This window comes from Dolichospermum sp. UHCC 0352 (assembly GCF_009711925.1).
In the GTDB taxonomy this organism is placed as follows: Bacteria; Cyanobacteriota; Cyanobacteriia; order Cyanobacteriales; family Nostocaceae; genus Dolichospermum; species Dolichospermum lemmermannii.
The window spans coordinates 1-56,171 of the sequence record NZ_VIKY01000234.1 but is presented as its reverse complement, the minus strand read 5'-3'; the positions used below and the strand labels follow the sequence as shown (position 1 = coordinate 56,171).

At 38.0% G+C, this 56,171-nt stretch carries 56 protein-coding genes and 2 pseudogenes; 33 read left to right on the top strand and 25 right to left on the bottom strand.

Going from position 1 to position 56,171, the window contains the following annotated elements; all coding sequences use genetic code 11:
• Window positions 1-153: 153 nt before the first annotated feature.
• Both FJR06_RS17295 and FJR06_RS17290 read right to left on the bottom strand, forming a co-directional pair.
• A complete protein-coding gene (locus FJR06_RS17295; protein ID WP_015079416.1) occupies window positions 154-2,013 on the bottom strand; it encodes an NAD(P)H-quinone oxidoreductase subunit F in 1,860 nt (619 codons plus the stop codon).
• A 303-nt stretch (window positions 2,014-2,316) separates the two neighbouring features.
• Entirely contained in the window at window positions 2,317-2,511 is a 195-nt protein-coding gene (locus FJR06_RS17290) for a hypothetical protein (RefSeq protein ID WP_015079417.1), read from the bottom strand.
• 125 nt (window positions 2,512-2,636) lie between these two features.
• Here FJR06_RS17290 and FJR06_RS17285 point away from each other — a divergent pair, with 125 nt between their 5' ends.
• Together FJR06_RS17285 and FJR06_RS17280 are read left to right on the top strand one after the other, a co-directional pair.
• Window positions 2,637-4,178, top strand: a complete 1,542-nt coding sequence (locus FJR06_RS17285; RefSeq protein WP_168651894.1) for an NAD(P)/FAD-dependent oxidoreductase — start codon at window positions 2,637-2,639, stop codon at window positions 4,176-4,178.
• A 261-nt stretch (window positions 4,179-4,439) separates the two neighbouring features.
• Complete coding sequence (locus FJR06_RS17280) at window positions 4,440-4,658, top strand: hypothetical protein (protein ID WP_174782890.1); 219 nt, start codon at window positions 4,440-4,442, stop codon at window positions 4,656-4,658.
• 144 nt (window positions 4,659-4,802) lie between these two features.
• On the opposite strand, the gene FJR06_RS17275 is transcribed toward FJR06_RS17280, so the two are convergent.
• Together FJR06_RS17275 and FJR06_RS17270 are read right to left on the bottom strand one after the other, a co-directional pair.
• Entirely contained in the window at window positions 4,803-5,987 is a 1,185-nt protein-coding gene (locus FJR06_RS17275) for a CBS domain-containing protein (protein ID WP_168651893.1), read from the bottom strand.
• Window positions 5,988-6,230: 243 nt separating this feature from the next.
• A complete protein-coding gene (locus FJR06_RS17270) occupies window positions 6,231-6,572 on the bottom strand; it encodes a recombinase family protein (RefSeq protein ID WP_015079420.1) in 342 nt (113 codons plus the stop codon).
• A 133-nt stretch (window positions 6,573-6,705) separates the two neighbouring features.
• On the opposite strand from FJR06_RS17270, the gene FJR06_RS17265 reads away from it, so the two are divergent.
• The 5 genes from FJR06_RS17265 to FJR06_RS17245 all read left to right on the top strand — a co-directional run bounded on the left by FJR06_RS17265 (window position 6,706) and on the right by FJR06_RS17245 (window position 9,472).
• Window positions 6,706-7,362, top strand: coding sequence for a nucleoside monophosphate kinase (locus tag FJR06_RS17265; RefSeq protein WP_168632485.1), 657 nt, complete (start codon window positions 6,706-6,708; stop codon window positions 7,360-7,362).
• A gap of 210 nt (window positions 7,363-7,572) precedes the next feature.
• Window positions 7,573-7,932: a co-chaperone YbbN gene (locus FJR06_RS17260; protein ID WP_015079422.1), complete on the top strand. Its 360-nt coding sequence runs from the start codon at window positions 7,573-7,575 to the stop codon at window positions 7,930-7,932.
• Between the two features lie 12 nt (window positions 7,933-7,944).
• Window positions 7,945-8,298: a hypothetical protein gene (locus tag FJR06_RS24965; protein ID WP_015079423.1), complete on the top strand. Its 354-nt coding sequence runs from the start codon at window positions 7,945-7,947 to the stop codon at window positions 8,296-8,298.
• 2 nt (window positions 8,299-8,300) lie between these two features.
• Complete coding sequence (locus FJR06_RS17250) at window positions 8,301-8,756, top strand: CBS domain-containing protein (protein WP_015079424.1); 456 nt, start codon at window positions 8,301-8,303, stop codon at window positions 8,754-8,756.
• Window positions 8,757-8,914: 158 nt separating this feature from the next.
• Entirely contained in the window at window positions 8,915-9,472 is a 558-nt protein-coding gene (locus tag FJR06_RS17245; RefSeq protein WP_148761982.1) for a CBS domain-containing protein, read from the top strand.
• A 136-nt stretch (window positions 9,473-9,608) separates the two neighbouring features.
• Here FJR06_RS17245 and FJR06_RS17240 read toward each other — a convergent pair whose 3' ends face one another.
• A complete protein-coding gene (locus FJR06_RS17240; protein WP_015079426.1) occupies window positions 9,609-10,547 on the bottom strand; it encodes a putative 2-dehydropantoate 2-reductase in 939 nt (312 codons plus the stop codon).
• Window positions 10,548-10,667: 120 nt separating this feature from the next.
• Between FJR06_RS17240 and FJR06_RS17235 the strand changes: the two genes are divergently transcribed.
• Together FJR06_RS17235 and FJR06_RS17230 are read left to right on the top strand one after the other, a co-directional pair.
• A complete protein-coding gene (locus FJR06_RS17235) occupies window positions 10,668-11,069 on the top strand; it encodes a fasciclin domain-containing protein (protein ID WP_015079427.1) in 402 nt (133 codons plus the stop codon).
• 207 nt (window positions 11,070-11,276) lie between these two features.
• A complete protein-coding gene (locus FJR06_RS17230) occupies window positions 11,277-11,606 on the top strand; it encodes a hypothetical protein (RefSeq protein ID WP_015079428.1) in 330 nt (109 codons plus the stop codon).
• Window positions 11,607-11,787: 181 nt separating this feature from the next.
• Here the strand turns inward: FJR06_RS17230 and FJR06_RS17225 are convergent, their stop codons facing one another.
• The 5 genes from FJR06_RS17225 to FJR06_RS17205 form a co-directional block, all read right to left on the bottom strand.
• Window positions 11,788-11,970 (bottom strand): hypothetical protein, encoded by a 183-nt coding sequence (locus FJR06_RS17225; RefSeq protein WP_168651868.1) that lies wholly within the window; start codon window positions 11,968-11,970, stop codon window positions 11,788-11,790.
• A 367-nt stretch (window positions 11,971-12,337) separates the two neighbouring features.
• Window positions 12,338-13,693: a UDP-N-acetylmuramoyl-tripeptide--D-alanyl-D-alanine ligase gene (gene murF, locus FJR06_RS17220; protein WP_168651892.1), complete on the bottom strand. Its 1,356-nt coding sequence runs from the start codon at window positions 13,691-13,693 to the stop codon at window positions 12,338-12,340.
• A 96-nt stretch (window positions 13,694-13,789) separates the two neighbouring features.
• Window positions 13,790-14,734 (bottom strand): serine protease, encoded by a 945-nt coding sequence (locus FJR06_RS17215; protein ID WP_168651891.1) that lies wholly within the window; start codon window positions 14,732-14,734, stop codon window positions 13,790-13,792.
• Between the two features lie 82 nt (window positions 14,735-14,816).
• A complete protein-coding gene (locus tag FJR06_RS17210; RefSeq protein ID WP_254433074.1) occupies window positions 14,817-15,614 on the bottom strand; it encodes a serine protease in 798 nt (265 codons plus the stop codon).
• Window positions 15,615-15,770: 156 nt separating this feature from the next.
• The gene (locus FJR06_RS17205; RefSeq protein ID WP_168651889.1) at window positions 15,771-16,415 is read right to left on the bottom strand and encodes a COP23 domain-containing protein; all 645 of its coding nucleotides are present in this window, start codon (window positions 16,413-16,415) and stop codon (window positions 15,771-15,773) included.
• A 336-nt stretch (window positions 16,416-16,751) separates the two neighbouring features.
• On the opposite strand from FJR06_RS17205, the pseudogene FJR06_RS17200 reads away from it, so the two are divergent.
• The 8 genes and pseudogenes from FJR06_RS17200 to ebsA form a co-directional block, all read left to right on the top strand.
• Window positions 16,752-17,102, top strand: a pseudogene (locus tag FJR06_RS17200) (ferredoxin:protochlorophyllide reductase (ATP-dependent) subunit B); the annotation flags it as partial.
• Window positions 17,103-17,164: 62 nt separating this feature from the next.
• A pseudogene (locus FJR06_RS17195) lies at window positions 17,165-17,422 on the top strand (type II toxin-antitoxin system RelE/ParE family toxin); the annotation flags it as partial.
• 2 nt (window positions 17,423-17,424) lie between these two features.
• Window positions 17,425-17,718: a helix-turn-helix transcriptional regulator gene (locus FJR06_RS17190; RefSeq protein WP_168651887.1), complete on the top strand. Its 294-nt coding sequence runs from the start codon at window positions 17,425-17,427 to the stop codon at window positions 17,716-17,718.
• On the top strand, window positions 17,708-17,899 hold the full coding sequence (locus tag FJR06_RS24475; RefSeq protein ID WP_254434447.1) for a hypothetical protein: 192 nt from the start codon (window positions 17,708-17,710) through the stop codon (window positions 17,897-17,899). Before FJR06_RS17190 ends, FJR06_RS24475 begins: the two co-directional genes overlap by 11 nt.
• A gap of 357 nt (window positions 17,900-18,256) precedes the next feature.
• The gene (locus tag FJR06_RS17180; protein ID WP_168651886.1) at window positions 18,257-19,678 is read left to right on the top strand and encodes an ammonium transporter; all 1,422 of its coding nucleotides are present in this window, start codon (window positions 18,257-18,259) and stop codon (window positions 19,676-19,678) included.
• Between the two features lie 274 nt (window positions 19,679-19,952).
• Window positions 19,953-20,765, top strand: a complete 813-nt coding sequence (locus FJR06_RS17175) for an SGNH/GDSL hydrolase family protein (RefSeq protein ID WP_015079439.1) — start codon at window positions 19,953-19,955, stop codon at window positions 20,763-20,765.
• A gap of 74 nt (window positions 20,766-20,839) precedes the next feature.
• The gene (locus tag FJR06_RS17170) at window positions 20,840-22,048 is read left to right on the top strand and encodes a 4-hydroxy-3-methylbut-2-enyl diphosphate reductase (RefSeq protein ID WP_168651885.1); all 1,209 of its coding nucleotides are present in this window, start codon (window positions 20,840-20,842) and stop codon (window positions 22,046-22,048) included.
• Between the two features lie 105 nt (window positions 22,049-22,153).
• Window positions 22,154-22,540, top strand: a complete 387-nt coding sequence (gene ebsA, locus FJR06_RS17165) for a type IV pilus biogenesis protein EbsA (protein ID WP_015079441.1) — start codon at window positions 22,154-22,156, stop codon at window positions 22,538-22,540.
• 64 nt (window positions 22,541-22,604) lie between these two features.
• On the opposite strand, the gene FJR06_RS17160 is transcribed toward ebsA, so the two are convergent.
• Entirely contained in the window at window positions 22,605-23,816 is a 1,212-nt protein-coding gene (locus FJR06_RS17160; protein ID WP_168651884.1) for an HhoA/HhoB/HtrA family serine endopeptidase, read from the bottom strand.
• 238 nt (window positions 23,817-24,054) lie between these two features.
• Here FJR06_RS17160 and FJR06_RS17155 point away from each other — a divergent pair, with 238 nt between their 5' ends.
• Together FJR06_RS17155 and menH are read left to right on the top strand one after the other, a co-directional pair.
• Window positions 24,055-24,423: a metal-sensitive transcriptional regulator gene (locus tag FJR06_RS17155; RefSeq protein ID WP_168651895.1), complete on the top strand. Its 369-nt coding sequence runs from the start codon at window positions 24,055-24,057 to the stop codon at window positions 24,421-24,423.
• Window positions 24,420-25,238: a 2-succinyl-6-hydroxy-2,4-cyclohexadiene-1-carboxylate synthase gene (menH, locus tag FJR06_RS17150; RefSeq protein ID WP_168651883.1), complete on the top strand. Its 819-nt coding sequence runs from the start codon at window positions 24,420-24,422 to the stop codon at window positions 25,236-25,238. The genes FJR06_RS17155 and menH overlap by 4 nt, the downstream gene beginning before the upstream one ends.
• 133 nt (window positions 25,239-25,371) lie before the next feature.
• Here menH and FJR06_RS17145 read toward each other — a convergent pair whose 3' ends face one another.
• From FJR06_RS17145 to FJR06_RS17130, 4 genes are all read right to left on the bottom strand, one after another.
• Window positions 25,372-26,136, bottom strand: coding sequence for a WecB/TagA/CpsF family glycosyltransferase (locus tag FJR06_RS17145; protein WP_015079445.1), 765 nt, complete (start codon window positions 26,134-26,136; stop codon window positions 25,372-25,374).
• A 99-nt stretch (window positions 26,137-26,235) separates the two neighbouring features.
• Window positions 26,236-26,847 carry a TIGR04282 family arsenosugar biosynthesis glycosyltransferase gene (locus FJR06_RS17140; protein ID WP_015079446.1) on the bottom strand — a complete coding sequence of 204 codons (612 nt, stop codon included), beginning with the start codon at window positions 26,845-26,847 and terminating at the stop codon, window positions 26,236-26,238.
• Entirely contained in the window at window positions 26,844-27,548 is a 705-nt protein-coding gene (locus tag FJR06_RS17135; protein WP_168651882.1) for a 16S rRNA (uracil(1498)-N(3))-methyltransferase, read from the bottom strand. Before FJR06_RS17135 ends, FJR06_RS17140 begins: the two co-directional genes overlap by 4 nt.
• 125 nt (window positions 27,549-27,673) lie before the next feature.
• Entirely contained in the window at window positions 27,674-28,417 is a 744-nt protein-coding gene (locus FJR06_RS17130; RefSeq protein WP_168651881.1) for a tetratricopeptide repeat protein, read from the bottom strand.
• A 496-nt stretch (window positions 28,418-28,913) separates the two neighbouring features.
• Between FJR06_RS17130 and FJR06_RS17125 the strand changes: the two genes are divergently transcribed.
• The 3 genes from FJR06_RS17125 (at window position 28,914) to FJR06_RS17115 (ending at window position 32,157) form a co-directional block, all read left to right on the top strand.
• The gene (locus tag FJR06_RS17125) at window positions 28,914-30,227 is read left to right on the top strand and encodes a pentapeptide repeat-containing protein (protein ID WP_168651880.1); all 1,314 of its coding nucleotides are present in this window, start codon (window positions 28,914-28,916) and stop codon (window positions 30,225-30,227) included.
• Window positions 30,228-30,459: 232 nt separating this feature from the next.
• Complete coding sequence (locus tag FJR06_RS17120; RefSeq protein WP_168651879.1) at window positions 30,460-31,647, top strand: C1 family peptidase; 1,188 nt, start codon at window positions 30,460-30,462, stop codon at window positions 31,645-31,647.
• Window positions 31,648-31,734: 87 nt separating this feature from the next.
• Window positions 31,735-32,157, top strand: a complete 423-nt coding sequence (locus FJR06_RS17115) for a protease inhibitor I42 family protein (protein ID WP_168651878.1) — start codon at window positions 31,735-31,737, stop codon at window positions 32,155-32,157.
• On the opposite strand, the gene FJR06_RS17110 is transcribed toward FJR06_RS17115, so the two are convergent.
• The 4 genes from FJR06_RS17110 to FJR06_RS24470 all read right to left on the bottom strand — a co-directional run bounded on the left by FJR06_RS17110 (window position 32,138) and on the right by FJR06_RS24470 (window position 34,919).
• Window positions 32,138-32,500, bottom strand: coding sequence for a hypothetical protein (locus FJR06_RS17110; RefSeq protein ID WP_168651877.1), 363 nt, complete (start codon window positions 32,498-32,500; stop codon window positions 32,138-32,140). The two genes, FJR06_RS17115 and FJR06_RS17110, sit on opposite strands and share 20 nt — an antisense overlap.
• Window positions 32,395-33,165 (bottom strand): type I methionyl aminopeptidase, encoded by a 771-nt coding sequence (map, locus tag FJR06_RS17105; protein WP_015079452.1) that lies wholly within the window; start codon window positions 33,163-33,165, stop codon window positions 32,395-32,397. Before map ends, FJR06_RS17110 begins: the two co-directional genes overlap by 106 nt.
• An 11-nt stretch (window positions 33,166-33,176) precedes the next feature.
• Entirely contained in the window at window positions 33,177-34,175 is a 999-nt protein-coding gene (locus FJR06_RS17100) for a Gfo/Idh/MocA family protein (protein WP_168651876.1), read from the bottom strand.
• Between the two features lie 558 nt (window positions 34,176-34,733).
• Window positions 34,734-34,919 carry a hypothetical protein gene (locus FJR06_RS24470; RefSeq protein WP_254434446.1) on the bottom strand — a complete coding sequence of 62 codons (186 nt, stop codon included), beginning with the start codon at window positions 34,917-34,919 and terminating at the stop codon, window positions 34,734-34,736.
• A gap of 91 nt (window positions 34,920-35,010) precedes the next feature.
• On the opposite strand from FJR06_RS24470, the gene FJR06_RS24465 reads away from it, so the two are divergent.
• From FJR06_RS24465 to FJR06_RS17075, 5 genes are all read left to right on the top strand, one after another.
• On the top strand, window positions 35,011-35,595 hold the full coding sequence (locus tag FJR06_RS24465; RefSeq protein ID WP_371724224.1) for a sterol desaturase family protein: 585 nt from the start codon (window positions 35,011-35,013) through the stop codon (window positions 35,593-35,595).
• 337 nt (window positions 35,596-35,932) lie between these two features.
• Window positions 35,933-42,025: a non-ribosomal peptide synthetase gene (locus FJR06_RS17090; protein WP_168651875.1), complete on the top strand. Its 6,093-nt coding sequence runs from the start codon at window positions 35,933-35,935 to the stop codon at window positions 42,023-42,025.
• 129 nt (window positions 42,026-42,154) lie between these two features.
• Entirely contained in the window at window positions 42,155-43,564 is a 1,410-nt protein-coding gene (locus tag FJR06_RS17085; RefSeq protein WP_148279033.1) for an MFS transporter, read from the top strand.
• Window positions 43,565-43,820: 256 nt separating this feature from the next.
• Window positions 43,821-44,114, top strand: a complete 294-nt coding sequence (locus FJR06_RS17080; protein WP_168651874.1) for a 2Fe-2S iron-sulfur cluster-binding protein — start codon at window positions 43,821-43,823, stop codon at window positions 44,112-44,114.
• A 173-nt stretch (window positions 44,115-44,287) separates the two neighbouring features.
• Window positions 44,288-45,547 (top strand): RNA-guided endonuclease TnpB family protein, encoded by a 1,260-nt coding sequence (locus tag FJR06_RS17075; RefSeq protein WP_168651873.1) that lies wholly within the window; start codon window positions 44,288-44,290, stop codon window positions 45,545-45,547.
• Between the two features lie 74 nt (window positions 45,548-45,621).
• Here the strand turns inward: FJR06_RS17075 and FJR06_RS17070 are convergent, their stop codons facing one another.
• Window positions 45,622-47,199: a SpoIID/LytB domain-containing protein gene (locus FJR06_RS17070; protein ID WP_168651872.1), complete on the bottom strand. Its 1,578-nt coding sequence runs from the start codon at window positions 47,197-47,199 to the stop codon at window positions 45,622-45,624.
• A gap of 391 nt (window positions 47,200-47,590) precedes the next feature.
• Between FJR06_RS17070 and grpE the strand changes: the two genes are divergently transcribed.
• Both grpE and FJR06_RS17060 read left to right on the top strand, forming a co-directional pair.
• Window positions 47,591-48,259 (top strand): nucleotide exchange factor GrpE, encoded by a 669-nt coding sequence (gene grpE / locus FJR06_RS17065; protein WP_168651871.1) that lies wholly within the window; start codon window positions 47,591-47,593, stop codon window positions 48,257-48,259.
• A gap of 168 nt (window positions 48,260-48,427) precedes the next feature.
• Window positions 48,428-48,754 (top strand): STAS domain-containing protein, encoded by a 327-nt coding sequence (locus FJR06_RS17060; RefSeq protein WP_015079460.1) that lies wholly within the window; start codon window positions 48,428-48,430, stop codon window positions 48,752-48,754.
• Here FJR06_RS17060 and FJR06_RS17055 read toward each other — a convergent pair whose 3' ends face one another.
• The 5 genes from FJR06_RS17055 to hisF all read right to left on the bottom strand — a co-directional run bounded on the left by FJR06_RS17055 (window position 48,755) and on the right by hisF (window position 52,853).
• Complete coding sequence (locus tag FJR06_RS17055; RefSeq protein WP_015079461.1) at window positions 48,755-49,891, bottom strand: PP2C family protein-serine/threonine phosphatase; 1,137 nt, start codon at window positions 49,889-49,891, stop codon at window positions 48,755-48,757.
• A 7-nt stretch (window positions 49,892-49,898) separates the two neighbouring features.
• Entirely contained in the window at window positions 49,899-50,672 is a 774-nt protein-coding gene (locus FJR06_RS17050; RefSeq protein WP_015079462.1) for a DUF1350 family protein, read from the bottom strand.
• Window positions 50,673-50,788: 116 nt separating this feature from the next.
• Window positions 50,789-51,475 carry a hypothetical protein gene (locus tag FJR06_RS17045; protein WP_015079463.1) on the bottom strand — a complete coding sequence of 229 codons (687 nt, stop codon included), beginning with the start codon at window positions 51,473-51,475 and terminating at the stop codon, window positions 50,789-50,791.
• A gap of 308 nt (window positions 51,476-51,783) precedes the next feature.
• Window positions 51,784-51,975 carry a hypothetical protein gene (locus FJR06_RS17040; RefSeq protein ID WP_015079464.1) on the bottom strand — a complete coding sequence of 64 codons (192 nt, stop codon included), beginning with the start codon at window positions 51,973-51,975 and terminating at the stop codon, window positions 51,784-51,786.
• Window positions 51,976-52,079: 104 nt separating this feature from the next.
• The gene (gene hisF, locus FJR06_RS17035; RefSeq protein WP_015079465.1) at window positions 52,080-52,853 is read right to left on the bottom strand and encodes an imidazole glycerol phosphate synthase subunit HisF; all 774 of its coding nucleotides are present in this window, start codon (window positions 52,851-52,853) and stop codon (window positions 52,080-52,082) included.
• 332 nt (window positions 52,854-53,185) lie between these two features.
• On the opposite strand from hisF, the gene ruvB reads away from it, so the two are divergent.
• The 4 genes from ruvB to FJR06_RS24960 all read left to right on the top strand — a co-directional run bounded on the left by ruvB (window position 53,186) and on the right by FJR06_RS24960 (window position 55,986).
• Window positions 53,186-54,289, top strand: a complete 1,104-nt coding sequence (ruvB, locus tag FJR06_RS17030; protein ID WP_168651870.1) for a Holliday junction branch migration DNA helicase RuvB — start codon at window positions 53,186-53,188, stop codon at window positions 54,287-54,289.
• A 142-nt stretch (window positions 54,290-54,431) separates the two neighbouring features.
• The gene (locus tag FJR06_RS17025; protein WP_085929741.1) at window positions 54,432-54,866 is read left to right on the top strand and encodes a trypsin-like peptidase domain-containing protein; all 435 of its coding nucleotides are present in this window, start codon (window positions 54,432-54,434) and stop codon (window positions 54,864-54,866) included.
• A gap of 43 nt (window positions 54,867-54,909) precedes the next feature.
• A complete protein-coding gene (locus FJR06_RS17020; RefSeq protein WP_168651869.1) occupies window positions 54,910-55,149 on the top strand; it encodes a hypothetical protein in 240 nt (79 codons plus the stop codon).
• A 3-nt stretch (window positions 55,150-55,152) separates the two neighbouring features.
• Window positions 55,153-55,986: a tetratricopeptide repeat protein gene (locus FJR06_RS24960; RefSeq protein WP_371724242.1), complete on the top strand. Its 834-nt coding sequence runs from the start codon at window positions 55,153-55,155 to the stop codon at window positions 55,984-55,986.
• The last annotated feature ends 185 nt before the right edge of the window (window positions 55,987-56,171 follow it).

The following is a 56,171-nucleotide window of genomic DNA, read 5'->3' as shown; positions in this document are numbered from 1 at the left end:
TGGTAATTGGTAATTGGTAATTGGTAATATAGCGGTTCTCGATTGAGTGAGATACAAGAACCCCATCCCCAACCACCTCCAATATCAAAAGTTTATCCTTTTCTTCCCCCCGCTGTGGGGTAGATTATTATCAGCAATCTAAATCATAGATATTTAGAAAATTAAATTCATGAACTGAATTCCCCAGAAAGGCCATGTCACCCAAGCACCTAAAAAACCGACTCCTAACAGAACTGTTAAGGCATAAAATTGAGTTTGTCCATTGTTACTATATTTCAAGCCTTCACCACCCAATAGAGAGAATAAACCCACAGAGTTGACAATACCATCTATTACAAATCTGTCCAGCATATCGGCAAATTTAGAAAGTTGGGCAACGCCGAAAATAATGGTAACTTTGTAAATTTGAGGGGTGTAAAAATCGTAAGCAAATAAATTTTGTAAACCTTGCCAGGGTAAACGAATTGGTTTGGGAATGTTGCCTAAATAGATGATGCTACTAATACTACAGCCGAAGATACTTGACCAAATTAATAGCAGGGCTACGTCTTTATTTAATGTTGCCCAGTCTGGAAGTAATGACAAACTTTGCAACACTAAAGGCAGGTGTAAAACAAAGCCAGATAAAATCATCATTGGTAACACCATTAACCAAATAGCTTCAGGAGAACGTTCACTCATTTGTTTGGGTTTACCACCAAAGATTAAACCAAATTCTCTAGTTAAACTAAATGTAGTTAAGGCATTAACAAAAATTACTATTCCTACTAAAGTCGGATGTGTTTCCCATAACCCATCAGCTAATTTAAATAATGCCCAAAAACTACCTAAAGGGGGAAAACCAATTAAACCCAATGTACCGACAATAAATGCTATCCCGGACATGGGACGACGTGACCACAATCCACCTAATTGGGTAACATCTTGGGTAACACTATTCCAAACAATGCCCCCGGTACTCATAACTAATAATGCAGCGGATACGGCATGAGTGAGAACTAATAATAATGCGGCTTCGTTCTGCTGTGTGCCTACCGCAATAAATACTAACCCCATGTAAACACTGACAGAATAGGATAAACAGCGTTTGATGTCAATTTGAGAGATCGCAATTAACGCCCCACCAATCGCTGTCACCGCCCCAATCGCCACTATCGCCGAAGATGCCACAGGTGATAAACTAAACACAGGTTGTAATTTAATTAACACCCATGCCCCACTGGCCACTACCACCGAACTCCGCAAAATTGTACTGGGAACAGGTCCCTCCATCGCCTCATCTAACCACAAATGCAAAGGAAACTGGGCGCATTTACCCATAGGTCCAGCTATTAACCCCAAGCACACTAAAGTAATAATTGTCGGGTCAACATTCGCCGTGGCCGCCCATGCAGTTAACTCTGTATAATTCCAAGTTCCTGAGAGTGTCCACAGTCCCAACACACCCATTAATAAAAACAAGTCTCCCACCCGTTTAGTCAAAAAAGCATCACGCGCCCCAGTCACTACCAAAGGCTGACTAAACCACAAACCTACTAATAGGTAAGTTCCCAATGTGAGGACTTCCAGAATTACATAAGTGGAAAATAAATCGTTACACAAAACCAAAGCACAAAGACCAGCTTCAAATAATCCTAATAAGGAAAAGAAGCGTCCCCAACCCCAGTCCATTTCCATGTAACCAATAGCGTATATCTGCGCCAGCAAGTTCAAGCCGGTAATAATAATTACTGCCCCGATGCTGACAGCAGAAAGTTCTAAATTAATAGTCAGATTTAAACCTGCTGTTGATAGCCAAGGAATAAATACTTCTTTAGCTGGATGATTCCAAATAGCAAAGAAAGCAAAGACGGCATGGAAAAAGGAGATAAAGGTCATCACCACGTTGACATATCCCGCCGGTCGAGGACCAGTTTTGCGAATGATTCCCGGCGACCAAGGTATAGCTAAAAGCCCACCTATCAAAGCATAAACCGGAATTAGCCAAACAGTGTCTACTAAATACTGATCCATTAAATTACCTCTATAGTTTGCAGCAAAAATTAAAGAAAACACACCAAGTAGCGTTGATCCCTATCAACTTAGTGATGACAGACAATGAAAATTTATCTTTATTTAATATTGTTAGAAATAGCTTACCTTTATCTGTGCCAAAAAAGAATTACCTAATTAGACAAATTCACGATATTTTCTGTAAAGAATTCTTATATTTCAATAGATTGAATTATTAAATGGTAACTATTATTTTGAGTCTATGGATTGTATTTGTCTATAGTATCTATAGTATAGGGGCGGTATTTTCCACCCCGATCAAATTCACACTTTAGCAATTATGTCAAGTTGCAAATTGGGTAAATTACTTGACGCAATGATTACGACTGGGCTGAGTTGACTAACGGGCGCTGGCTTCATATCCCGATAATCAATAATTTGGACAACGATTAGGTATGCGATCGCTAGTAGAATAGAAATTGCCCCTGTAATAATCGCAACTATCTGAGAACGGTTCATAAGTATTTCCTACAAATTAAGTTATTGAGAGACTTATATATCTAGATTGCCATAAACTATAAACAGGTTTATGTATCCAGCAAAGATAGTATCAATATATAGAACTTTGCTTAAAATCAACAATTATGTCCCTAACCGAAGAAATTCTTTCCCAACTCCCAGGCGATGTTTTAGGCGGCTTGCGCCGGACTGACAGCATATTAGCATTGTTGCGAACAGGTAACGCACCCATACCCAACGTAGTTACAGAAAATCCCAAAAATTTAGAATCTGTAGAATTTGATGTCATTATCTGCGGTGGAACTTTAGGAATTTTGATTGGTTGCGCTTTAGCTGTACGTGGTGTGGGCGTAGCCTTACTAGAAAGGGGAATTTTGCGCGGAAGAGAACAGGAATGGAATATTTCTCGCAAAGAGTTAGAAGTATTTCGGGAATTGGAATTGTTGACAGCAGACGAATTAGCACAAGCTATCGTCACTGAATATAACCCCGCAAGAGTTAGCTTTCAAGGAGGTACAGAAGTTTGGGTAGAAGATGTTCTTAACATTGGTGTCAATCCTATTTATCTCCTCGAAACCTTAAAAACCCGCTTTCTTAAGCTTGGAGGAAAGTTATTTGAAAATACACCATTTAGCGATATTGTAGTTCACCCAAATGGAGTCATAGTCAATAATCAATTTACTGCAAAATTGTTACTAGATGCTATGGGAAATCTTTCTCCCATTAGCCAACAAGCGCGTCAAGGAAAAAAACCAGATGCACTTTGTTTAGTTGTGGGAACTTGTGCTAAAGGATATCCAGAAAATAACTCAGGAGACTTGTTGTTATCTTTCACAGCTTTGGAAAATCAATGTCAATATTTTTGGGAAGCATTTCCCGCAAAAGACGGAAGAACTACATATTTATTTACCTATATGGATGCAGATCCACAACGGTTGAGTTTAGAAACTTTATTTGACGAATATTTACGCTTGTTACCAGAATATCAAGGTGTGGAAATTAATCGCCTAAATTTTCAAAGGGCGTTGTTTGGTTTCTTTCCTAGTTATCGTCAAAGTCCTCTGCAAACCCCTTGGAATCGGATTCTCCCAGTGGGAGATAGTAGCGGTAATCAATCACCTTTAAGTTTTGGTGGTTTTGGGGCTATGGTACGTCATTTACAAAGGCTAACTTTAGGAATTGAAGAAGCATTAAAAACTGATCAATTATCTGCCCAATCTTTAGCAATATTGCAACCCTATCAACCGAGTTTAAGTGTAACTTGGTTATTTCAAAAAGCTATGAGTGTAGGTGTAAATCAAAAAATTGAACCCAATCAAATTAACCAATTACTCTCTGCTGTATTTGTGCAAATGCAGGAGTTAGGAACACCTGTTTTAAAACCTTTTTTACAAGATATTGTCCAGTTTGGGGCGTTAACAAAAACTTTGTTAAAAACTGGTTTATCTCATCCTTTATTAGTTGCGAAAATCATTCCCCAAGTTGGTTTATTGAGTTTGTTGGATTGGATGTTACATTATGTGAATTTAATTGTGTATACTAGTTTGTTCTCTCTAAGTCCAAGATTAGAAATATTAGTTAATAATCTATCACCAGAAAACCGATATTATTGGCATCGGTTAATAGATAAATGGAAGTTTGGTTCTGGTAGTGATTATTCTGAATAATACAGCACTTTCCGGTGTGATGAGGTACATATCCAGCGGGCAAGATGCCCGCACTACAAGAGTTTCATAATTCAAGTTTGTACCTCATTAGAGCGGAATCTGCTGTATCTGGTAAATGGTTATGAATAGAGGTTTTGTGATTTTATACCTCAAATTAGTTTAACGCTCCCATTGACATAGTATTAATATTGATACTATTATTTATTTAATGCTAATCATAAGCATCTTACCTATCCTATAAAAAAATTGAGGAAATGGAAGATGGTTAACTATACCCACTACACATATAAAGTTACTTGGTCGGAAGAAGATCAAGAATTCGTGGGATTGTGTGCTGAATTTCCCAGTCTGTCTTATCTTCATAAAGATCAGAATGCTACACTCAAAGGTATTACAGATTTAGTAAAAGATGTAGTAACTGATATGGAATCTAATGAAGAGCTAGTTCCAGAACCCAGGGCAAACGCATCTTATTTTTAGAATGCTTACTAAACAATAGTCGGCGTTGCTGAATTAGGGTATGAAATTGAAAAATCAATGATTTCAAACTCTTACTCTCTGCGCCTCTGCGTGAAACAAAATCATACTCTTAATCAGCAACGCCCAATAGTCCTATATATTTTTTCAGCTATGAAGACAATGGCGGATTTTTTCCATCTCCGTTGTCGCTAAACCTAAATACATTTGCTGTAATTCTGTGGATAAATCAGGGTTTTTGATCAAATGTTCTATCCGGCTTTGCACAGTAGCAATCAAGTTATCTAAGTTTTCGTCAGCAACTATATGTTGTTTCTGTATCTGCTTTAAGTCTGGCTGTAGAGGTAGTTCGGTGGAGTTACTTTGGTTATGGAAAGATTTAGCTTTTTCGGTTTCTAATTGAGCTACAGTTATTTGTAATGTTTCTATGACTCCATACATCTCCAGTGGATCAAATATTCGCAACAAGCTGGTTTGAGTGACGATAGCTAACTTTGCTCCCCAATCCCAGGATACAACTAATCGCTGCACTCGTCGCTGCTGCATTTCTTGATGGGCAGACCAGAGGGAATCTTCTGGACTTAGCAAAAATAAGGGTGTACTCATCACTGTTTTTGCCTCAATTTGAGCCAAATTTAATCCCAATGCTTGAAATTGTACGATGTCTCTTTCTGTCACAATTCCTACTGGTTTAAAGGCTGATAAGACATCGTTCCAGGAATCTGTTTTGACTATCACCACGCAACTAACTTGATTTTCCGCCATCATCTGCGCCAAGCTGAGTACGGAGGCTGTAGGTGGTGCATGAATTACCTGAGTTGTCATTACTTCTGACACCCGCCGCATTTTCAGCAAGTTGGTGGGGCGCAAAATTTGTCTAATACTTTCTGGGGAGACAATCCCCACGAGTTGTTCCTCTGCATTGACTATCACCAAGTGGCGAATGCGATATCGTCGAAACAAAAACAGTGCGGCAAAGATATCCCGAAATGCAGTTTCCGCTAAGGTTATGACTGGATGCACCATGACATCAGCTATTTTCACATCAGCAAAATCTCTACCCGCCGCTGTAAGTTTGACAATATCTCGCTCTGTGAAAATACCCAGTATTTCTGTTTCTTCCATGACTAAAATACAACTTGAACGCGTACCTCCCATGGAACTAAAGCCAATTGCTGAATCAAAATCAGGTAATAAACAACTATTACCTCGCGTCTGATTCATTAAATTCACAACATTAATTAGGGAAGTATGGGGCGCAACAACCAGTGGATGCCTATCTATCGCCTCTTCTAAGCAGGGAACGCCAATGAGTGGGTCATCAATTTGCATGGTTGACAATAGCTGATAAAGTTAATTTATAAAGTTTTGTAAAGTTTTTTGTCATATACATATTATTTCTACAAATTTCAGTTATGATATGAGGGATGTAAAGGATAAATCGAGGAAACAGTTTACATATAAAGGGTTTAACGATTAAAAGGTAAATGGGGGATAAAATTTAAAGTTGTCTATCCAAATAGGGCAAAGAAGACATTTTTACTTTGTGGTTCTAAATCAGAGCCAATGTGGGCATCAGTCTTCGTCCATGCCGGAAATTCTTTGTATTTTACCATACAGCCTGTCTAAAACCCTTTTAACTGATACAGGTTGCCACTGACTGCCTCGCTTGGTTGTATATCCTTGCTGGTTAAGCCACGCGGCAATTTGTGGAAGTGATTTTCCTGACTTGTGGTGACGGCGAATTAATTCAATGATCTGTTGTTCAGATGGATTCTCTACTAGTTCACCATTAACTGACTGTTGACCAAAAGCAGGTGAACCATAGCCGGCATAGCCGCCACTGGCAGCTTTCGCTTTCCTGGCTTGGTCTAGCTTTTCCCACAGGTAAGAGTCTTTTGATTTTTCAGTTGCCATAGTTTTGAGAATTCAATCACCTCTGTAGATATGATATCTCAAATATTGGCTATTCCTAGAGGAATCTTATATTTGGGGATTGTATTGGTTGTTGATTTCATCTCATTTTCAGTTGGAAATAGGGGGTGTTTGAATGCGATTGATTTTCTTAGGAGTACCGGGTGCTGGCAAGAGTACCCAGGGGGCAGCACTGTCAAGCCAATGGCAAATTCCCCATATTTCCATTGATGATATATGCCGTCAGGCGATCGCTAAAGAGACTTCTTTCGGCTTAAAAGTCAAGCCGTATATAGAAAGAGGTGATTTAGTTCCAGATGATTTCATTCTTGATATCATCCGCCAACACTTCAGTCATTCCTCTGCCCAACGGGGTTGGATTCTGGATGGATTTCCTAGTAATTTATCCCAGGTGAAACTTCTTGATCAATTACTATTAGAAATCCGGGCTAAAGGCAACACTGCATTATCAGAACGGCCTTACGACCAAGTTTTTAGCTTTTATGTCCCAATTGATGTTTTGGTACAAAGGTTACTGCAACGAGGTCGCTCAGACGATAATCATGAGGTTATTTATAGGCGAATAGAAGTCTATCAGGAGCATTCTGCTCCCTTAATTCAGCATTATCGCCAACAAGGTTGTTTAACTGTGATTAATGGCGATCGCCCAGTCGAAATAGTAACTCAGTTTTTACAAGATTCTTTTTCTAAGTCTCGTTTAATAGGAAACAAAAAAACTTTAAATGCTAGAAAAAGATTAATCAAAGCAGGAAAACAGATTTTATCTGCATGACACAAAAATAAAGTAAAAGTCCTGAGTATTTTATGCGAAATAAAAGAAAAATCAAAAGATTGAAATTTCTATGGCATCAGGGTTATAGCACTTCTGAGATTGGCTTTACCTCAACAAACAACTTAACTCATGGACATTCCATCTTATCCTTGACAATTTCCCATTTCCCAACCACATAATCACCAATTTTAATTTTTACTGGAGAAACCTATGGCTACTTCTGAAAGTCCGAATGAAACTCTTGTTCAATATATCCAAAAATCAGACTTTGAATCGCTCTTAGAGGCGAAAGAGTTGTTTGTCATGGACTGCACCGCAACTTGGTGCGGACCTTGTAGGATGGTTGCTCCTTTAATGGATCAACTAGCCCAAGAATACAAAGATCAGGCAAAAGTAGTCAAATTAGATGTTGGTGATGGCGAAAATCAAAGCATTGCTAAAAAGTACGGTATTCGCAGTATTCCCGCAGTTATGTTTTTCAATCATGGCGAATTATCAGAAATAGTTGTTGGGGTAGTTCCCTATGAGAAATTCACCACAGCTTTAAACAAAATACTTTCACCTTCTTGAGGGGGTTTCTCCATGCAGAGAGCGTATATATTTCCATGTCCTAATTGCGGTAGTGAAGCAAAACGTCAGTTTTTAACTGATGGAAAACTAGCTCACAAGCATTCTTTGATGAATCAAATTATCCGTACAGAGTGTCCAGTTTGTGACTACCTGATGGTAATGCGCTCTCTGGATGGAAGTGTCATTGAAGCTTACGCACCCGGAATACCAAGTAATTTTCAACCATTAACTACATCTAATCTTTCTCCAAAAGTGTCTGAGCAGCAAATCTTAGAAATGAGTGAATCTATTTCCATCTGCTCCATATTTAGACATTTACCCAATCAAAGTCCCACAGACTCATACCCATTACTTTCAGGATTTTAACCATGATCAAAGCTGAAGACATAATGACCACAGAAGTTGTCACAATCCGTGGTTCAGCAACCGTAGCCGAAGCCGTAGCACTGATGAAAGAACGCCATTTGCGATCTTTAATTGTCGAACCTCGCACAGAAAATGACCCCTATGGCATGATCACTGAAACTGATATTGTTTATAAAGTTGGTGCTTATGGTAAAGACTCCAAACAAGTGCGAGTTTATGAAATTATGACCAAGCCTTGTATTGTCGTCAATCCTGAACTTGGTGTGGAGTATGTAGCCCGCTTATTTGCCAATACAGGCATCCGTCGCGCCCCTGTAATTAAAGGTAAGCTATTAGGAATCATCTCAATTACCGATATCCTCAGAAAAAGTGACTTTGTGGAAAACCCAAAAAGCTATTTTGAGATGTATTGTCAAGAATTTCCCAATGCTTTAGAAGCCAGAATTTACGAAGATTAAATCCAAGAATTCATCGTTTTGGCTCAGTCAAGCATACTCATTTACATAAGAATAATCAGCAATCTAGAGAAAGCTGAAACTGGCTTTTTGCAAACTCAATACAATTCACAAGTTACCCACAAGTTTCAATCCAACTATTAACAGGAATTTATAAACCGATGATGAAAGCTGAAGACATAATGACCACAGAAGTGATTACAATTCGTGGTTCAGCAACCGTAGCGGAAGCTGTGGATTTGATGAAATATAAAGGTTTGCGATCTTTAATTGTGGAACCTCGTACAGAAAATGACCCCTATGGCATGGTCAGTGAAACTGATATTGTCTATAAAGTTGCTGCTCACGGTAAAGACTCCAAACAAGTGCGAGTTTATGAAATTATGACTAAGCCTTGTATTGTCGTCAATCCTGAGCTTGGTGTGGAGTATGTAGCTCGCTTGTTTGCCAATACCCGTATTCGTCGCGCTCCCGTAATTAAAGGTAAGCTGTTAGGAATCATCTCAATTACCGATATCCTCAGAAAAAGTGATTTGTTTGAAAATCCAAAACGTATCTTTATTGAGGACGAAATAGAAGTTGCACGGGAAGAAGCGAGAACAATTTGTGCAACTAAGGGCGATTCTTCTCGTGAATGTGCAGCAGCTTGGGATATTGTGGAAGAACTTCTGGCAGTAGCATCTGACCAAAGATTAGTGAAGGAGAATGTTGTCGAATAAATACTATTTGCCTTGCCTGATTTGCCCAAAATTCTCATAGGGGTAAAGGTTTTTTCTTGCCTTTGTCCCTTTAAATAACACCTATGGGGATAGTTTATTTGTCCATTTTTTGGATAGGATGAGTCAGGATTTAGATTTAACTTCTATTTCTCATATCCAAAAACTTCAATTGTTGATATAAACAACGAATTTGCTGCAAATTTACACCTGCTAATTCTGCTTTTCTTAATGGATTACCAAAAATTGCTTCTAATTCTAAAGGACGTTTTTCATCAAAATCAATTTTCATGCTGGTGCGGTAAGGTTTCATTTTCACGGTGTAATCTAACATGGTTTGAACGAAACTTTCAGGAATAATTCTGCCCGTACTTTTTGCCCCTATAACTACTTCCCACATCAAACTTTCTACTAACTGACGAGTATATATATCTGTCATTAATTCATCGGTTCTCCCATCAAGAATCACAGATAAGCCATTATAGGGAATATTCCAAACTAACTTTTTCCAACGTCCTAATAGTAAATCTTCTAATAGTTCTATTGATATACCGGCATTTTCAAAATCTGCGGCAATTTCTCGCATTTTTTTAGTAATGCCAATTGATTGATAATTAGATGTATATTCACCTAATGTAATTTGTCCATAATCTAAATGATGAATATGTCCTGGTGCAACTTTATTAGAACAGAGAAAACATAAACCCCCAATAACGTGGACATTATTCACAATTTCCGCAACTTCTGCTTCTATACCCAATCCATTTTGTAATACCAATACTACCCCGTCATCTTTAACTATTGGCGGTAATAAATCTGGTAAAAGTTGATTTTGGGTAGTTTTTAGTGATACTATAACCACATCACACTGTGGCATCTTGTCTACATTGTTATAGGCATTAACTTGAGAAAGGGTAAAGTCACCGTCTTTAGACTCAATAATTAAACCTTGTTCGCTTACCTGTTGATAATCACTTTTGAGTAGATAATGAACTTCTAAACCGGATTTTTGCAGTTTTGCACCATAAAATCCACCTAATGCACCAGTCCCCAATATTGCATAAGTGCGTTTATCCATTTTATGTATAAAAAAATATTCAGAAAATCATCAGAATATATTTTATCAGAATTGTCATTAATAAAACTTAAACATGATTTACTATTTTTTAGAACCTTTGGTAGATGAGAGGTAAAGTCAATGCCTGATATTGTTGATATTGCAGTTAGTAATGATGCGTTTAAAACTTTAGTGGCGGCTGTCCAAGCTGCTGGGTTAGTGGAAACATTAAAAAGTCCTGGTCCATTCACCGTATTTGCACCAACTGACGACGCTTTTGCTAAGTTACCCCCAGGCACGATTACAACTTTATTACAAAATATTCCTCAGTTAGCAAGGATTTTAACCTATCACGTCGTGCCTGGTAAGTTAACAAAGGCTGATTTAGCAAAACTTGGTACTGTAACTTCTGTGGAAGGTTCTCCTATTAAAATTAATTGTGATGATGGTTTTGAGGTAAAAAATGCCACAGTTTTAGCAGCAGATATTGATGCTGATAATGGCGTGATTCACGTTATTGATACTGTGATTTTGATGGGTTAATCGGAGAGAGTTTTTCATCTGGGAGACATTGTAGAGACGTTTCTGACAGCGTCTCTATCATTAATAAATTTAGTTGCCAAGGCTAATTCTTTAAAAATTGTTACATAAATGGCGTAATTACTCACTTTTAAGGTACTATGATTTTATTAATGATATTATTGATAATAAAACTTAATAATAAGAACCTACAATTATCCCCAAAAATTAATGTTAGATTTCAACACCTTAATCGAATTTTCCCGCAACAACTGTATAGGCATTTGTGCCTTTCTTGTTCCAGCTAATATCCTGACAACCTTATTCACAATTGTCCTCACCTTCCTAAATCGTCCCATGCTTCAGGTGTGGATATCTGTTGGATTTGCTTGTCTGTTTGCTAGTATCATGCTTCTGCACGTTTACACTTGGTTCATGATTGGTGTAGTTATGCCACCAACTTATATTTTGTTATCCCTAGCAATTACCTGTTTATTAACTAATCTTTTGGTAATTATGTGGCGAAAAAATTCTCCACAATTGTTTTCTTTTGGTAAGTAATTACAACAGAAGTCAGAATTTCACGATTGCTATAACCTACAGGAAGTAGTGGAGATATTTGGATATTAGTCATGATAATTCCTCCTTGATATCTCGTCTTGATCAAATACAATTTAATAGTCAAAATAGTAATAAAAAATAAAAATTACTATTTTGACTATTCGTAATAGCTGTGAATTAACTAACAGCAGCAACCCCAGCAGCAACAGTTCTTATAACCACCATAACCTCTACCATAACCACCATAACCTCCACCAATAACATTTTGTACTTCCTCATTAGCTAGTTCATTGAGAAAACTAGCGGGATCATTAAATAAATCATAACCGACAGGAAGTAGTGCAGATATTTGGATATTAGCCATGATAATTCCTCCTTATTATATATTGTCTTGATATCAAACAAATGAGATTAGACTTGATATTGACTAACCTTACTTTTGATTCTTCCAAAAATAATCCATAAATTCAAGGCTTTGATCTCAATGGATAAGACTTTATTGAAATATTTTTGTCTCGCTATTGATAACAATTAATGGTTTATTTTCATTCGTTAAACGACATTTTAGATTGTTTTTTGCTATATGGTAGAGATGTTTCATGGAACATCTCTACAAAAGATGTAATTTTCTTGTGGATGATATTTTTGAGAAAATACCGACTTAATTAAGTTTGTTTTGTCTAAACTATAGCAAATAGACAACATATTGAAAATACAATTTTCAACTCTTTTTAATTGGTGAATTCTGCCCGTAATTGGTTGACAACTCGATCTAATCCCACAGAATGGGCTGCTTTGAATAATAAGCGATCGCCTGTTTGCATAAATGTTTTTAATCTTGTTACCAAATCGGTATGATTAGTGAAACATTCACAAGATATATTATCGGCACTATTAGCCATAATTTCCGCATCTTTACCATCAACTAATACTAATAATCCATCAAGATGCAAACTTTTGACCATTTCCCCGACTTTTTGATGAAGTTCTGGGGATCTTTCTCCTAATTCCTTCATTGCCCCTAAAACCGCAATTTTCCGCTTTCCTGGTGTGTCTGCTAACAACTGCAAAGCCGCTAACATGGCTTCTGGGGCGGCATTATAGGTTTCATCTAAAATCACCACATCATTAGCTAAAGTGAAGCGTTGACTTCTACCTGTGGGCATATTTACCATGACCCCAGATTGTAATAATTGCCAATCAATTTCTAATACCTGAGCTACTGCTAAAGCTGCTAAAAAATTGGTAGCATTATGACGACCAGGTAAAGGTAAAGGTAAACGGATGCCAGCAACTTCTACAGTTTCACTATCAATTAATTTTCCTTGGATATCACCACCAGAAAAGCCATAACTGATAACTTTCCCTTGCCAAAATTTCGCTGCTGTTGTCATTAATAAGGGGTTATCATGATTAAGAATGGCGATACTATCATTTGGCATTGTTGCTAATAATTCACACTTAGCTTCAGCAATGGCTTCTTCTGAACCAAGTAACTCAATATGTGCAGTTCCCACATTGGTGATTACCCCAATTGTCGGTTTAGCAATTTCTGTCAGTTCGGCAATTTGTCCCCTGCCTCGCATTGCCATTTCAATCACAGCAAAGTCATTTTCTCGACCCATTTCTAACAGGGTTTTGGAGACTCCTATTTCATTATTAAAATTCCCGTAGGTTTTATGAACTTTTCCTTTTGTGGCTAAAACTGCGGAAATTAATTCTTTAGTTGTGGTTTTCCCTACTGAACCTGTGATGCCAATTACAGGAATAGTAAAGCTTTCACGCCACCATTTAGCAATTTGTTGATATGCCTTTAAAGTATCTTTAACCCGCAAAACCGGAAAACCGGGATTTTTGTAAGCATGATCAACTATGGCAACTATAGCCCCTTTAGCGATCGCTGTCGCGACAAAATCATGTCCATCAAACTTTTCTCCTCGCAAAGCCAAAAAGACTTCACCCGGTTGCAAAATGCGAGTATCTGTTTGTATCCCCATCCCCAACTGAGTTAAGGTAGACGCAGATACATTCACCGATTCAGCTTGAAGTTCTTCAAGCAGTTGAGAGATAGTGATAGAGACTGACATATTGATAAATGACAGGGTATTTTAAAGCTATTTACATTAACATTTTTTGTGTCATTTTCAATAAAATTTAAAATCTCCACCTTGGCGGCATTTTCCTTATAAACCTATATTAGGGTTATTAGGGTTATTAGATTTTGGTGCATCGAAAAGCTCTAATTGATTAGTAGTCGAATTATATCGGTATTTTAGACCAGTTAAAGGAGGTCTAGGCTCAACACAGTATTCTTTATTGCCAAACATAATTGATACTACTTGTCTACCAGGTTCACAAGCTGTAGGATTGTATCCGAAATTTTGAATAATCTGCAAATTTCGGTCATTGGAGGAGATTTTTGCTGGCTCAGATTGGGGGATTGTCTCCGTGTCACTTGAGATAACTTTCCCTTTGGTTAACTGCAAATAAGTTTTAATAGGAATGCCGGCATTAAATCCCGATTTAGTAGCATCTGCAAGTCCGTGAATGGCTACAAGATTGCCATTAATATCAAATACACCTCCTCCACTATTACCAGTCAAAGTATTGGCATCATAAACCAAACTATAGCCATTTCGGAGATTCTGATTAAAAACAATTCTCCCTCCTGTAAAAGCAAAGTCTCTATCTGCACCTTTTTTGCCAAATACGGCTGGAAAACCAGCAACAAAAATGTCTGTACCAATTTCCAATGGCTTATCTTCAATAACAACAGGACGATAATATTCTGAGTCTGGAGCTTGAAATGTAATAATTGCTAAATCAACTCCATTTTGATCTGTCTGTAAAACTTGACGATTTTTCATAACATACTCTTTCCCTGTGTAGGTACGAATTGAGTAGTTGATATCTTGAGAGCAATTAATCTTCCCTGGTCGTTTTATGGCACTACAAACAACATGATTGGCAGTTAATACAGTGTAAATATTATTTTCTTCGTCAATAATCACTCCTGAACCTCCAGGAGAACCATTATCTTTGCTATTGATTTGGACTATAGATTCTCTGACATTTTCGGCGATTCCTTGAGGTACACTGTTAGCTAATACTGGAATAGTTATAGCCATTGCTGTTATTGCCGATATCCCCAGAAACACCCTAGTTAATTGATTAGTTATTAAAAGCATATTCAATATTTTTGATTTTTTTTCAGTAATTATGTAAATTTTGCTCAACTAGATTTTGTGTCTCCATAAAATCAATGACTTTAGTAATAGGAATAGCCCAACTTAAAGAGTCTATTTTTGCATAAAGTTGTTGATTAGGTACAGAACCATCAGTAAAAGCCTTAATCCCCTGGAAGGGATACTTTAATAAGCCATTAATTGCTATTAATTCTCCTTTTTGATTTAAAAGTGGTCCACCGCTCATCCCTTGCCTAACATCATTAGTATAACCAACTTGGTAACCTCCAGGAAGTGTTTTCGCAAGTTGCATTTCGATCTTTCCCGTTGTTAAATGAAAAGCTCTAATTCCCCAATTACGAGTTTCTTCAAATCTGGTAATTTTGTTTCCTTCTCGGATAAAATTCCAGGCCGGAAACCCTGCTGCATATACTTTTTCTCCCTCTAGTATTTTTGGTAATTTCTGCAATTCTACTACTTGATAGTTTTGTTGGCTAGTAAATTCTACCAATGCCAAGTCCAAGGTCGCAATTTTAACTTGAGTCCTATCCCGTGCTGAATACAGCTTACCATCAACCGTCATGACTTGATAGCCATTTTTAGGGTTATCTGCCACTACATGATGATTTGTTAGTGCTAGATAAGTTTGCCCATAACGCTTAATAATTACTCCTGATCCAGAACCAAACTTAGTGATAATTCTGACAGTTACTTGTTTGGCAATTTCTGAGGCATTGACATTGATTGTCTGGACTGAATTTCTCAAATCTTGCTCAGATAAAGTTACAGCTTGAGCATTTGAGTCCAGAACAAACTTACTCATAAATATAGTCAGGAGTAATCCTAGAAAAGATTTTTTATATAAGAAAAAAATATGATTGATCATGCAATAATTTTCCGAAAATTGATAAAAAATGACAAAAAAATAAGTAGGAATCAGGGTTCAGTATTTTTCGCTAAACCCTGACAAAATAATCAACTAAAATTTTGGAGTTGCAGATTTACGATTTGCATTACCCATAGTTGCTTTTTCCCAATCTCCTAAATTTACTTGAACACGATTATCAGTTGTTTCTAAAATTGCAGTCGCGCTCGAACCTTCACGGCTAATTTTCACGATTTGGGACAGAATTTCTTCTGCTTTTTCAGCATTTTCCGGTTTCAGCGTCAGCAGAACATTGTTTTGATTACAACCACTATCTGTCATCGAGACTACACAAATTACGGTACTACCACTAACCTTGCCAGTCATTAAAACGACATCTTTCAAACTACCACCACTGTCAGCTACAGCTTTATTCAATTTTGGTGTGACGATACCGCAACGTTTTTGTGGACTATACTTTCCACCAAAAGCATCAGCACCCTTTTTAGTCCAAATAATTAAAGGAATTGGCTGTCCACCGGGACGTTGACCAATTGTAGCCACGTTACCATTATTTTCCGCAACGCAACTAAATTTAGTACCATTGACCGCTGAATCACTAACCCCTGCATTATCAACGGGTACATTATTGACTGAATTATCTACAGGAGGCTTGGCTTGGACTGTGGACGTTAATCCTAAACCACTAGATAGAGTTAAAGTTGCAATTAATACGGGGGCAGCTAATGGAAATTTCATAGTTTAATCCTAAATCTTACAAATGTAGAAACGAAGTTTTTGGGTACAACTTTTCCAGAGAAAATACTGCATCAATATTTTAATACACAGAGGCAACAGATTGATTTATAACTTAGATAATTACTAGCCTCTTTTTCGCGGAGGATGGCATTGCAGCGAAGTTAAGAGTCTGAGTTTACCATAAGTCCGATTATATTGGTAGCTTCCCGCAGTTAAACCAGGATGGGGGTTAACACAGTATTGTTTGCTATCAATAATAATTGTAATTATACCATGTCTATGTTGAAAACCATAGTTATTGAAAGTAGTGAAATTTCTGCGTAAAGCTTTGTTAAGATTGCAGCACCAATTCACGTTCAGAATTTCCCCATTGGTTACAAACCATTTATGGGTTATGAAGGCACAAATCAAATCACGGATTTAATCTACAATTCCTTCACTTTGGGAATGGAAGATCACTTATTAGAAATCTTTGCTGGACACGATACAAAGGAAGTAATTACCAAAGGAATTTCCGCCGAATCTGGTTTGAATTGGACAAAAGATGGCCAAGCATAATTGAATAAGATTCCTGGTTTTGTGCGCGGGAAAGTGAAGCGAAATACTGAAAAGTTTGCCCGTGAGCGTGGGTTTAAGGATATTTCGGCTGAGGTTTTGTATGCAGCTAAGGAGTCTGTAGGGGCGTAGGTTTAGGAAGACAACTTTATGCTAGTAGAGCTTCAAAAACTCGTAATGCTTGTTTATCTAAAGAGGAAAGATTTTTGATTGGTGCTGATATCAAAACAGTTAAATTTGGTTGGCCAATTGGAATGCCTACCTGTCGGCCAATGGGTGATGGATTATTTGAAGTCAGAACAAATTTACCACAAAATAAAATTGCTCGTGTGTTATTTTGTTTCTATGAATGTAAAATGATATTGCTGCATGGCTTCATTAAGAAAAGTCAAAAAACCCCAAAACAACAATTGGATTTAGCCTTAGAACGCAAACACAGATTGGAGGCATAAATATGAAAGAAAATCCTTATATTGGTTCTTCTCTTGATGCGTTTTTAGAAGAAGAAGGAACATTAGACGAAATCAATTTAATAGCTATTAAAAGAGTAATTGCTTGGCAGATTCAAACCGCAATGGCTGAGAAAAATATTACTAAAACAGCAATGGCTGAGAAAATGAAAACAAGTAGATCATCTGTTGATAGACTTTTATCTCCTGATAATCATTCTGTTACCTTAGAAACAATTGATAAAGCTGCTAGAGTTGTTGGTAAAAAAATTCATTTTGAATTGGTAGATGCTGTTTAAAATAGAAAAAATCAAACTCATGGCTGATTATGGATGCTACCCACTATGGTGGGCTAGTTCTGGCAAAGCTGGAGATATTGATCCAGAAAGGAAAAATCCCACCATGTCCAACCAAACAAACCTAACAGATGCTCGTAATAACCTAGCTGACATCTGCGCTCAAGTAGTTGCAGATAGATAAGTAATGATGATTACCCAACCTGATGGTGCAAACCTCGCCCCTATTGCTGCTGACGAATTAGAAAGTTGATTAGAAACAACTCATTTACTGCGCTCATCTCAAAATGCAGCGCGTCTTTTAACTGCTTTAGAAAGAGCAAAAACCAGAACTTTAAAACCGCAAAGTATCAACGAAATGTAAATATTGCATAATAAAATGAACCTTAGTGCAAATTTTAAGTTAGATAAAAGATCAGATTTTTGTGAAAATTACTGAAAAATTAAACATTAAGTAACTTTAAAGACAGAAAAAAGTAGCAAATAATACGAATTATATTTGATTAAGACTAATATTGTAGACACAGAGGAGCGAAAATAAATGTTCAAAAAAGTAGTCATTATTGGGTGTTTAACCCTATTTATGTTGGTAGGGTTATTAACAGGAAATGCCCTTGCAGAAGCCGCTGCTGCACCCCCTCCTAATTCAGGCGATACAGCATTTATGCTGATTTCATCAGCCTTAGTATTGCTAATGACACCGGGATTAGCCTTCTTTTATGGTGGGTTTGTGCGATCGCACAATATCCTCAACACATTGATGATGAGTTTTGTGTTGATGGGCATTGTCGGAGTCACCTGGATTCTCTGGGGTTATAGCCTTTCATTTGCACCAGGTAACTCCATCATCGGTGGTTGGAATTGGATACTTGGAAATGTGGGTTTAGAAACTCAAGGCTATTTACCCCACATGGGCTATGAAGATGCCCTCAAAGCCGCAGATCCAGCCTACGCTGATATGAATTCCTATGCTGGAACAATTCCCCATCAAGCATTCATGATCTATCAAGCCATGTTTGCAATTATTACCCCAGCCTTAATTTCAGGAGCGATCGCCGAACGGATGAGTTTCCGCGCCTATTGCCTATTTGTCCTGCTCTGGTCAACTTTCATCTACACACCCCTGGCACACATGGTTTGGGCAAAAGGAGGATTTTTAAGTTTATATGGCGGCATCGGCGCTCTAGACTTTGCTGGTGGGACAGTAGTGCATATTAGTTCCGGTGTGTCAGCATTGGTAGCAGCAATTGTTCTCGGCCCCAGAAAAAACTATCCAGATCGTCTTAGCCCTCCCCATAACGTCCCCTTTATTTTGTTAGGTGCTGGCTTACTTTGGTTTGGCTGGTTCGGCTTTAACGCTGGTAGCGCCTTATCCGCAGGAACAGTAGCTACCGTAGCCTTTGTTGCTACCAATACATCAGCCGCCGCTGGGGGATTAATGTGGTTAATTTTAGAAGCCACATTACGGGGAAAACCCACCGCAGTAGGCGCGGCCACAGGTGCGGTAGCTGGTTTAGTTGGGATCACCCCAGCCGCCGGATTTGTCACACCTCTAGGAGCAATTCTCATCGGTTTTATTACCGCCTTCTTCTGCTTCTATGCTGTCAGTTTCAAGCACAAGTTGCGGATTGATGATGCCTTAGATACCTATTTCGTTCATGGTGTTGGTGGGACGATTGGCGCAATTTTAACAGCTATTTTAGCGACAACCGAAGTTAATAGCGGCGGTAAAGATGGGGTATTGCGTGGTAACTTCGGTGAATTATTTGTAGAATTAGGAGCGATCGCCCTAGCCTATATCATTGCGGCTGTCGGGACTTGGATCATTCTCAAAATTATTGCGGCTACAATTGGTTTACGAGTTCCGGATCAAACTGAAGATCAAGGTTTGGATATTAACGAACACGGAGAAGAAGGTTATAACTCCGAGTTTGCAGATCGAATTTCTAACAAATGGATATAGATAATGTAGAGACGTTATAGGTAACGTCTCTACATTCAGAAATAAACCGCATTTTCCCAAAGAAACTAGATTCTGAGCCGTTAATCCTATAATCTTGATCTCAATTACCAATTAGAAAACTCCACCAGAAATTTTGGCAGATTTTTTATTTGTGTATCTCTCTTACCAGATTTACAATGAAGTTTAATATTGGTCATTTTTATCAGTCGTGTTTAACCGTGTAAAAACCTTTCCTGCTTGGGGATTCTTGTCACTGTTAACTAACCTTATCCTAATGTTAGCGGTCATTTTATTGATTTGGCGACAGCAAAAAATAACCCCTGTGGTAGCAACGACAGCTATCCCAAATCCCCCAGAACCAGTTAACCTTAACTGGAAAAATCAATATGTACCACCAGAGTTAGGCTCCCGTCATCAACTCAGTTATCCCCAATGGTTGGATATGCTCAAGCAAGAAGCTAAAATAACCGCTGACAAAAATCCCCAACGGTTAACCATACTAGCGGGAGATTCTCTGAGTTTATGGTTTCCACCAGAATTATTACCGGAAGATAGAAATTGGCTAAATCAAGGAATTTCCGGGGAAGTTAGCAATGGACTGTTACAAAGATTAGATTTCTTTGACCGCACCCAACCAGATATGATTTTGGTGATGGTAGGTATTAATGATCTAATTCGCGGGCTAGAGGATCAGGAAATTCTCACTAATTATCGCCAAATTATCAGCTATCTACGCAGAAAACACCCCCAAGCAGAAATTGTCATTCAGTCAATTTTGCCACATGGTGCGGGGGGGACAACTTGGGAAGGAAAAGAAAAACTCCTAGCTATTCCCAATTCTCGAATTCGCAAATTAAATCAGGAACTGAATAACATCGCTACTAAAAAAGGCGCGAGATATCTCAATTTACATCCCCTATTCACCGATCAACAAGGTAATCTTCGTTCAAATTTTACCACCGACGGTTTACATCTGAGTCCCCCTGGTTATCTAGTTTGGCGGACTGCTTTGCAAATGTATACTAACCAACAACTAACACCCCAACTTCCTCAACCACAAAAGGTAAAGTCAACAAATAGGATATAAATCCAAAATTTCTATCTAAATCGGCTCCAAGCGCGAGAAAATCAAAAATAGTAATTATTAGTGGTCAATCTCAAATGGATACAAAAGCTTTTAAACGCAGCCTCCAACATTCAGCCAATTATAATCGTAAGGGCTTTGGTCATCAGGCGGAAGTAGCCACTCAGTTACAGTCTGAGTTTCAAAGTAACTTAATTCAGGAAATCCGCAATTCTAACTACACTCTCAACCGTGGTGATGTCACAATCCAACTAGCCCAAGCATTTGGCTTTTGTTGGGGTGTAGAAAGGGCTGTAGCCATGGCCTATGAAACCCGTCAGCATTTCCCGACAGAACACATTTGGATTACTAACGAAATTATTCACAATCCATCTGTGAATAAACGAATGCAGGAAATGCAGGTAGAATTTATTCCCGTTATTGATCAAGTAAAAGACTTTTCTGTTGTTGGTAGCGGTGATGTGGTGATTTTACCAGCTTTTGGTGCCAGTGTTCAAGAAATGCAAATTCTCAATGATAAAGGTTGTCAAATTGTTGATACTACCTGTCCTTGGGTTTCTAAAGTTTGGAACACTGTCGAAAAGCACAAAAAAGGTGATTACACTTCAATTATTCACGGAAAATACAAGCACGAAGAAACCGTTGCAACCAGTTCTTTTGCTGGGAAATATTTGATTGTTTTAAATTTACAAGAAGCAGAATATATCATTAACTATATTCTCAATGGTGGCAATCGTCAGGAATTTTTAGCTAAGTTTGCTAAAGCTTGTTCTGCGGGATTTGATCCTGATCAAGATTTAGAACGGGTAGGTATTGCTAACCAAACAACCATGCTCAAAGATGAAACCGAAAAAATCGGGAAAATGCTAGAGCGAACCATGATGCAGAAATATGGACCAGCAGAGTTAAATCAGCATTTTCAAAATTTCAATACTATCTGTGATGCTACTCAAGAACGTCAAGATGCTATGCTGGAATTAGTGGAAGAAAAGGTAGATTTAATGATAGTTATTGGGGGGTTTAATTCATCAAATACTACCCAATTACAACAAATTGCTTTTGATCGGGATATTCCTTCCTATCACATTGATTGTGTGGAACGGATTCAATCAATTAATAACATTGAACATCGGCAATTAACAGGAGAATTGGCAATTACAGAAAACTGGCTTCCAGTAGGGAAAATTAAAGTTGGGGTTACTTCTGGCGCTTCGACACCGGATCAGGTAGTTGAAGATATAATTGAGAAAATTTTTGCCCTCAAAGCCACAGCCACTTTAGTTTGACAATACCTTAGCTAAAGTAAAAAAAGCCTGAATTCGGAGGTTGGGTTTGGCTTGGCTTAACCCAAACTCCCAAAAAATGGCGAATAATTGAAGGAATCTACAAAAATGTCTGGTAATACGTCTTTTGATCAACTCCAACCTGCAAATCAACAACAAGCTACCGTCTATTTACCTTATATTCAGGGTAGTAAGCGAAATTTATTACCCTATGCCATCAGTCTTTATAAAACACGTGAGTTGGAGGGACAGCGTAAAATTGAGGGTGGTAAGAATATTTCTTTTGTTGCGACTTGGAATGATGCCACTTTACCTTTAGATTCAACCATTTGCCGAATCCAGTTTGACACTAACTCTGAACTAACTTATGAAGTAATGATGCCAAGTTTTGAATTTATTAGTTTTTTAATTGAACTAATGGAAAACTCTAAGCGAAATAGCATCAGCGATTTTCCTACATCTTTTTACCGCAAACTTTTACACTTAGACGATTAAAGCAGAAATAGATATAGTCAGGGGTATACCTACGCATACCCCCATTTTCAAAATTCAAAACTAACTAAGAAATATCTTTCAACTCAGCGGTACGAACCGAAAGCATCTGTGTCTGATTACCTCTTTGCACTTTCACTTGCAACGCTTGACCAAGGGTACTGTCTTCTACTACGCCTTGCAACTGTTCAGCACTAGTAATAGGGTTATTGTTAATTTGCAAAATCACATCTCCGCGACGGATACCCGCAGTTGCAGCCGGAGAATTAGGAACAACCCGCATGACTAAAACACCCGCGACTTCAGGAATTGCAAACATGGAATTAGGATCATTGTTATTTTGTTTTGCTAATTCCGGTGTTAGTGTCACCATTTGCACACCTAAGTAGGGATGAGCAACTTTGCCATCACGTTGCAATTGAGCAGCGATTACTTTAGCTTTATCAATAGGAATTGCAAAGCCAATCCCCATCGCATCGGCGCGAATTGCAGTATTAATGCCAATCACTTCTCCCAAACCATTTAATAATGGTCCACCGGAGTTACCGGGGTTAATAGCTGCGTCAGTTTGAATGAAGTCTAACCGTTTATCACTGATTCCTACTTGAGTGCTGGAACGTTTGAGGGTGCTGACAATCCCCAAGGTGACGGTATTATCAAATCCTAGCGGATTACCCACAGCGATCGCCCAATCTCCTACCTGAACATGATCAGAATTACCTAAATCTGCAACAGGTAAAGCCTTACCAGCATTAATCTTAACTACAGCCAAATCTGTAACTTCATCAATGCCTTGAACTTTACCTTTAAAGGTGCGACCATCTTTCAGACGGACTGTGACTTTATCAGCCTTATCAACTACGTGAGCATTGGTGAGAATTACGCCACTTTTATCAATAATAAAACCAGAACCTAAACCCCGTAACTGTTCAGTCGGTGATTGTTGGGGAAAGCTATCACCAAAAAACCGCCGAAAAAACGGATCTTCCATCATCGGATCATTTCGGCGCGTAATCGTTCTTTCTGTATCAATTCTCACCACTGCTGAACCTACCCGATTGACCGCTGCTGTCACAAAACTATGACTACCAATCACAGCCGTAGCGGGAGAAGGCTTTTGAGCAATTTTCGTCAATGACTCAGTGACAGGATTCGGACCCGGTTCTGCGGCTGAAGGTAATACCCGCAGGGAGGTGAAAGTCAACATCACTCCTATAAAAATCGCTAAAATATGGGTACTGAGTTTTCGGATAGACCGGGACATTTGGGACAATCGCATAATCACAACCTAATCTACAAGTCTAATTTTTGCTGTTTCTTGATAAATCTATCTACACCTATTTTTACAGATTCAGATCAGAATTCTGGTTTATTGACATTTTCGCTCATATTAAAGTTTCTTTGATTTCACGGAATCTTGGCTCAAAGTGCAGGATATTTTTTCATCTTCCCCTGCGCTCTCTGGGCTAAAATATTAATTACAGCCAAAATGGCTAAAAAATATGCAGAGAATACCCATGAATGGAGCAAACCCAGTAACTAACGAATCTTTACCTACATCAGATCACAACCATCCAGATCATATACACAATCAGGCTGATTCTGTTCATCCTCATGTCCACAGTGAAGAGTCATTACGGCGGATTGTTAACCGACTATCGCGCATAGAAGGTCACGTTCGCGGAATTAAAACAATGGTACAGCAAAATACCCCTTGTCCTGATGTATTATTACAAATTGCTGCTGTGCGTGGGGCATTAGATAAAGTAGCCAGAATTGTCCTAGATGAACATTTAACTGAGTGTATCGGTAGAGCCGCCCAAAAGGGGAATATAGAATTAGAGATTGAACAATTAAAAGCTGCTTTAGATAGATTTTTACCTTGATTATCCATAAATATCAATTTCACTATTATTTAAATCATCAACCAAACAAACCAATAATTCTGTTTTTACATGGGTTCATGGGTAATATTCATGAATTTGATCAAGTTATAAAATTACTATTTGCTGATTTTTCCTATCTGGCCATTGATTTACCTGGGCATGGCAAAACTCAAGTTTTAGACGATGAATGCTATCCTATGGCATCTACAGCCGCAGCTATTATTCAATTATTAGATGAATTAAAAATTGACCAATGTTATTTAATTGGTTACTCAATGGGAGGAAGATTGGCTTTATATTTGACTTTGCATTTTCCCCATAGGTTTATTAAAGTCATTTTAGAATCTGCTTCTCCAGGTTTAGCAACAGAAACCGCAAGATTAGCCAGAATTAAAGGTGATACTCAAATAGCCAGAAAACTATCTAGAATCATCAATCAAGATGATTTTTATAACTTTCTCAATAATTGGTATCAACAGCCAATTTTTGGTGATATCAAAAATCATCCTCAATACCAATCTATGATATCCAGTAGATTAACAAATCATCCTTTAAACCTAGTCAAGTCATTACAGTTTATGGGAACAGGTTCTCAACCTAGTTTATGGGAATTGCTAACTAAAAATACTACTCCTCTATTATTATTAGTTGGTGAGAAAGACGAAAAATTTATTGATATTAATATCGCTATGACTGAAAAATGCAACTTGGCTAAATTACAAATAATTCCTCAAGTCGGACATAATATTCATTTAGAAAACACTGTAGCATTTGTGCAAAATATACAAAAATTTTTAGATCCCCAACTTCTTTAAGAAGTCGGGGATCTTGTTGTTGATTACTTGCGATATAATTTTCCATCTTTAACTTGCACCACAGGATGATGACACAACTTGACGTTGAGTTTGTCGTTCTTCGTTGTGAACTGTTTCCGTATTGCCGTTGAACTCAGAACTCCCAACGATTAACATCTTTCCTAGTCCAACGATAAATCAAGGATTTGTAAACGAACTCTGGTAAGGCTAACATTCGTTGCCACCGCCAAGGTTCTTGATATAGTCTATATAGCCATTCTAAATTATTGTTTGCTAACCAACGGGGAGCGCGAGTTTTTATTCCTGACCAAATATCAAAACTACCACCAACACCTACCCAAATGGAGTGAGGACACAAATGACGGTGTTCAGCAATCCATAATTCTTGACGTGGTACTCCCAAACCAACAAATATTACTTGTGGCTGTAGTTGAGTCAGAGTTTGCAATAACTGTTGTTCTTCTGCTGGGGAATGATAACCAGAATGTGTGCCGGATATTTTGAGAGTGGGAAGTTGTTTTTCCCATAAATCTGCTGCTTTTTCGGCTATTCCTGGTGCGCCTCCATAGAAAAATATTGAAGCAGATGTTTGTTCTTGATCTATTATTTGTAAAAGGCTTTCTGCTAATTCAATTCCGGGAAACCGTTGCACTTTTTGTCCTAATAAATATTGTAAATAGAGAACTACTCCTGCGCCGTCGGGAATAACTAATTCAGCATTTTTAATGATTTTTGCTAATGGGAGATTGCGCTCTGCTTGCATAGTCATTTCGGCATTGAGGGTGACTACATGAGTCCCTTGACCTGCTTTTAAGCAATCTAATAACCAGTTTGGATAATTACTCATTATATGCACTGGTAAACCTAATACGGGAAATACTTGAGGGAATTTAAACATAGTTTCTTTAAAATCGGACTTTAGGCGGATGTTTGATGAAAGGTTAGGGTATCAAATTTTTTCCTGAATAAATAACAATAATTTGTCAAGGAAAACAGTTTAGGGGTTAAGATCCTCTGGACGATCAATATCTGCTAAAGATTGCAGATAGCCAATTGATAAATTTAACTTTTGAGCAATTTCTACTGTTTTTACGAATACTTGAGCAGTTCCCCAGGAAATATTCATAAATAATTCGGCTATTGGTTGTTGTAATCCAATTAAATAATAACCACCGTCCAGGGCTGGACCCAGGACAAGATTAAAAACCTCTAATTGCTCGAAAGCGGTTGTTAAAATTTGCGAGTTTAGATCAGGGCAGTCTGTACCAATGATGATGACTCGTTCTGCTTTTTGATTAAACGCATTGATTAGCGATCGCTCCATTCTTTTACCTAAATCTCCCTCACCTTGAAATTGATATAGTAAATCATTTCCTAACCAATTTAGCATTACTTGTAAATCGCCACCCGTAAACCGTATTTCTACAGATGTCTTAGACATTTTTTGTAATTCCTTAACCTGAGAAATAGTATCTTCAGTCATCTGCTTTTGTAAATTAGCAGCACCAACATCACCCAAAGCAGGTATTAACCGGGTTTTTGTTTTCCCTGGTTCTGGGTAGCGGGTAAAAATAATCAGATGTTGTTTTGATGGTTTTAAGGAGATCATTCAAAATATGCTGCTATTAAAGATATCGCAACTATGGGTGCGGTGACTGCGCGAAGAATCCGACGACCCAAGGAAATGGGCTGAAATCCTGATGCTATGGCTATTTCTAGTTCTTGATTTGTCCAACCTCCTTCTGGTCCAATGGTAATAATTATCTCATTTGCAGTTTTATTGATTACATGCTGTAGATGAGGATAATCCCCACGGGCTTCACAGATATAACGATGAGTGGCAGTAGTTTCTTTTATGGCAGTGTTGAAAGCTACGGGTTGGAGGATGGTGGGAACAACAGCCCGTTCTGACTGTTCAGCGGCTTCTGAAGCTATGCGCTGCCAGCGTTCTAGTTTTTGGGGACTGGGATTTAATAGGGTGCGATCGCTCAAAATAGGTGCAATAGAAGTTACTCCTAACTCCGTACAACACCGGACAATTTCATCAAATCCATTTCCCTTTGGTAATGCCATCATCAAGGTAATAGCCACAGGTAATTCAGTTTTTACCTCCAGCGGTTCTAAAACCTCTCCCTGTTCCCCTTGTAACCGCGCTAACCACCATTTCCCCATACCATCCATGACAATAAATTTATCACCATCTCGCAAGCGCAATACCCGCAGCAAATAATGTTGTTGTTGAGGTGTTAATAAAAGCTGGTTGGCTTGAACTTGCTGGGGATGAATAGTAATGCGTTGAAGTTGGGACATAGGGGAGGAGTCGGGAGTCACCGAGTCAGGAGTCAGGAGTCAGGAGTCAGGAGTCAGGAGTCAGGAAGAAGAAGAAGAAGAAGAAGTAAAAGTGGTGTTTGATAGCGCAGAGTTAACTATTTTCGTTATTGTAATAATGCTTGAAACCGCTGTTCACCCCGAATTTTATCAAAATCCGGGTCAGTTTTCGCTAAGTTTTGATATTTTTTGGGGACAAATTGAATAGCTTTTTTGAGGTTATCAATTGCTAGTTCTAGATTATTTTGTAAGGCATAATTACAAGCTTTGTTATAATATGCTTGATGCAAATTAGGCTGGATAGTAATTGCTTGATTATAAGATGCTAAAGCTTCTTTGTAGCGTTGTAATTTAGTCAGAGCAATGCCTCGGTTAATCCAAGCCTCATGTTTATTAGAGTGAATAGCGATCGCTTCATCATAAGATCTTACAGCTTCTTCGTAATTTCGTAAAGCCGTTAAAGCATTACCACGATTATACCAAGCCTCATCTTTATTTGGGCGAATAGCGATCGCCTTATCATAAGATTCTACAGCTTCTGGATACTGTTGCAACGCAATCAAAGCATTGCCGCGATTTACCCAAGTCTCCGCACTATCGGTTTTAATAGCTATCACCTGATTATATACCCCTAAAGCTTCTTGATAACGATGGGTATCTAACAAGCCATTTCCCTGTAGTAATAAATTTTCTGCTTTTTGACTATCTTGTACCTCTGTAATTAGTTGATTAACATTGCTTTCTTGAACAACTTGTTTGGTATTATCTGGTGAAGAATTTGCCAAATCACTACAGCCAATCGCCAAAAAACTGATTAAACTAGAGGCAATTAATTGTCGCCAAATTACCATACTGCACCTACAAAAATCATACAATTATCCTAAAACTGATGAGAAGTTAAAAGTCGTATCAAAATCAACTAATTGTGCTTAATTGTTGTTTGATTATGTAAACTCAAGATGAAGATTTGGATAAGGTTTTCATCAGAAGTTATGAATACAATACCATACTCGTAGTCAATAAATCAATTATTGGTAAGTACAAACTTAGCTGAACTAGATCAATCTGGTTTAATCATCCTAAAAAAGAATCATCCCACACAAAAATTTTAAACGATCTGTGATAAAATTTACTGCTTGTTGCTTAATGGAGACACAGAATCATAATCATTGGTATTTATCTGCGTTTATCTGCGTTTATCTGCGTTTATCTGCGGTCAAATATTCTAAAAATCTGATTTTATCCAGGTTTATCTTAATTTGGTATTAGAAGTATATAATACTGTAAATGTAAGTATTTTTACGGCGTGGAAATTTATAGTGAGACGATGGGAGGAAAATAAAAATTATGACAATTGAACCTGACTCATCTAACTCAGAAATAAATCAAGAAGATGAATTAGAAACTGGTGGTAGTGATCACTTATTACTAACAGAAGGATTAGAAAAAAAACAAATATCTGGACAATCTGCCTTCAAGACAAATATGATCAAAGGAACTGCATTTCTGGTTGAGAGCAACTCCAGCCTGCAAACTGCTATCACCCCCAGAATTTTATTATTCACTAGTTTGGCGATCGCCACAACTATCATTAGTATTGTCATTAATAACTCATTTCTGGGCATTTTGGGAACTTTGGCAACCTTAGCGTTATCACTGTTCATCCTCTTTCCGTGGTTGCGAAATGTGATCCAAGAGTGGTTTTCACCTCAAGATAGAAATGTATTTGTGGGTTTAATAGGAGTAATAGTCGGAATAATTGGCTTATTCAGATTTACTAATTTAGGTAGTGGCTTACTGCGTTGGGGAAGAAGAGTTAACTGGGATGCCTCTGGTACTTTAGCAGAATGGTTTGGAGCATTGGGACAAATTGCCATTGCCATTATCGCCGTTTATGTAGCATGGCGACAATATGTAATTTCCAAAGACTTAACTATCCAACAAAACCTACTGACTGTACAGCAAAATATCATTACCCAACAACAAACCATAGACTCCTACTTTCAAGGAGTTTCCGACTTAGTATTAGATGAAGAAGGATTATTAGAAGACTGGCCGCAAGAAAGAGCGATCGCTGAAGGACGCACCGCTGCTATATTTAGTAGTGTAGATGGCAGTGGTAAAGCCAAAATTCTGCGGTTTCTTTCCCGTTCCAAATTACTCTCTCCTCTCCAGCGCGATCGCCGACTAGGAAGAGCTATTCTAGATGGTAGTGGTGGTTATGCCGAAGATCGTTTAGAAGGAGTGCGCGTCATTGACTTAGGTGTCATGTTAGCAGGTGCAGATTTAGCCGACAATGATTTGCGCTGGACAGATTTAAGTGAAGCCAACCTCATTCGTGCTAATCTCAGCAATTGCGATTTAGTCAAAGCCAACCTTTCCCGCACAATCTTATATGATGCCAATTTGACCAACGCTGACTTAAATGGAGTGCGCCTATTTTATGGTTTACGAGAACAGGCATCCCCCCGCAGTCGCACCGAACCACCCAACTACGAAACAGGAGAACACACCGGCGCAGTTGTGGAAAATGCCGACTTCACCAATGCTCAAAGAATGTCCGAATCTACCCGTTACTATTGCTGTACCTGGTGTGGAGAAAAAACCAGACCGACAATTCCCGGTGGTTGTGAAGGAATTCCCAATAAATTAGGAAGATAAGAGTTAGGAAAATGACCATTCTTTAAGTTTCTAAATCTTTAAAGAAATAATTATACTAAGACGCTGCTCTTTGACCTATCTAACAGGAAATTGACAATTCTTAATATTCAAAAATCTTGGAACTAAATCTACAAACCACAAGTCAACAGCCATACCCATCAATGGGTAAAAAAAACTCTTTAAAAAAAACAGACTAAACCTTAACTAATAAGTTTGAGGATAATTTAATTTGATGAAAAATTCCAAATTTCTGCAAATATCTAGTGCGGCTTTATTGAGTTTGGGAATCTTCCAAAACATAGCTTTTGCTCAACCAATTCAACGCCAAATAAGAATTCCCACTTCTCCAACTGTAGAGAGAAATTTATCTCAAATAAAAATCAATCCCCTTTATCTTGAACGAGAACAAAAAGCTCCCTTAATCATTAAAAATCAAATACTGGAATTACGCCGTGATATCCAGTCAAAAAATCTAACTTTTGAGGTAGGTTACACCACAGCCTTAGATTATAAACTAGAGCAACTAGCCGCTACCAAAGCACCAGATGATTTACCAACACAGGCTAATATCCAAAATGCCGTTGCTGCACAAATCTTAAATATTGATTTAGCCGAACGCGAAAAATTTGAACGCATTAATCCAGGAGTAATCCCTGAATTACAATTAATTAAAGCTCGTGGCTGCTTTGCTTCCGCAAAATCCTTTGATTGGCGGACTTTCAATAAAGTTACCCCAGTTCGGAACCAAGGAGGTTGCGGCAGTTGTTGGGCATTTGCTACCTTGGGAGCTTACGAAGGTAGTAACCTTATTCGGAATAACACTGCTGCTGATGCTTCAGAACAGCAAATTATCAACTGGGGTGGTTCAGGTAGTTGTGGTGGTGGTTGGTGGTCTAAAGCATTTGATTTCCTCATTAGCAAAGGCACAGCTACCGAAGCTACTGTACCCTATACAGCAACCAATAATCCCTACAACCCCAGCATAGCCACTCCCTACCGTTCCATAGCCTGGGGATATGTCAAACCTGATGGTGGAATTCCCACAGTTGCAGAAATGAAACAGGCTATGTGTAAACATGGACCATTAACAGTTGCAGTGCGGGTTACTCCTGCTTTCCAAGGTTATGTTAGCGGCGTATTTAACGAACAAGCACAAGGACCTATCAATCATGGTGTCACCCTCATTGGTTGGGATGATCAAAAACAAGCTTGGTTAATCAAAAATTCTTGGGGTACAGGTTGGGGTGACAATGGTTATATGTGGATTGGTTATAACAGTAATAGCATCGGTTATGGCGCAGCTTGGACTCAAGCCAGAAGCAACTTCTACAAGCTTTCTCCTGACTTGTTGAAAAAAATCAACATCTTCCAAATCAATCCAGAATTAATTAAAGTTAATTCCAAAAACATCTCTCGATAATTTTTTGATTTTAGGTTGGGTAAAGCGCAAGTTTTATCTGACCTAAATTGATTTTTTTGAATTCACTCGACAAGGTAGATTAAAATTATGACTTTTACCAAGCGAGTCTTTTTGATTATTTCTCTGCTAACTACCTTGACCATTATTTTTCAAGTTAGTAATGCTGCTACTCCTCCCATGTCTAACTCAGAAATCACTGTCAACGATACTAACAATAACAGTCAGATTATTATTCAAAAAGGTAATATTATGATTGTTGAATTGTTAACCAACCCAGGAACAGGCTATAGTTGGCAAATTATTAAAAATGATCCTGATAAACTCAAATCTTTGGGAGATTCAGTATTAAAACCAATAGAAGCAGAAGCCCCAGGAGCATCTGAAAATCAAGTTTTCCGGTTTTTAGCCCAAAATTTGGGTTCAACCATGCTAGAACTTCACTATTTACGTCCCTGGGAAAGAAATCTTCCACCATTAAAAACTTATAAAATCAACGTCCAAATTCGTTGACAATAAAAAGCATTTTCTCCTTCCTCCTTCTTCCTTCTTCCTTCTTCCTTCTTCCTTCTTCTTTCTTCCTCCTGACTCCTGACTCCTGACTCCTGACTCCTTCTTTCTTCCTCCTGACTCCTGACTCCTGACTCCTGACTCCTTCTTTCTTCCTCCTGACTCCTGACTCCTGACTCCTGACTCCTTCTTTCTTCCTCCTGACTCCTGACTCCTGACTCCTGACTCCTGACTCGGTGACTATAAATTTTCTGGCAAAGTCAGAATTTCTACACCATCTTCGGTGACAGCTATGGTATGCTCGAATTGAGCAGAAAGTAAGCGATCGCTTGTTACCGCAGTCCAACCATCATTCAGCATTTCGGCTTCGTGAGTGCCTTCATTAATCATTGGTTCAATAGTAAACACCATCCCGGCTCTAAGTTTCTTGCCTCTACCTCTGATGCCATAATGGGGAACATCCGGTGCAGTATGGAAAATATTGCTGATTCCATGTCCCACAAAATCCCGCACCACAGAAAAGCCGAAAGACTCCGCATACTCTTGAATCGCTGCCCCAATATCCCCAATTTTTGCCCCTGGTTTTACTTCTGCAATCCCCAACCGCAAACACTCTTGGGTTACCTCTACTAACTTTTGGGCTGTGGGGGAAGGATTACCCACTAGAAATGTTTTTGATGTATCACCATGATAACCTTCAACAATAGGCGTAACATCTATATTAATAATGTCCCCATCCTTGAGAATTTGTTTAGCATTGGGAATACCATGACAAATCACCTCATTCACACTGGTACAAATAGATTTAGGATAACCTTTATAACCTAAAGGAGCGCTTTTTGCTCCATGCTTTTGAGTCCATCTTTCCGCTTCATCATTCAATTGTAGAGTGCTAACTCCCGGTTTAACCAAAGGTTCTAAATGTTGTAATAACTTGGCGGCCAAGCTGCCAGCACGGCGCATTTTTTCGATTTCTCGTTGGGATAAAATGACTATGGTTTCGATTTTCATTAATTTTCTATCTACTCTTTTAAAAATATAGTTAATCCAGTTGTTGCTGCTCTGTGTGCAGCATCTGCTACCTTGAGAGCATATAAGCTTTGTTCTGGGGTGATATATAAGGGACTACCATCAAATAGATGGTCTAATACCATAGTTGTATCTTTGGCAAATAAACCCCGTCGCGTTCCCACTTCAATCAACTTTGTTCCTGCTGCTAAGACTAACATTCCGGTATCACCATCGAGAATTATTTCCCCTTTTTCACCTTGAACTTCTAATTTGCGTTCTGATTGCCACAAAGTTTCACCTTTGCCATAAATTACCTGTGCCAATAATCCACTGTCAAAGCATAATTGGGCTGAACATAAACAGGTTTGGTAATAATCAGACTCAGTTTGCCAATATCGTTGGTGACAATTGACAGTGAAGACTTCACCGAACAAATCAATCAGACGATGTAACCGAGATAATGCCCCAATTAGGGGAAAGCCAAACATCCCATGATTATAAGTCCACTTACGCGGGGCTGGATGCTGGGGATTCAGGGTACTATAGCGAACATAAAACAAATCACCAATTTGGTCTAGGTATTGTTTTAAAGTTTGATGCCAACCACCCAATAATTCAATGTGTTCGACGTGCAGAAGCTTGTTGACTGTTTTTGCTAAAGCAATCAGTTCTTCAGCTTCTTTGACATCTACAGACAAAGGATATTCAACAATGACGTGTTTACCGCTAGATAAGGCAGCATAAGCAATTTTACCATGATCTTGATTAATGGTGCAGATCACCACTATATCTAAATCGTCTCGTTCTACTAGCTGTTGCCAAGAATCCATCGCTTCAGTTGCGTATTCTTGGGCTAAAACCGCTGTTCTTTCAGGATTGCCAGTTATGGCTATTAAATCAGTTCGGGGATCTTGTTGCAATGCCTCAGCCCTGAGTTTAGCTGCATAGCCTGTTCCCACTAAACCGACTCTGAGACTGTGTGTACATAAAGGTAGTTCGTTATTGTCCATGAATTTATCACCAGTTTTCAATGTTTCGGTTTAATGCCATTGGTATTTTATCAACAAGCCACCATCAGGAAATATCTAATACCTCTAGGGTATTTTTCATCAATGTAAAATATTATGGCTCTTTGGTAATTTTGGAAACATTACCATAAATATAATACAGCTTAAAAATCGTGTAAAACTTAGGATAAAGAAGTAATTGAACGATTTTAACTTTTCAAAGATAGTTTTCATGGTTTTTGAGCATTTTTCTTTGAATTTCTCATAAATTCGCGTTTGTAAATAATTAGGTTCTGTTATAGGTTTTATATGATATGGTACATAGATTAGAAAATACCCAAAAAATTATACATCTTGTGTATAAAATATGTCTATTTTTCCTTTAAATATCAAATCCCCAGATAATTTTCAGAAGTATCTACTAGATTTTTATTTTTCCAATATCTAAAATGATTACACAAATACAAAATCTGCGAATTTTTTATCCATTCCTAGTGCCATTTATCAGCTCATCTCAGATTTATTGGTTATACATTTTTTCGGCTTTGTTACTAGCTTTGATTATATATAAATTAGGGTTATCTCAACAAGACAAACAGATAAATTTAAGGCAGTATCTTTTGCCAAAAGCAGTTTATTTACATCCTTCAGCGATCGCTGAATATAAGTATTATTTTTATCTTCTCTCTTAGAAATATCTGTAATATTACCAATTATATTCTCTCTACCAAATCTAGCCAATATCATTTGTGATTATTTAACAGAAATTACGCACTTAACAACTCCTTTTTTAATTACCCATCCTCAGTGGTATCATTATGTCACATTAAGTATTGTTGTGGCCTTAGTGGGGGATTTTGCCTATTATTGTTACCATTATTTAGCTCATAGAAATTCATTCTTTTGGGAATTTCATAAAGTCCATCATTCTGCGGATGTACTAACTCCGATGACTGTTTATCGTTCTCATCCCCTTGATTTGCTTTTAAGTATGAGCGCGGCGACAGTAATGCTGGGTTTTGCTACAGGGATCTGGGTTTATTTATTTGGAAATCAAGTCTCCTATTTATCTATTTATGGAGTTAACTGGGAAATATTTCTGTTTTATCTAACTGTCGCCAACTTACGACATTCTCATATTTGGTTGAACTACCCTCATGGGGTTAGTCATGTGTTGATGAGTCCTGCCCAACATCACATTCATCATAGTGTTGAGCCAAAGCATCATGATAAAAACTTTGGTTACATTTTGTCTTTTTGGGATTGGATATTTGGGACTTTATACGTACCGCAAAGTTATGAAAAGCTGGATTTTGGTCTATCAGATGGGGAATCAAGTTTATTTAATAATCCAATTAATTTATTAGTACAGCCATTTAAATCTATTTGGCAAAGTTACAACCAAAAGATAAGTAGGGAATAATTTTTTATAGCAGTTCCCATGCAAGTGAGGGACAAGAAGTAATTATGGAACGCAGATAAACGCAGATAAACGCAGATAAACACAGATAATTTTGTACCTCATTAGATTAGAGGTTGTTTGAAAAGTTTTAGGTTGTGATTTTAGGCACTTACAGATCCCCCCTAACCCCCCTTAGCAAGGGGGGAACTAGAGTCAAAGTCCCCCTTTTTAAGGGGGATTTAGGGGGATCTGAAAATATTTGATACACCATGAGGGACTTTTCAAACACCCTCTTAGAAAACGCTATATCAGGAATCTAAATACAAATTCAATCAAAAATTAATTGGGAATTATAGTGATGAATAACATGAAATTAGATTTGAGTTCAGATTTATCAAGTACAACTACAATCATCAATGATTTGCCAGAAAATGGTGTTTGTATCCATGATTTATTTGCAATTCAGGTAAAAGCAGCACCAGATTCAGTAGCGACAATATTTGAAAATCAGCAACTTACCTACCAAGAATTGAATGCTAAAGCCAATCAGTTAGCACATTATTTACAGAGTATTGGTGTAGGTGCTGAAGTCATGGTCGGCTTGTGCGTAGAGCGATCGCTCGATCTGATTATCGGTATTCTTGGTATTCTTAAAGCTGGAGGCGCTTATGTACCTATAGACCCGGCCTATCCCCAAGAACGCATAGCATTCATGCTGGAAGATACTAAGTTGCAATTTGTGGTGACACAACAACAATTGGTAGTATCTCTTCCTGAAACTTCTACAACAATTTGTCTAGATACAGATTGGCAAAAAATTGATTGTCAAAGTTCCCATAATCCAGTGAGTGGAGTCACAGCCGAAAATCTCGCTTATTTAATCTATACCTCCGGTTCTACTGGTAAGCCGAAAGGTGTACAAATGCCCCATTCCAGTGTAAATGCTTATTTACAGGCGATCGCTCAAATATTACCAGTTAATCATCAAGATATTTATCTCCATACAGCATCTTTTTCTTTTACTGCTTCAGTCAGACAATTATTTTTACCTTTATCCCAAGGTGCAACCAGTATTCTTGCTACTCGTGAACAAACCAGAACTCCTTTAAGTCTATTTGAGTTAATTCAAAAACGTGGTGTTACTATTTCTGATGGTGTACCCTCTGTGTGGCGTTATGGACTCATTGCTTTAGAAAGTTTAGACCAACAATATACAGAATCTCTGAGAGAATCAAAATTAAGATTAATAGTATTTGGTGGCGAATTACTACCCTATCAACTAATTAAAAAGTTACGCAACCTGTTTAAAACACCACCCCAGTTTTTTAATATTCTTGGTCAAACAGAAAGTATTGGCCATGGTTTTTATACTGTTCCTGAAGATTACGATCTTGAAGATGGCTATGTTCCTGTTGGTCATCCTTTAGCAAACATTCAACAAGTTTATGTCCTTAACTCCCAACTTGAACCAGTCAAAACTGGTGAGTCTGGAGAAGTCCATATTGCGGGTTCTACCTTAGCACGAGGCTATCTGAACCGCACCGAGGCCAATGAGGAAAAATTCATCATTAATCCTTTTAATCCTCAACAACGACTCTTTAAAACCGGGGATGTTGCTCGTTATTCAAGTAATCAAAATTTAGAAATTCTCGGTCGGATGGATTTTCAGGTAAATATCCGCGGAATGCGGGTTGAATTGGAAGAAATTGAAGCAGTAATTAAACTCCATCCCAGTATTCGAGAAGCTGTGGTTTCTGCCAGAGAAGATGTCTCTGGTGGTCAGCGGTTAGTGGCTTATATCGTAGTGAATAACCAAGATTTTAATTCGGGAGAATTACGCAATTTTCTTGCCAGCAAACTACCAGATTATATGATTCCCCATACCTTAATGGTGATGGAGAAATTGCCAGTTTTACCCAATGGAAAGTTAGACAGAAAAAGTTTACCCGAACCTGATTTATCAGCAATTCAAAGTGAATTTATCCCTCCGCAAACACCCACACAAGAAATCATTGCTAAAATCTGGGCGGAAGTTTTAGGCATTGAAAGAATTGGTATCCATGATAATTTTTTAGAATTGGGTGGACATTCCCTATTGGCAAGTTTAGTTATATCAAGATTGCGTGAGGCACTATCCCTAGAATTATCAATTGCCAGTTTATTTGCTGCGCCAACAATTGCCACATTTAGTGAACAAATTGGAAGTTCTGCCCAGAATTTACTGCCAACCTTAGAACCAGTTTCTCGAAATAGCGAATTACCACTTTCATTAACCCAGCAGCGTTTTTGGTTTCTCGATCAAATGGAAGGGTCAAATCCTGCTTACAATATTGTCAGAGTCCTGAATTTACAAGGACTGCTTAACTTTACAGCACTTGAAGGGGCGATCGCTACAATTATTAATCGTCATGAAACCCTGCGTACCAGTTTTGGAATTGCCGATGGTAAACCCATTCAAGTTATTGCTGATAAATTAGCATTTACCTTACCCGTAATTGATTTACAAGAATTAGCAGAAGATCAGAAAACGACTGCGGCACAAAGATTAACTACTAATGAATATCTTCGCCCTTTTGCCCTAACTGAATCATCTCTCTTAAGAGTGACATTGATGCAATTGGGGGCAGAATCCCATCAGTTATTAGTAATAATGCACCACATCATTTCTGATGCCTGGTCAGCAGGGAATTTTCTTCAAGAATTATCGGTTATTTATTCAGCCTTGACAGCGGGTTTACCTTCTCCCTTACCCAAATTATCAATTCAGTACGCCGACTATGCTTATTGGCAACGACAATGGCTGGAAAATCAACCCGCGCAACTTGATTACTGGAAACAACAATTAGCAGATATTCCCGCAGTCATTGAATTACCTACTGATCGATCACGAACAGCAATTCAAACCTTTCGCGGTGATCTTCAGAAATTTCAATTTGATTCCCAACTCACGCACAAACTCAAAAACCTCAGTCAAAAATCGGGTTCTTCCCTATTTATGACACTTCTCACTGCCTTTGTGATCTTACTTTCTCGCTACAGTGGACAGGAAGATATTATCATTGGTTCTCCCATTAGCGATCGCAATCGTGTCGCGTTAGAGCCATTAATTGGCTTTTTTGTGAATACCTTAGTTTTACGGACTCGTCTCGAAGGAAATCCCACATTTATAGAATTACTCCAACAGGTACGACAGATGGCACTTGACGCTTATGCTCACCAAGATGTTCCCTTTGATCAACTTGTAGAAACCCTCCAACCTCAGCGCCACCTCAGCCATAGTCCCTTATTTCAAGTCATGTTTGTATTGCAAAATTCTCCAGTTTCAAAACTGGAATTAGGAGATTTGCAAGTTACCCAAATAGAATTAGCAAAAGCCACAGCAGGGGCAACTTTTGACTTAACCATATCAATGCAGGAAAAAGATTCAGCATCAGGAACTGAATTAATAGGTGCATTTGAATATAATGCTAATTTGTTTAATGCTGATACTATTGCCAGGATGGTGGAGAGTTTTCACACCTTAGTTGAGGCAGTTGTGGCAAATCCTCAAGAGCGGATTAGGACATTACCTTTACTAACAGCATCCCAAGAACATCAGTTATTAGTGGAATGGCATCATCCGCAAACTGATTATCCCCAAAAATCCATTCATCAATTATTTGAGGAACAAGTAGAAAAAACACCTGATGCAGTGGCATTAGTATTTGAAGATCAGCAATTAACCTACCAACAATTAAATTCACAAGCTAACAAACTAGCTCATTATTTACAGTTTCTGGGTGTAGAACCAGAAATATTAGTGGGTGTTTATTTAGAACGTTCATTAGAAATGATAGTAGGATTTTTGGGCATTTTAAAAGCTGGTGGTGCTTATGTGCCACTCGATCCTAACTATCCCCCAGAAAGGCTTAATTATATGGTGGCAGATTCACAAATGTCCATCATCTTGACTCATTCTTTATTACTCCCACATTTATCATTAACCCTAGAGCAATCACAAACTAAAATTATTTGTTGGGATAAAGATTTTGAAATTGAAATTGCCAGCCAAAGTTGCGATAATCCTATTAATAATTTCACCCCGGAAAATTTAGCTTATGTCATCTATACTTCTGGTTCTACAGGAAGACCTAAAGGTGTACTAATTCAACATTCAGGACTATTAAATTTAGTGTTCTGGCACTTAAATAATTTTCAATTAACATCATCAGATCGAACTACACATTTAGCCGGAACAGCCTTTGATGCTGCTGTTTGGGAATTATGGCCTTATTTAGTAGTCGGAGCGAGTATATATTTAATTAAATCAGAATTTTTGCTTTCACCAGAAATACTTCAAGAGAAATTGACATCACATCATATTACGATTAGTTTTATTCCTACACCCTTAGCAGAACAATTATGTCTTTTATCCTGGTCAGAAAATACAAGTTTGCGAACTATGTTAACTGGTGGAGATAGACTTAATTATTATCCATCAAATAAGTTACCATTTAAGTTTTTTAATAACTATGGTCCCACCGAAAATACAGTGGTTACAACTTCTGGACAAATTTTACCAGAAGCATCAAATAGTAAATTTCCACCTATAGGTCGTCCTATTGCCAATACTCAAGTTTACATTCTTGATCGCTATCTTCAACCCCTACCTATTGGCGTTTATGGAGAAATCTACATTGGTGGACTAAGTTTAGCCAAAGGCTATTTGCATCGTCCTGACTTAACATCTGAGCGATTTATTGCTAATCCTTTTGTGGAAAATGAACGAATTTATAAAACTGGAGATTTAGGACGCTATTTACCAGATGGAAATATTGAATTTCTGGGACGCATTGATCACCAAGTCAAAATTCGGGGTTTTCGGATTGAATTAGGGGAAATTGAAACAGTATTAACCCAACATCCTCAAGTTCAGCAGGTAGTAGTAATTGTCCGCGAAGATCATCCAGAAAACAAGTATTTAACGGCTTATATTGTTGGTAAAACAGAAACATTGACTAGTAGCGAATTACGTCAATTTCTGAAAGGAAATCTACCTGAATATATGATACCTGCGGCTTTTGTCATGCTCAAAGCCTTACCTCTGACTCCTAATGGTAAAGTTGACCGGCTGGTTTTACCAAAGCCAGAAACAACGAATTTAGAGCTAGAAACCGCTTTTGTTGCCCCTGGGACTGCCCTAGAAACAAAATTAGCCGAAATTTGGTGTACAGTATTAAATCGGCAGCAGGTGGGCATCTATGATAACTTCTTTGAATTGGGAGGACACTCTCTCCTAATCACATCTGTAATATCTCGCATTCGAGAACATTTTTCCATAGTTCTGCCTCTGCGTTCTCTATTTACAGCCCCCACTATCGCTGAACTTAGTCAAGTAATAATTACACATCAACTGGATGCCATAACAGTTGATACCTTACCACCGCTTGTCCCTCAAGCACGAGACACTTGTATCCCCCTGTCTTTTGCCCAAGAGTCTATATGGCAGTTACAGCAATTAGCTCCTGAAAGTTGTGCCTACAACAGCTTTTTTATTTTACGTTTCACTGGCTCTCTTTCTGCAATTGCGTTGGAGTCCAGTTTCAATGAAATAATTCGTCGTCATGAAATATTACGCACGGCTTTTACTATATTAGAAGGTCAACCTGTACAAGTAATTAGCCAATTTCTGACTATCCCATTAGAGATTATAGACTTACAAAACCTCCCTTTGATAGAGCGAACGTCTGAAGCAGAAAGACTAGCTGCGCTGCAATATAATCACCATTTTGATCTGGCTTTAGTCCCTCTGATCAAAACAACTTTACTGCGACTAACTCCAGAAGAACATTGGTTGACATCAATCGAAGCCCTCTGCCGTTCTCAAAGGGTCAGCATCTTTGCGATTATTCTTACTGCTATGAATATACTTTTGTTCAAATACAGTAGTAAGAACGATATTTTAGTAATAACAACTATTGGTAATCGGAGTCCGGTGGAAACTGAAAAAATGCTCGGTTGCTTCATCAATGATGTCATTTTGCGATCGCATCTTTCCTCTGAACAAACTGGACAAATTCTTTTAGAACAAGCTCAAGAAACTCTCACAGAAGCTATTAATAATAAAGAAATTGCTTCTCACACAGTCATTAACACTATCACCAGTAAACAACCACTGAATATCTCAGCATCCCTAACTATGCTACCTCCACAAAATTGGCATAACTGGATGTTAGATGTAGATTTTGTCACAATTAAGCGCGATCTCGACTTGTGGGATGGAGAAATTCCTTTAGAAATTTATGTTTCTTCACCTTCAGTAAATAATCCCACGATGGAAATTAAGGTTTTCTACAGTACGGAGTTATTTACCAATGAAACTATCGAGGTTTTGTTCAACTATTACCAGCAAATTCTTCAGCAGCTTGCCCAAGATCCAACTATTCAAGTTTGTGAATTTTTTGATTGCTGAACATTGCAAGAGTCAGATCCCCGACTTCTCTAAGAAGTCGGGGATCTTATTTGACTACTTATAATGAGAAATAAATGTTACATTAAACCATGCGGCTTTGCCACAAATTAACTAATAATCACTATTGCTATGTTAGAAAACAGCCCACCAGAGTTGAAACAACAACCCAGATTTGGATCATCTTTATTGAGATGGACTGAGTATTTCTCCAACCCAGAAGGAGAAATAACTCAAAGCATGAGCGTGTTTATCTTGATCTGGTTTGGTCAAGTGTTGTCTCTGGTTGGCTCGCGGACAACCAATTTTGCACTCAGTATTTGGGTCTATCAACATACGAATTCCACAACTCAATTTACACTGCTGATTCTCTCTACAACCCTACCGACAATTTTGATCTCTCCCATTGCTGGTGTGATTGTCGATCGCTTTTCTCGGCGCTGGATTATGATTATTAGTGATTTCTGTGCAGGGTTATGTACCTTACTGATTGCTTGGTTATTTATCAGTAATCACTTAGAAGTTTGGAGTCTGTGTGTAGTCAGTGCGATTAGTTCCAGTTTCAGTGCTTTTCAGGGACTAGCCTATTCTTCTGCGACTACATTACTTGTGCCGAAAGCACAACTTGGTCGTGCCAGTTCGATGACACAGATCAGATTAGCGATCGCTGAAATTCTCTCCCCTGTATTAGCCGCAGCCTTATTAGTAACTGTACAATTGTCAGGCATTGTCATCATTGATTTATCTACATTAGTCTTGGCTTTAATCTGTTTACTTGTAGTTAAATTTCCTGAAATTTCGTCCACAGAAAATCCCGATGCCGAAACCAATTCATTTTGGCAAGAAATCACCTTTGGCTGGAAATATTTAGTAGCACGTCCTGGACTACTTGGATTAGTCATGTTCATTGCCATTATCAACTTTCTCGTTGGTAGCGCAGAAGCTCTCACTACACCCTTAGTGCTTTCCTTTGCTTCCGCACAATCACTAGGAGCTATCTATTCTATTTCTAGTTTTGGACTATTACTAGGCAGTGCCGTGATCAGCATTTGGGGCGGACTAGAACGCCAGATCAATACCATATTTGTGTCTATGGCATTTTTGGGCATCTCCTATGTATTAGCTGGATTGACTGCTTCAACAGTTATATTTACGATCGCCAATTTCTTGATATTTCTGACAATTCCCATCATTAATGGGTCAATTCAAGTCATCTATCAGAAAAAAGTAGCACCAGAAGTACAGGGAAGGGTCTTTGCTTTTCGCAGTGCTGCTGTACAGGGGTTTTTACCACTTGCCTACCTAACCTGTGGAGCATTAGCTGATCAATTTTTTGAACCAATCATGGCAAAAGATGGAGCTTTAGCCCATAGCATTGGCCAGATTATTGGGGTTGGTCATGGTCGCGGTATGGGTTTAATGTTTATCATCATGGGTCTGTTTTCTCTAGTCGCAACCTTAATTGCCTACTTATATCCGCGTCTCCGCTTTGTAGAACATGAACTACCTGATGCAATTCCTGACGAACCAGAAGTTTCATAAAGCCGATATAACAAAGATGTCACCAAGACGCTCTTTGACATCTATCTCAGTGGGTATTTCATATAACAAAAACTTATGGGTAATAAGTAACTAAATTTCATTACTAATCGGGGTCAATTTTCTGTTATAACTTTTAGCTTTTCCCTTAGTATCAGAATTGAAGCAAATTTAAACCAGCGGCTAATCCCATCAGAATAGCTGTAAGGTCTGCTTAAAAATCACTTATACTGCCGATTTCACAACAGAGGATAATTAAATGGCTACTTACAAAGTTACTCTCATCACTCCAGACGGTACTAAGACTATAGACTGCGATGACGACACTTATATTTTGGATGCAGCAGAAGAAGCTGAATTTGACTTACCCTTCTCTTGTCGGGCTGGTGCTTGCTCAACTTGTGCAGGTAAAATCATTTCTGGTACTGTTGACCAATCTGATCAATCCTTCTTAGATGATGATCAAATCGAAGCTCAATATGTATTGACTTGTGTTGCTTATCCTACTTCTGATGTCACCATCGAAACCCACAGAGAAGAAGAGCTTTACTAAACTTTAGCTTAACCGACAGAAGCCCCACGACTGACCCTAAGGGCAGCGTGGGATGAATGGCGCGTGAATTAACGACAGTTTTTCGACCAATGCGATAGCAAGGGAGAAAAACATGGAGGCAATTCACAAATCTTGTGCTATAGTTTTTTATAGTAAATACTTTTCACTCTAATATGTTAAGAGTAGTCAAAGTCAGATTATATCCAGATGCCCAGCAACAGCAATCATTGGCACGAGCCTTTGGCAGTTGTCGTTGGCTATGGAATTATTTTTTGAATTTGATGAACGAAACGTACAAAGAGACAGGTAAAGGATTGTCTGGATACGAAGTTAAAAAGACAATCCCTCAACTAAAGAAAGAACATGAGTGGTTGTCGCTAACTTATTCTCAGTGCTTGCAACAAGTCTGCTTGAATCTGGGGGTTGCATTTAACAATTTCTTTGAAAAAAGAGCTAGATACCCCAAGTTTAAATCCAGACATGGTAAGCAGTCTATTCAGTATCCTCAAAATGTCAAGATTGCCGATAATCAATTAATCCTACCGAAAATAGGGAAAGTATCAGCAATTATTCATCGAGAGATTGAAGGGAAGATTAAAACTGTAACTATCACCAAAAATTGCAGTGAGCAATATTTCGCTGCTATTTTATTTGAAGATGGTAAAGAGAAGCCAGAGTCAATTGTCGAAGGTAAAGCAATAGGCATTGATTTGGGATTAACTCATTTTGCGATTACCAGTGATGGCTCTAAGTTTGATAACCCTCGAATACTGAATAAACACGAGAAGAACTTAAAGATAAAACAACAGCAATTATCTAGAAAACAAAAAGGCTCTAATAACCGAAATAAAGCTAGAAAGAAAGTTGCTAGAGTCCATAGAAAGATAACTAATTGTCGAGAAGATTTTCTCCATAAACTATCTCGTAGGATAGTCAACGAAAGCCAAGTTATTGTGGTAGAAAATCTTCATGTTAAAGGCATGATGCAAAATCACTGCCTAGCCAAATCTATTCAACAAGTTGGCTGGGGAATGTTTTGTACCATGCTTAAATACAAAGCAGAAAACGAAGGGAAGATTTATCAAGAAGTTGATAGATTCTTTCCTTCGTCAAAAACTTGTCATGTATGCCTTAACCAAGTAAGTAGCTTACCACTTGATATCAGGTTTTGGACTTGTGAAAAGTGCCAAACCAAACATGATAGAGATGTCAATGCAGCGATAAACCTCAGAGATGAGGGACTACGAATTTTGACCTCTGGAACGGGGGATAAAGCGATGAAGTGTGGTCTTGGGGGTTTCCCCCATGAACAACTTCATCAAGAAGCCTGTCGCCCAGAAGTAAGTCGCAGTAATAGAGGACGAAAGAAGTCTACTACTGTGCTTTCTGTTGGGCAGGAAGCCCACACTGTACCGTCAGGTCAGTGTGGGTAGTTCACTCACAAGAATTTAGTCCAAACAAGGGATTGGGGATTGGCGACTGAGTAGGAGTTTTACCAATTCCCCAATTACTTGCTTACTTTAATTTTAGTCCCCGGATAATAGAACTCCAGAATCTTGGCACTAGACCAACCTAATTTGGCTAAATTCTGAGCGCCTGTTTGGCTTAAACCCACTCCATGTCCTAAACCACCACCAATAAAAGCATATCCCCAGAGATTGGTTTGACCTTTATTCAATGGTTGAATGTAAAATAGCGTGCTAATGGGAGCAGCAAAGGCACTGCGAACCTCGTCTTTTTGTAAGGTGAAAACCCCAATATCAGTTTTCACAGCCAGTTTTAAAATCCGGCCACTGGAACTGCGTTCAACTACAGACATGGCTTGAATTTTTTTGAACTTGCTATAGGGGCTTTTTTTGGAATGTAAGAATTTCTGCAAGTCTTGGGTAATTTTATTGATATCCGTTTCTCTGTGCCAACGGAATACATCCCATTTACTCTCATTAAATCCCGCTTTAAGATTGATAAATTTCTCGAAGTTCTGATCATTTGCTAAATTCTGATGTGATAAGTTCCAAAGATTTTGATTAGCAGCATCTATGACAGGTTTTAAATAAGGACGATCTTCTCCATTCCAGATATCACTAAAGTTAGCGGTAACACCACCTGTAGTAGAAGAATATAAAGCATCAACTATTTCGTTATTATAAGTGAGTACCTGACCTCTGGTCGAGGCGATCGCCTGATCTGTATTTTTGGCAACTCCGCTGAGTCCTTGATAAACTTGACAGTGAGTGTCAGCACATAACTGATAATTATCTACCGCAAATCTGCGGAGGTTTCGCAAGGCATAGGTGCGAGCAATAATTGCTTGTGCTTCTAAGGCTGCCATTGGCGCATTTATCCCAATTTCATGGGGTAAAACTCCCCGCACATAAGTTTCTAATGGGACTGTATTTACTAAAGTATAATGCCCATAGGCGTTGGGCTGCAAGGTCATTTTTCCCGGATAAACACGCTTTTGTTGAGGCTGTTCATCTGTATTCACCTTAATTGAGTCTTTACCAGCAGTTATTTCTAGATAATTAGGACTATAATTTTTACCATTTACTACCCAAGTAATTTTTGGTACTTTTGATAAAATGTTGGTTGCCAAGTAAGCATTTTTATCACCGGATGTTTCTATACTTTTTAATAGTAACCGACGAATTAAGGGAGTGCTGTAAACGTCCCGTTTTGCCCATACTTGCCAACGTTCTGGTTGGGATATTTCCACTTCTATCCCCAGGGAACGCCAGTGGTTAGCGTTATCTTCCGCTGTTTCAAAGGTGCGAAAGTCACCCAGCACTAAGACTTCCTGAACCACTGTTTGGTTTAAGGGCTGCATGACTGTTGTTAACTGGATGGGTTTGTCGGTGACTAGGGTTTGTTGCTGACTACCCACTGTAAATTTTAATGTTAAGCGATCGCCTTTTGTGGGTGCTAATTCTAATTTGTCTGTGGGTTTAGCCCCAAATCGTTGGACAATACCAATTTGCAATTTTACATCCTGGTTGTTGCTTACGGGTTCTGATGCGGCAGCCAATCCCAATAGGCACAAGGTTGTTATTAATCTGTAGGAAGAAGGCCAAATAAATATTTTCATGAAAACTAATTCTAATTGCCCTTATGCTGTCGGAGTGGTTTTAAGTTAATTAACTCAATTTACTAATGATAAGAAGATACAGGGCGGCAGGATGAATCACAAATTACTAATAATCAACTTAGATAATTAGGTGAACACAATAAAACCAAACTGTGTAAAGAAACGTAAAATCGCTGAAAACTTCTTTACTCTTGCCTCTTGCCTCTTGCCTCTTGACTAGTGCTATAACGACAATTTTCAACGCCAACTTACTTAATTAGTAACGGGGAATATTATATATTTTTAACTTACGCGCTTCTATAATACCATTACGTCTTTTTTTCAGCACACTTGCAAATCAAACTCATTATGAGTATGATTTAACTAAATCTTGCTTTATCACCCATATTTTATGCTGGAAATTGATTTTACCGAGAATTTGCGAAATTTAATGCAAACAGTCGGTTATGAGAGTTTTAAATCTTTAAGTCGTGCTGCTGGTGTTTCACAATGGCAAATTTTGCAGTTGCGGAGGGGAAAAATCGGACAAATGCGGATAGAAGTATTGATAAAACTGTCAGAGATTTTACAGATATCTTGGACTGAGTTGGTAGAAAATTTCAGCGTTGATGGTTTATCTTCAAGTTTCCACAAAACTCATTCCTCTCATAAAAATATAGACTTATTAAAGCAAATTACAGATTTACAAGTTGAGTATGAACGATTAACATTGTCAATGTTAGAACAAAGAGAAGGATTAAAACAGGAATTTCAGCGGTCAAGTTTACAAATATTGGAATCTTTAATATTACAATGGCCAACAGCAGCACATAGAGCCAGGGAAGATCACCAGTTATCAGCAGTAAAGATATTACCTTTGGTAGATACGCCTTTAAAAAGATTATTACAGGATTGGAATGTGGAAGCGATCGCTTCTGTAGGCACAGAAATCCCCTATAATCCTCAATTCCATGAATTATTAGCAGGAACAGCACAACCAGGAGAAATTGTTAAAGTCCGTTATATAGGTTATATGCAACATGATCAGCTTTTGTACAGAGCTAGAGTAAGTCTCTTATAAACTCTTCTAAAGTTTATGCTCTTTTGAGTTTGATGGTTATTTGCTGATGAATTTATTGAAAATTACTCCATATTTTTGTGTACTAAATATCTTTTTATAATCTAATGTTAGGATATACTAATAAAATTAAAATCAGCACATTCTTAAATAAATCAAAATTAGAATATCATGAATCAGCAGGTGAAAGTGATTGCAATCAGTGGGAGTTTTAATGCTACTAACTCACAAAATTTTCAACAAAGTATTAAAGAAGTAATTGATAAGAGAATCTCCATTGTGTTGATTGACTGTCATCATGTTACCTTTATGGATAGTTCTGGATTAGGCACTCTGATTTTAACATTTAAAGCTTTACAGGAATCGGGAATAAAGATGGTTATTTGTTCAATTAATGAGCAAGTTAGGATGCTATTTGAATTAACTGGTATGGATGGCAAATTTACAATTGTTCCTAGTCAAGAAGCATTTGAAAATATTTTGCTTTCTGCTACTTGATTAATCAAATTTAACTTGAAGAATAGATAAATCATCCTCAAATGTCTCTTTGGAGTTTAAGTTAATTAGGTAATCCAGGATATAATCAAGTTGGTTATCAACAGAATACTGTAAGCTAATTAAAATCTGAATGAAACCTTCTAAACTCCAAAGAGTACCATTTGATTGAGTGATTTCGTAAGCACCATCACTAAAAATATAAAGGATGCTAGATTTTTCAATCTGACAATAAGCATCTGTATATTTAGCTTCAGGAAACATTCCTACAGGCATTCCTGGAGTTTTTAATCTTTTTACTTCTGTATGAGTAGGAGAATTGCCAGAGAGGATAATAGCTGGTGGATGTCCAGCACTAGAGTATGTTAATTGACGGCTAACTCGATTATAAACTCCATACCAAATTGTAAAATATTTATCATTTTGATAATTCATTTGAAAGGTATTATTTAAAGCTGCCAATACCTCACTAGGTTGATAGTAATTTAAATCTTTGAGCGCGCGGGAACGTAAGAGATTTAGTACAGAAATTGAAGGTAGAGTAGCTTTAAGTCCATGACCGGCAACATCTAGTAGGTAAATAGCTAAAGTATCAGCATCAAGCCAATTATAATCAAAACAATCCCCACCAAGTTGCCGTGATGGCAAAAACTTAAACTGAATACTCAGGGGCTTATTTACAGGCAGGGGTAAAAGGGATTTTACATATTCTGTAGCTTCGGCTAATTCTGTTTCTAAAAGTAGCTTTTGGGTCTGTAAATCCTGACTTAATTGATGCAGACGTAACCCGGCTCTAACTCTTGCCTGTAGTTCATTGTGTTCGATAGGTTTGGAGATAAAATCATCAGCACCAGCATCTAATCCCTTAACTCTATTGGCGACGGAATCTAAAGATGTTAATAAAATAAAAAATGTGGTAGATAATTTGGGATCTTTTTTAATGATATTACATACTTCTATACCACTTAATCCCGGCATAATCCAATCACATATAATTAAGGCTGGAGGTGAATCCAGCGTTCTTAAAATTCCTTCTTCTCCTGTACTCGCAGTGATGACTTGATAACCTTGTTTTTCTAAGATTCTTTTGAGAAACATTTGGATGGATCGGTCATCATCAATGATTAAGATTTCAAACATGAGATTATTAAGAAAGGGGATTTAACCAAAACAATATAACTTGTTTTAATTGATTTAAATCTCGATAGACTTCTTGCTTTAACCATTGTCCTAAAGCATCAAAAGGACTAAAAGAACTTCCTGGTTGCCATTTAATATCTTGCCCTAAAGGTGTGGTATGAGTGCCTAATAAGGTTTGTGTTGTCACCATATTAGGAAAGAGTTCTTGTAAAATTGTTGTTAAGTTTGCTGATTGATCCAGGGTATCTTTATTAAATCTGATTACTAAATTCCGCCGAATCTGATAGCTGTCTTGAATTATTTGGTTAGTTTGTGCCGGTGTAGGTGTAAATTCAATGTCTAATTGGGAATTTAACTGAGAATTTAACTGTTCTACTAATGGTATGGCTTCATTGGCAGCAAAGTTATTAAAGGATATTAAAATGTTACCAGCCCGTTGGATTGGAAACAGGCTACCAATTAGTAAATGGAGTTTACAACCCATGCTATGTCCGACTCCATAGGTGGGAAGGTACAGCTTGCGGAGTTTTCCAGCGTCTTGTAACTTTTCTAGGGTATATTCAAATTTAAGTTGGACAGATTTAGCGATCGCGATATGATCTAATGTATTGACAAAAGGTGTGGCAATAATGACGTATCCTTGATCTGCTAAGTTTTCCAGTAACCAACGATAAGTTAAATGTGGTAAAGTGGCGACAAATGCACCACCTAAAAAATGAATGATCCCAATGGGATTACGGGGAATAAGTACCCAATTGCCTCTAATTTCTTGCCAGTTCATGTTAAAATAGGAGTCAGGAGTCACCGAGTCAGGAGAAGAAAGAGAAGGAAGAAGAAAGAGAAGGAAGTATTTTCTATAGATATATTTTACATTTACATCTAAACATATATCAAGTATTAACTCTGACTTTGCAAGTTTTTCATTTCCTGCTGTACATCTAGGGAAATTTGCAAAGCTTCATTTAATAATCTACCATGTTCGGTTGCCTCTTCAGTAACTTGCATTGATGCCAAAGCGGCTAAATTATTGGTAAATAAATCAGAATTAGTGATAATAAAACTTTTATTTTCTCGCAAAATTCTCTCTGTTTTTAAAGCGCGGATTAAATCATTTCTAGTTAATTCAAGTGCTAATAATACTTTTTCTCTTGCTTGTATACTTACTCCTAAGTTGCCAACATCTTCAATTTGGTCGTTAATATCTATAGCTTTAATCACGGAATTATATCTTTCCACATCATTTAGTAAAATCCGTAAAGAATTTGTCATATTCTGTTTGAGAAACTTACTTTTGCCTTTCCATAATAAATATAATAGAATTTGTATACTCCCACCTGTCCATAAAACAAAGATAATTAATGATAGCCAAGATGATAGTTTTACTAACAGGTAAGTACAAACAGAAATAGCAATTCCAGCGAAAACCACAGTAGCAATTTCTGTTTTTTGAGCTTTCTTTAGCAATCTTATACCGAATTGCTGAATAACATCAGTAATAATTATTAATTTATTATGAACAGGTAAGTTAGTCGCATCTTGAAGTTGATCATGACTAATATCCAATCCCTGTAAATCATCTCGCACAGTTGCTAAATCCTTAACATACTATTGATTTAGTCTAATATAACAAGTGGATTTCCAGAATGGCAATTAATCGGTGATTTTAGGGGTATTCAATGTTGATAATGTGTAAGAAATAAATGTTTATACCATCAAAAACCAACCACTTTTCAAGTTCTACATGATTCTTCCCTCTTCCCTCTTCCCTCTTCCTCCTCTTTCTTCTTTCTTCCTTCTTCCTTCCTTCCTCCTCTTTCTTCTTCTTTCTTCTTCTTTCTTCCTTTCTTCCTTTCTTCCTCCTGACTCCTGACTCCTGACTCCTGACTCCTCCCTTAAGTTACTTGCAACAAATAGCTCATGCAGTTACCCATTAAAAAATAAACTACTAGCATTGCTGCTGCGGCTAATGCCACTAGTGTACCAGCCAGCATGAGAGAAAATTCTTTATGCTCATAAGCTTTTTCCATCAGGTGTAGCGACCATGCTACAAGTGCCACATCAAAGATTAAAATAGGAATCAACATATTTCTTAATATTTCTTCATAGAAGTACGATTATCTTAACACTGTTTTGGATAACTGTGTTTTATCTTCAACAGATGCAGTTGGTCGCTTTCTTATGTCTGATATCAAGTAGGAAGACGGACCCGAACATGGCGTTCTTGCAAATAAGTTTTAATTTGTGCTACACTCAGTTTCCCAAAATGTAACAAAGACGCTAAAAGTGCGGCTTCAGCTTTACCTTCCGTTAATGCAGTGTGAATGTGTTCACAATTTCCCGCACCACCAGAAGCAATCACGGGAATTTCTACAGCATTAGCGATCGCTTTTGTCAAGTCCAAATCATAACCAGCTTGAGTACCATCAGCATCCATACTTGTCACCAACAATTCTCCAGCTCCCCGTCTTGTGACTTCTTCCGCCCACCATAGAGCATCAATACCAGTATTTTCTCTACCACCGCGAACGTAGACATCCCAGCCAGGATTCTCAGGATCAAGTCTACGTCTAGCATCAATAGCTACAACAATACACTGATTGCCAAAGCGATCGCTGGCATGATTAATTAAATCTGGATTTCTGACCGCCGCGGAATTAATACTAACCTTATCCGCCCCGGCTCGTAACAAATCTTTAACATTTTCTAAGGTTTGAATCCCACCACCCACAGTCAGGGGAATGAAGACCTGTTCAGCAGTCCGGTAAACCACATCAATAATCGTGTCCCTGTCTTCATGAGTAGCCGTAATATCTAGAAACACTAACTCATCTGCACCTGCTTCATTGTAAACCTTGGCCAGTTCTACAGGATCACCAGCATCCTTGAGATCCACAAAGTTAATTCCCTTCACAACTCTGCCCGCCTTCACATCTAGACAAGGTAAGATTCTTTTAGCCAACATAATGACGTTTTCACTCCCGGTAATTGCTAGGAATTTAAATTGTAAAGGCAATTGGGGAATAGTTGACAAGATAGGATCAACATATAATAGGTCTTGTCCAGACGAAAAACTAATTAAACAAATATACAGGCAAGGGGCAAGAGGCAAGAAGTTTTCAGCGATTTTACATTTCTTTACACAGTTTGGTTTTATTGTGTTCACCTACTTAATGAAATAAATATTTATATTGTGAAAATAGTATCTGTATTCTCAACTAACCCCAAATATCCTATACTGATTTTACTTATGAACTGCTAAATCCGCATTTCTGTACTTCTGAATCCCTGAAAATTATGGCGATTATCTCTTCCAAAAAACAGCCTCCAGAACCCAATGGAGAACCCAAACAGCAAAGGGAATCAGCAAAAGTAGCCCCCCCCGCAGAAAATCTGTTACAATCGGAAGCGGCTATTAATGAACAAGGGAAACCAGAAGAGAGTATTCGTCCCCAGCGCTTTGCTGATTACATCGGCCAAAAGGATGTAAAGGATGTTTTAGATATAGCCATTAAAGCCGCTAAATCTAGAGAAGAAGTCATGGATCATTTGCTGTTGTATGGACCACCAGGTTTAGGTAAAACCACAATGGCAATGATTTTAGCATCAGAAATGGGGGTAAGTTGCAAAATTACCAGCGCCCCAGCTTTAGAACGACCACGGGATATCGTGGGGTTATTGGTAAACCTGAAACCAGGAGATGTGCTGTTTATAGATGAAATTCATCGGTTATCACGGATGACAGAAGAAATTCTGTATCCAGCGATGGAGGATTATCGCTTAGATATTACGGTGGGTAAAGGTTCTAGTGCCAGAATTAGAAGTATACCTTTATGTAAATTTACCCTAGTTGGGGCAACAACCCGCGTCGGAGCTTTAACCTCCCCATTGCGCGATCGCTTTGGCTTAATTCAAAAGTTGCGTTTTTATGAAGTAGAAGAACTGACTAAAATTGTTCTCCGCACTGCTGAATTATTACAAACTCCAGTTAATCCAGATGGGGCTACAGAAATCGCCAAACGTTCACGGGGAACACCAAGAATAGCCAATAGATTATTAAAAAGAGTCCGTGATTATGCGGAAGTAAAATCTTTTCTGGAAATTAATGCAACTGTTGCAGCAGAAGCATTACAACTATTTCAAGTAGATCCTTGTGGATTAGACTGGACAGATAGAAAAATGCTCAGTGTGATTATTGAAAACTTTAATGGTGGGCCAGTGGGTTTAGAAACCATCGCTGCTACCACTGGGGAAGACACCCAAACCATTGAAGAAGTATATGAACCATATTTAATGCAAATAGGTTATTTAAGCCGGACACCCAGGGGGAGAATCGCAACTAAAGCAGCCTATCAACACATGGGTTTTAAACCCCCTAATGAGCAATTATCATTACTCTAGTAGTCTGTCAAGAACTAATTGACGGGTAAATAAATTTTTCCTCTTCCTTCTTCCTTCGCGCTCTTTGCGTCCTTCGTGGTTCATTTCTTCTTTATCCGTCAAAATTTATTTGACAGACCACTAGAGGAGAGACAAAGTATTTATTGCGGGTTTTCCCGCTTATGAATCAGAAAACACAGTTCAACAATTCACACTCACAACAGGTAGAATAGTGCTAGTTCTAGAAAAAGCCTTAGAAAGAGGATATCAAATAGGATATACAAACAAACTTGAAAAAGGTATGAGTGGAGGACCATTATTAAATGAAAATGGTCAATTAATCGGTGTTAATGGAATGCACGCTTATCCATTATGGGACGTTCCCTCAGTATTCATAGATGGTACACCAGCAGATGAAAAACTGCATCAACAAATAGTCCGTTTAAGTAGGTTAGCATTGAAAATCGTCGTTATGGCACTAGGCTTGAGGCAAGAGGCAAGAGGCAAGAGTGAAGAGGGTTTGGGCGATTTTACTTTTCGTTACATATTTCGGTTTTTTTCCGTTCACCTACTTAAATTGGGCTATAGCCATAGATAAACTCAAACCTTCTCCATAGTCAACTTCCTTTTTAGGTGTTTGTATGAACTATAAATACACTATTCCCACACTATTTATTTTTACGTTTTTTACCATAATCCAACCAACTACAGCTAAGAATTTATCATGCAATAAAGAAGTAGATGAAATAGCCCAAAAAATCACGGTTTTAATTGATATTAATAATAAAGACAATGGTTCGGGAATTTTAATTAAACAAGAAGGTAATACTTATACTGTTCTCACAGCTTTTCACAATGTTAAAAATACTAGTTTAAAATAAACGATTATCACCCCCGATGAACAACGTTATCCCATTCAGGGGGAAAATATTAAACCACTGGGAACAGGGATAGATTTAGCTGTGGTGAAATTTGTTAGTAGTAAAACCTATCAAGTAGCTAAATTTGGTAATTCTGACTTAATAAAACGTGGGGATAATGTTTATGTTACTGGGTTTCGTCTTTCTACCCCTAGTATTCCTGTACCGCTTTATGATTGTTTTGATGGACAAGTTTCCGCTAATGAAAAACAGAGAACTATAGATGGTGGTTACAATTTAGTTTATACCAATTCCACTGTCAAGGGCATGAGTGGGGGACCGGTGTTAAATCCCAAGGGTGAGTTGATAGGTATTCATGGCAGAGGTGATGAATATGACAATAGGGATAGAGATAGATTTGCTGGTATTCCTATTAATACTTATATGCGGATTGCAGCAGGTGTTACTGATAAGCCCAGCATTAGGGGTTTAACAGCTGATGATTATTTTAAGTTAGGATTTAAGAAGTATGAACAAAAAGATTATCGAGAGGCAATAGTAGCTTATACAGAAGCTATCAAGATTAATCCTAACAATGCCGATGCCTACTACAACCGGGGAAATGTCCGTGATGATTTAGGAGATAAGCCAGGAGCAATAGATGATTACAACCAAGCTATCAAGATTAATCCTAACTATGCCTATGCCTACCACGGACGGGGAAATGCCCGTTCTGCTTTAGGAGATAAGCCAGGAGCAATTAGGGACTTGCAGCAAGCAGTAAAATTATATCAACAACAAGGTGGTAATGAGAAATGGTTGAGAGCAGCCCAAGATAGAATTAGAAAATTACAATAATAATATTTTGTCAGAATCAGGATATCCAGGATTTAAGGATTAACAGGATGTGATTTTTTGATGGTCTATGAATTATTGAGATTTTGCCTCGTTTTCCCTCGTTCCCTGGTTCTACCGGGGAATGCTCAGGGGAGGCTCTGCCTCCACTATATTCATTGTATTTGAGGCAGAGCCTCAAACTCCCA

Bases quoted from the DNA above. Each gene is read 5' to 3' on its own strand.
- FJR06_RS17290 (WP_015079417.1), bottom strand. From the start codon at position 2,511: ATGAACCGTTCTCAGATAGTTGCGATTATTACAGGGGCAATTTCTATT.
- hisF (WP_015079465.1), bottom strand. From the start codon at position 52,853: ATGTTGGCTAAAAGAATCTTACCTTGTCTAGATGTGAAGGCGGGCAGA.
- FJR06_RS17280 (WP_174782890.1), top strand. From the start codon at position 4,440: ATGGTTAACTATACCCACTACACATATAAAGTTACTTGGTCGGAAGAA.
- ruvB (WP_168651870.1), top strand. From the start codon at position 53,186: ATGGCGATTATCTCTTCCAAAAAACAGCCTCCAGAACCCAATGGAGAA.
- FJR06_RS17060 (WP_015079460.1), top strand. From the start codon at position 48,428: ATGAATCAGCAGGTGAAAGTGATTGCAATCAGTGGGAGTTTTAATGCT.
- FJR06_RS17085 (WP_148279033.1), top strand. From the start codon at position 42,155: ATGTTAGAAAACAGCCCACCAGAGTTGAAACAACAACCCAGATTTGGA.
- FJR06_RS17160 (WP_168651884.1), bottom strand. From the start codon at position 23,816: ATGCGATTGTCCCAAATGTCCCGGTCTATCCGAAAACTCAGTACCCAT.
- FJR06_RS17215 (WP_168651891.1), bottom strand. From the start codon at position 14,734: ATGGCTATAACTATTCCAGTATTAGCTAACAGTGTACCTCAAGGAATC.
- FJR06_RS17295 (WP_015079416.1), bottom strand. From the start codon at position 2,013: ATGGATCAGTATTTAGTAGACACTGTTTGGCTAATTCCGGTTTATGCT.
- FJR06_RS17170 (WP_168651885.1), top strand. From the start codon at position 20,840: ATGGATACAAAAGCTTTTAAACGCAGCCTCCAACATTCAGCCAATTAT.
- FJR06_RS17130 (WP_168651881.1), bottom strand. From the start codon at position 28,417: ATGGTAATTTGGCGACAATTAATTGCCTCTAGTTTAATCAGTTTTTTG.
- FJR06_RS17050 (WP_015079462.1), bottom strand. From the start codon at position 50,672: ATGAACTGGCAAGAAATTAGAGGCAATTGGGTACTTATTCCCCGTAAT.
- FJR06_RS17240 (WP_015079426.1), bottom strand. From the start codon at position 10,547: ATGGATAAACGCACTTATGCAATATTGGGGACTGGTGCATTAGGTGGA.
- FJR06_RS24475 (WP_254434447.1), top strand. From the start codon at position 17,708: ATGCTGTTTAAAATAGAAAAAATCAAACTCATGGCTGATTATGGATGC.
- FJR06_RS17210 (WP_254433074.1), bottom strand. From the start codon at position 15,614: ATGAGTAAGTTTGTTCTGGACTCAAATGCTCAAGCTGTAACTTTATCT.
- FJR06_RS17145 (WP_015079445.1), bottom strand. From the start codon at position 26,136: ATGTTTAAATTCCCTCAAGTATTTCCCGTATTAGGTTTACCAGTGCAT.
- FJR06_RS17230 (WP_015079428.1), top strand. From the start codon at position 11,277: ATGTTAGATTTCAACACCTTAATCGAATTTTCCCGCAACAACTGTATA.
- FJR06_RS17115 (WP_168651878.1), top strand. From the start codon at position 31,735: ATGACTTTTACCAAGCGAGTCTTTTTGATTATTTCTCTGCTAACTACC.
- FJR06_RS17080 (WP_168651874.1), top strand. From the start codon at position 43,821: ATGGCTACTTACAAAGTTACTCTCATCACTCCAGACGGTACTAAGACT.
- FJR06_RS24470 (WP_254434446.1), bottom strand. From the start codon at position 34,919: ATGATATTGGCTAGATTTGGTAGAGAGAATATAATTGGTAATATTACA.
- FJR06_RS17190 (WP_168651887.1), top strand. From the start codon at position 17,425: ATGAAAGAAAATCCTTATATTGGTTCTTCTCTTGATGCGTTTTTAGAA.
- FJR06_RS17245 (WP_148761982.1), top strand. From the start codon at position 8,915: ATGATGAAAGCTGAAGACATAATGACCACAGAAGTGATTACAATTCGT.
- FJR06_RS17285 (WP_168651894.1), top strand. From the start codon at position 2,637: ATGTCCCTAACCGAAGAAATTCTTTCCCAACTCCCAGGCGATGTTTTA.
- FJR06_RS17140 (WP_015079446.1), bottom strand. From the start codon at position 26,847: ATGATCTCCTTAAAACCATCAAAACAACATCTGATTATTTTTACCCGC.
- FJR06_RS24965 (WP_015079423.1), top strand. From the start codon at position 7,945: ATGCAGAGAGCGTATATATTTCCATGTCCTAATTGCGGTAGTGAAGCA.
- FJR06_RS17250 (WP_015079424.1), top strand. From the start codon at position 8,301: ATGATCAAAGCTGAAGACATAATGACCACAGAAGTTGTCACAATCCGT.
- FJR06_RS17225 (WP_168651868.1), bottom strand. From the start codon at position 11,970: ATGGCTAATATCCAAATATCTGCACTACTTCCTGTCGGTTATGATTTA.
- FJR06_RS17020 (WP_168651869.1), top strand. From the start codon at position 54,910: ATGAACTATAAATACACTATTCCCACACTATTTATTTTTACGTTTTTT.
- ebsA (WP_015079441.1), top strand. From the start codon at position 22,154: ATGTCTGGTAATACGTCTTTTGATCAACTCCAACCTGCAAATCAACAA.
- map (WP_015079452.1), bottom strand. From the start codon at position 33,165: ATGAAAATCGAAACCATAGTCATTTTATCCCAACGAGAAATCGAAAAA.
- FJR06_RS17265 (WP_168632485.1), top strand. From the start codon at position 6,706: ATGCGATTGATTTTCTTAGGAGTACCGGGTGCTGGCAAGAGTACCCAG.
- FJR06_RS17120 (WP_168651879.1), top strand. From the start codon at position 30,460: ATGAAAAATTCCAAATTTCTGCAAATATCTAGTGCGGCTTTATTGAGT.
- FJR06_RS17070 (WP_168651872.1), bottom strand. From the start codon at position 47,199: ATGAAAATATTTATTTGGCCTTCTTCCTACAGATTAATAACAACCTTG.
- FJR06_RS17155 (WP_168651895.1), top strand. From the start codon at position 24,055: ATGAATGGAGCAAACCCAGTAACTAACGAATCTTTACCTACATCAGAT.
- FJR06_RS17270 (WP_015079420.1), bottom strand. From the start codon at position 6,572: ATGGCAACTGAAAAATCAAAAGACTCTTACCTGTGGGAAAAGCTAGAC.
- FJR06_RS17135 (WP_168651882.1), bottom strand. From the start codon at position 27,548: ATGTCCCAACTTCAACGCATTACTATTCATCCCCAGCAAGTTCAAGCC.
- FJR06_RS17260 (WP_015079422.1), top strand. From the start codon at position 7,573: ATGGCTACTTCTGAAAGTCCGAATGAAACTCTTGTTCAATATATCCAA.
- FJR06_RS17205 (WP_168651889.1), bottom strand. From the start codon at position 16,415: ATGAAATTTCCATTAGCTGCCCCCGTATTAATTGCAACTTTAACTCTA.
- FJR06_RS17040 (WP_015079464.1), bottom strand. From the start codon at position 51,975: ATGTTGATTCCTATTTTAATCTTTGATGTGGCACTTGTAGCATGGTCG.
- FJR06_RS17125 (WP_168651880.1), top strand. From the start codon at position 28,914: ATGACAATTGAACCTGACTCATCTAACTCAGAAATAAATCAAGAAGAT.
- FJR06_RS17090 (WP_168651875.1), top strand. From the start codon at position 35,933: ATGAATAACATGAAATTAGATTTGAGTTCAGATTTATCAAGTACAACT.
- grpE (WP_168651871.1), top strand. From the start codon at position 47,591: ATGCTGGAAATTGATTTTACCGAGAATTTGCGAAATTTAATGCAAACA.
- FJR06_RS17175 (WP_015079439.1), top strand. From the start codon at position 19,953: ATGTTAGCGGTCATTTTATTGATTTGGCGACAGCAAAAAATAACCCCT.
- FJR06_RS17275 (WP_168651893.1), bottom strand. From the start codon at position 5,987: ATGCAAATTGATGACCCACTCATTGGCGTTCCCTGCTTAGAAGAGGCG.
- murF (WP_168651892.1), bottom strand. From the start codon at position 13,693: ATGTCAGTCTCTATCACTATCTCTCAACTGCTTGAAGAACTTCAAGCT.
- FJR06_RS17235 (WP_015079427.1), top strand. From the start codon at position 10,668: ATGCCTGATATTGTTGATATTGCAGTTAGTAATGATGCGTTTAAAACT.
- FJR06_RS17180 (WP_168651886.1), top strand. From the start codon at position 18,257: ATGTTCAAAAAAGTAGTCATTATTGGGTGTTTAACCCTATTTATGTTG.
- FJR06_RS17100 (WP_168651876.1), bottom strand. From the start codon at position 34,175: ATGGACAATAACGAACTACCTTTATGTACACACAGTCTCAGAGTCGGT.
- FJR06_RS17075 (WP_168651873.1), top strand. From the start codon at position 44,288: ATGTTAAGAGTAGTCAAAGTCAGATTATATCCAGATGCCCAGCAACAG.
- FJR06_RS17055 (WP_015079461.1), bottom strand. From the start codon at position 49,891: ATGTTTGAAATCTTAATCATTGATGATGACCGATCCATCCAAATGTTT.